Genomic DNA, 57,671 nt, shown 5'->3' on the forward strand with positions numbered 1-57,671 from the left:
CGGAACACCAAGGGCATGGAGCCCGGGAGGGTGACGTCCGTCTGGGGCAGAAGCATGCGTCCGGTGGCGATGTCGATCGGGTCCTTCTTGCAGACCGTGTCGCCGCACCGCTTGCCGTTGCTGTCGGGATTCTTCTCGTGATCTCCGCGTGAACCTGACGGCTTGTCACCGTCGGCCAACTGCCCGGGCCGCAAGCCGGCCCGCAAGCCGCCTCGCACGACGCCTGCCCCCTTGGTGCCGATGGCCTCGTGGATGAGGCGCCCGACAAACTCCATCGGGTCGCCCTTTGCGGCCTCCCAGGCGTTCTTCAGCGCGCGGTCGGGGTTGGCCGCGGTGGAGACGAGGCCGGCGAGTGTCGTGTTGATGCCCTTGTAGAACTCGGCCGGGTGGGTCAGGTTGTAAGGGTCCAGGGGATTGACCGACCGGACGAAGTTGACCAGGCCGGCGCCTCCCTTGACGATTCCGCCGGCCAGGTGAAGGCCTTCCACGCCCACGCTCAGGCTCTGGTCGATGAACTCGTTCTTGAGCTTGTCGCGGCCTGTGGGTTCCTTCGGCGCGTACGTCATCGCCGCCGCGACAGCGCTCTTCGCCGATTCGGCGGCCTCGTTGCGCGCGCGCCGGGCGTCTGTCAGGATCTCGCGGGCATGGGCGCGCTTGGACTGGCCCGGGTCGGTGAACTCGCCCGGGTCCGGTAGCGGGCTGGGGCCGGTCCGAGCGGCGTTGTAGGCACGGACCTTCTTGTTGTACGCGTCGGCGGCCGTCTTGGAGTCGCTGTCACCTTCCTTGTACAGGGCGACGGCCTCCTTGGCCTTCCCCTGTGCGGTGGTGATCGCCTTGGAGTACGCCTCCAGGGTCTTGGCCGCGTCCTCGAACGCGTCGGCCGCCCGGAGCCAGTCCGTCGGCAGCGTGGCGAACTTCTCCCGGAAGGCATTGGCGGCCGCGCCCTGCCAGTTGCTGGCATCGAGCTGCTTCATACCGTCGCCGACCAGGTCAAACGCCGCCTGGAAGTCCCGAAGGTGGCTCACGGTCGAGGCGATCCTCGCCGGGTTTCCATGGATCAGCTCATTGGCCTCCTCGGTCTGCCCGAGCTGCTGCTCGCCCACCTTCGCGCCGAGCGAAGAGGCGGTCTCGTCGCCCCAGTCCTCGACCGCGTCCGCCCAGTCGTCCGCGCCGACCGTTTCCAGGGCGTCGCCGGCCTTGTCGGTGGCCCAGTCGACTCCCTCACCCAGCAGTTCCTTGCCCTTGTCGATCCCGCTGTCGACTTTGTCAATCAACCTGTCGGTCAGGCCACCGAAGTCCACCATCAGCGGTTCTCCCCCCAGCGAGGCTGCTCAGCCTGCTCGATGATCTCCCGGGAGGGATCCAGGTCGTCCTTCAGCTGTTCGTCCAGCCGGTCCCGGACAGCCGGGTCGATGAGGCCGGAGCGCTCCATGGAGTCCATCTGCGCGTCCATGACGTCGTACGTCGTGTTCTTCCAGGTCTGCTCGACCTCCGTGTGGGCTTCGGAGAACGATTCCCCGCTCCAGTCGGCACCGTCCCACATGTGCTGGTCCCGGACCTTGGACCAGCTCATCTCGCTGACCTCGTCCTCCGACAGGTGGGGATTTCCGTTGAGGGAGTTGACACCGATCTTGAACGCGTCCTTGACGTACTGGTCCTGTTCGGCGAACGAACCCGCCGACAGACCCACGCCCTGCGCGAAGACGTTTCCGCGCAGGGTGAGCGCCCGCACGCCCCACTCCCACCGCTTGCAGAACTGCTCGAACTCGGACGTCAGGCCGTCGTGCCCCAACTCCAGCCCCGACAGCGCGAGGTCGGAGAAACCGCGCCCGGTCGACGCCTCACCGATCGTGCCGAGCTCCTTCAGCTCGGCGTGAGCCTTGTTGATGCCCCGTGCGATTGCGACCAGCGCCCACGCCGGCGCTTCCAGGCCGGGCTCGTTCCCGCTCATCGTGTCTCCCCGAGGTCCACTGCCGCCGCGTTGGGAACGATGCCCTCGACAGGCGGGAACAACATGCCGTCCTCGCTGCCGGCGTCGAGCGCCACGCCTGCCGGTACCGGCACCATCGGCACCATCACGTCCAGCAGCCGTGCGCCCAGAACCGTCCGGTAGGTCCACTCCCGCGCGCCGTCGCCCTGCGCACGGGCGAAGCGGGCCAGGGCCGCCTCGTCCGAGAACGCACAGATCCAGCGCACACCGTCCCGGTCGGCCGTCCACAGACTTCCGTAAGGGTCGAACGGAACGAGCACCGCCGTGCGCCGGAATTCGCCCAGCAGCCGGGCGAACCCACGCCTCGCGGTAGCCAACGCTTCATCCGCCGACGGCTCCCCCGCCGGTACGGAGGCCGCGTTCGGCGCGGCCGCCTCCTCCGAAGCGGGCCAATCGGTCAACTCCAGAAGCCTCGACACCCGTTCAGGCCTTGATATGTCATCCCCGTTGTCACTCACAGACCGATGCTGGCATGCCCCGCTTCCCGAAAGCAACGCGGGACCGCCACCGCCACGGTCGGCTCGCCCGCGGGGCGTTGCGTCCGTACCTCGATCGGGCGGAACGCTCCGTCCCCTTCACACGGGATCCCGTACGAGTCTCGCGTACCTGGAGCGGCCACCATCCGAAGCGCCTCGGGCAGAGGTTCGGCTCCACGCTGGAGGCCCGGTCTACCAGTGCGTTGAGCGGGAACTTGAAGGGAGGGGCCCGCCAACTCGGGGGTGAGCCTGGGGGTTGCGCCGGGAAACGGCTGGCGGAAGCCGGCCTGGCGATCGCGCAGCTGCGCAGGTTGCGGGCTCTGAGTCCTGGGCCAACGGCCCGGCCGATCCGTCGAGCATGGCGAGTCCGCCGCCTCTCCGGCCTGACGCCCGAGAGGCCGGCGGCAAGGGGCACGCGGCCATCGACGCGCTGCTCGGCACCGCGCCCGAGTCCGTACCTGAGGGCCTGGTCGCGGCGTGATCAACAGGTGGCTCAGCTCCGCAGGCGCGTGCTGCTGGAGGTTGTCGACGGCGCGGGAGAGCAGACCTTGGGCGCGAGGGAAGTTGATCATTGGTGGGGTGCGTTGGCTAGAGCCAATCGCGCTTCTTGAAGATGACGTACAGGCTGACGCAGACCACGGCCATCAGCAGGATTGCGAAGGGGTAGCCGGCTGCCCACTGGAGTTCCGGCATGGACACGAAGTTCATGCCGTAGATAGTTCCGACGAGCGTGGGAGCAAACAAAATGGCAGCCCATGAGGAAACCTTCTTGAAGTCGTCACCCTCACACCGCTGACCTGCGGAAACCGACTGTGTGGGCAGTCCGACCTGCGGCGATCGATCTTTCCGACCCTTTTACCGTGCTGCCCGCTTGTACGGCCGATCCTCCCCAGCCGCTCCCCAACGCGGCTTCATTCTCCCCAGATCCTCCCCAGCGGCTGCTGGTTCTCCGCGGCTGCCACGCACCGTGCCGTACGACCCTGCGACGGTGACCTCGCACCCGCCTGCAGCAGCGCCCGCCCATACTCGCGACGCTCGGCACGTGTGAGGGATCCACCCACGAGCCGGTACAGGCGACGGTGACCTCACCGCGGTCCTACGGCCGTCGTGAACGAAGAATTGGGGCGACAATCAGGATGCGGTGGGAGGCCAGGCCCTTCCACGCACCTGGCCTCAACCGGAGGGCCTGCCGTCGATCAACTTTCGCGAAGACCAGACTGGCGACCGCCCGCTCTCAGCAGGGACCCTGAGACATCACCTGCTGTACGGTGCCAGTCCCTCGTTTCCGGCGACGACCAAGGAGTCGACGAGCATCTGCCACTCGTCCAACCTGCCGAGTTCCTCGGCCGTTCTGCGCACGTCCGTGAGCCAGCTGTTCGATAGATACGACTTCGGGACCGTCACGTGTCCATCTTGAATGCACAGGGCGGAGACCCAGTGCACGCCGCGGGTGGCCTGGACTTCCTCCGGGAGCCTCCGCAAGAGGCCGATTAGCGCGTCGACGGACTTGACCTCCCCGCGAGCGATCGGCAGCCAATCGTCGATCGACTCAACGAGGTCTTCAGCACGGACCCAATCGATGGGCTGACCGACGACCTCGTTGTACATGCCTTCCGCCCACGCACGAGGGTCCGGTAGCAGGGCGGCGGCGGCCCAGTCGCCCCAGTGATGGTCGAGGTATGGGCTCGTGTCGTCGCTTAGATAGCCAACGGCGTGGCGCAGCAAGATCGGCCAGGCACCTCGGGCCGCGTCTGCAAGCCGCTCGTTCTCTGCACCTGCTGCGGCAAGACCGTGGAGGAAGTTCGACATCAGTCCTGCATCTACGCGAAGGACGTCGAGGTGTTCGAGCAGTGATCCGGCGTCGCCGTTCTTCGCGAAGCCTTCGAGCAGGGCCCGTGCGGCGACGAGGCTGTGAGTGCCGCGGTCATCTGCGGTCCAGCCCTTCTTCTCGTGTGCGACCATGGCGCGTCGCTGGACGCTGAGGAACGAGGCGAGGAGCGCGGCTGCGTCGTCGGTGCAACAGTGGTCCCTCGACGCGGCTGCGCCGAGTCCGCGAAGGGCCGCGTCGAGAACCGCGATGTCGACGGAGTCACCCGGCAGCACCTGAAGACGTTTGGCAATGTCGCCGGTGATCTGCACTTCCCGCCGTTGCTGGCCTTCCTGGTCCCACGGACCGATTTCTGCGAAACGGGCAGTCTCGAGCGCCCAGTTCAACGCGGTCCGGTGGATGCAAGGGGCGAAGTGGCATGGGACCGCCCAGACAACATCACATCCACGCGCCAGGTGCAACCGTGTCTCCGAGGACGATCTGCCTGCCATCGCAAGACCGGCTTCGACGACGACTTCAGTTGAACTACCGACCGCTTTCAGCGGTGCTACCAGTGCGGGTGTGAGGAACGCCGGCAGGGTCGCGGCCACGGCTCGGTCGGCACCAAGGTCGAAGTACTGGCCCTCGTGACGTTGATCCTCGGCGTCCTTGAACGACAGCGCGATGCTGATGACGAACTCAGTTGCGAAGTGGGCCTCGGGACCGAGCGCCTCCATATCGCCGGTGGCGGCTCGTGCGACTGCTGCTCGGACCACGTGGGCCACGACGTCAACAGGCCGAGTCGGCAGCAGGTCCCCATTGGACTCGAGCAAGGCACGGCCTGCTACCAGGTCTGCGGCAATCTCTTCCGACGGGGGCGGCACGTAATCCGGCTTGTGCCTGGACGAGCCCCAGTACCGATTCTGCAGCCGCAGGGCGGTCTGCGTGATCGCTTGGTGAGCCGTATGCGCTTCCTGCGCGGCTCGCATCTCAGGCGGCGGTTCGACCTCGATGTGGAACTCATCGCCGTGGTGCTTGATTCGGTATCGCTCCGAGTCAAGGCTGGCGGCCCAGTTCTTCGTGAGCTCCCGGCTGATGCCGAGCCGATCACCATTCTCGACAAGTTGGTCGGCGACCTTCTTCAAAGCCTCGGCGCGCTTCTCCCCGCCGTGCCCCATCAGCCACATGGCTACCTCATGCGGTGTCCATTGGCGACGTTCGAGGTTCGCGAGCCCTTCGGTCGTTGCACGCAGCCCCATGTACTCACTCGCATGGCGGCCGAACTCCAGCTCCCAGACGGCTGGTTCGGCGAGGAACGGGTCGAGCTCAGCGTCGACGTTCTCGATGTGGCGTACGAGCAGACCGAACAGCATTCCCGGAATCGCCAGGTTCTCGCAGCCGTCCAAGAGGGCCGCGACAACCTTCCCCGGGGGCACACCCTGGCTGAGCCATGCGTCGGCGAGACGTTCCATCGCCTGAAGCGCGCTCATGGCCGAGTAGGGCCCGACCGATGTGCCCCGGTACCAGCACCACACGTGACTGTCGCCGTCATACGAGCGGGTGGTGCCGCCGAGGTTCAGGACCACACAGCGGTCTCCATCCTCTCCATTCTTCGGCTTGCCATCCGCTTCCTCGTCCCGGACGTCGAGGGACCGAGCCAGTTCTCCGGGCGAACCGAGCCGCGACAGCGTTGCCACGCGTGCCCGCGCACCGCTGTTCAGAACGCTATTCAGGACGCGGACCGAGGTCCGCAGCGGTGCGATCTGGAACAACTGCCAGAACCCACCGAAGTAGTACTGGAAGAACGGCGGCCCGAAACTGGTCCATCGGCCTTGATGCCGTCGGACGCCTTCGTCTCGGTGCCAGCTTGGGTCGTCGCTGATGTAGTAGGCCGCCATCAGCGTCGCCAATAGCTCTGGGTCCTTCTGCGCCAAGGCGCGGGCGCTCAACGGCGAGTCCGCAGCCGGAGCCAGGGACGCCGGCGCGTCGTTCGCGATGGCCCGAAGACACGCTTCGACGGCATCGTCGATTTCCGGTCCGAGCAGCGCCAACGTTTCGACGAACTCTTCCTTGGTCAGGTGGTAATCCAAATTGCTTCGAAATCGACGAGGCTGCGACATCCGACTGTGCAGTCGGTCCCCGCTGGCTTCGCGTAGAGGGAACGAATTCCAGTAGGAGAGGAGACGGTCCCGCAACCGGATTCTTAGTGCGTTGCCAGCCGGTACCTGAGCCAGAGACAGGGCCTGCAGCCAGTCCGCAAGCAGTTCGAACGCCTGCTCCGACACATCCCACGGTCTTTCGCCATCAAGGAGAACCTGCACCACGGGGCCCGAGATCAGACGGTCGACCAACCCCTTGGCCTTGTGCCTCTGCTGGACGACTCGGACCACATCGCCGAGCGCCAGGCCGGCCGACTGATCTGTGAACGCTGATGTCAGGCACTCGTATGCGAACGGCGTCTCCAAGACCGCCTCCACCGGGACGTCGGTCCACCGGGGGCCGTGCGCTGCCGCGAACGCCTGGAATTCCGAGAGTAGTTCGGTGAACTTCCGAACGGGTCGAGCATCCGGTGCTGCCAACAGTCCCTTGCACGCAAGCGTGGCGGCCGACAGCTCCCACCGGGGCGCCCGGACCACTTCCAGCAGCTCGGTCGGGCTCTGGCCACGGACGAGAAGGATGGCGGTTGCGTACCGCCGGACTTCGTCGTGCGCGAACTCCGGCTGATCCCGATACGGGCTAGCCGGCGCGAGCAGATGGTCCCGACGCAGCACATCGACCGCTCCGGCATCCACGCCTGCGCCAGGCCGACGGTTCTCGGGCAGTTTCATCGTCGCAGCGGCCACCGCCAGCATGGTCCGTTCGCGTGCCTCCGCCGAACCGACCCCGGGGCGCCCGTCGCCCCGGACAACCTTGCTCCACACCAGCTGAAGGCACTCCCACTCACCCAGTGAGCTCTCGGGCTCCGCCCCGGTCCGGGCCAGAAGGTCCAGTACAACGGGCCTGCGGAGCAGCGAGTTCATGGGCAGGTCCCGCAGGACCGCGCGCAGCAGCGGAAAGTGGTTTGAGACGACCGAGATGTCCTCGTCTCCCAATGGCCGCATTGTGAACGATGGAATGGGCTTCGCGAAGCCCAGCTCCAACTGCTCCCGCACGAAATCGGAGGCCACGTCAGAGGTCACTGCCACGAGCCCGACGCCAGCCTCGGCCGCTGCCGACGCCAGGTCACTCAACAGGCCAGCAGACCGCTCCAGAGCAGCATCAGCCGCATCGATGACAAGGACCCGCTCAGGTGCCGACAGCTCCGCGAGCACGTTCTCCATTGCCATCCCGAGCGCAGCACGCAGCTCCATGCTCGACTGCGGCAGGCCGCGGAAGTTCACCACCGCCCCCTGGAACCGGGTGGGATCCGCGGCTTCCAACTCGGCGATTGCCGACAGCGTCAACGCGCTCTTACCGATGCCCGACTCGCCGGATACCAACAGACCCGATGCGCGGCCACCGGCCTCGCGTAGGGCCTCGACGAGTTGCTCGCGACGGTCGGCGAACGAGATCTTGACCGCGCGTCCGGATGACTCATCACCGATGGTGCTCCGCAATCGGGCAACGGCGAGCTTGCGTTGTTCAGCAAGCACCGACCACGCGTGTTGGCTTCTAGTCGCGGCCGAGTCCAGAACCAGGTGCATGTCACGGCGAAGCATCTTGAGGTCCACCACGGCACCGGTCGCGTCGTAGCGGGTTGTCTCAACCTCGAGTCGGTCCCGGACCACCACGCCGTCTGTGTTTGCCGACGCCACGCCGTCCAGCGAAGTCGCGACCGCCGCGCGGTCGCCTTCGTCCGGGCTCTGAACTGCGAAGCCGAGGATGTGCAGTCGGCCAAGCAGCCGCCATGCCAGCCGTAGGACCTCTCCCGGTGTGGTGTCGTCGGCGACGGCTTTCTCGACCATCTTTAGGAAATGCTGCTGGCGCTCACGTACCGGCTTCGACCAGCGGCCATCGACGTCCATGGCCGCTTGGAACGACTCCGGGTCGGCATGAGCACGCGCGATGCCGCAGAGCGTCGCGAGCTGATCCCACTGGTCGGACCAACCGGCTGTCGCGACAGCCACCCGGTGAGTGTCGATGCCGAACTTCTCGATCTCCGCGAGCAGTGACTTGACGAGCTTCACCGTGTCAGCATGGCTCTGGACGAAATTCGGCGTTGCTCGACATGCCACGGCGAGGATGACCTCGGCGGCCTCATTGCCACACTCAACAAGGAGGTCGTCCACCGGGTGCGCCGGCCCGGTTTGGAACGACACCCTCCGAACCGGCAGCTCAGATGCCTCCGCCCGTCGTTCGCCGGTCAACAGGCCAGCGAGATAGACAGTTGCGACACGGTGCGCGAACGAAACGCCGCCACCGCCGGTCGCGTAGGTGCTCGAGCCTCGCTCAGTTTTACCGGCCGTGGCGACCCTGGCGCCTGCTTCATGGGGAACAGTGGCGGGTCCAGATGTCGTCTCACCTGCGGACCGAACGGCATTGTCCGGTCCAACGGGCTCGTCCATGTGCTCCTCGGTGGCATCGTGCTATCAGTGGCCGCACGGCTCACCGTAGCGTTGGTTCGAGAACTATGCACGCAAGCACCGATGGCTCCCTCCCTGAACCAGCACGGTCTGTCACACGTCCCAGTACGCTGCCACGCATGGGGGAAGCAGTGAGCGGAGCAAGCCTGCCGACGTGGTGGCACCCGCTGTTGCGTCTGCATCACCGATGGGTTGAGAAGCATGTGGTCCCGGCCGAGAAGGCTGCGACCGAGCTGGGCATCGCCTTCGATGCTGCGACCATCCGCAAGGCGCTCGGCTACCAGCGGTGGATGTTTCTCCGAAGAGTGAGGAGGATCGCGATCTTCTTTGCCGTGCTGGCTCTGCTCGCTGTCGTAACCCGCCCGGCAGCATGTAGGCCGGGCGGTCTGCTCACCACAGGCCAAGCCTGGTGCCCGACCTATAGCGCTTACGTCTTCGGCCCGAACGCTGACCCATGGGTGTCGATCACGCCAACGCTATCTTTGATCGTCTTCCTCTGGATCGTTTCGGCCTGGCGAGGCGAGAACATACTGCGTCTCTATCAGCCTCTGTACCCGCTTCTCGACCTCCTCACGGCCAGTGCCGACCTGACAACGATGGATGGCATTCGGTACACGAATGCAGTGAAACTCAGCGCCAAGGCCGCCGAGCTCGGTCTTCCACTGCGGACGGTCGCCCGGGACGCAGCTTCTGATTTCGGAGCCCGGGGAGCCCTTCGCAAAGAGCTCCTCACCCACGCGGATCTCGTGGAGACGGCCATAATGCAGGCCGCGGATGGCCTGGTTGCAGACCGCACTGGGTCAGCAAGGAAGCTGGGCACGTTGGCCGGCGCCATCGCGACCAACGTCGCAGCTGGTCAATTCACCAAGATGCTCCCTCACGCGGATCTCCCCGAGGAAGCCGTCATCGAGCCCGACCGCCTCGACGGACGCCGCTTGGCGAAAGCGTGCCTTTGGTCGACTATCAGCGTCACGGCATTCGCACTGCTGCTCGCAAGGCTGGGCGCGCCAGCCGAGCTCCTGATGCCTCTGGCGGTAGTGGCCTTCATCGTGATGGCCTATGTGCTCCTGGGCCTCTGGTACGGCCTCGGCGAAGCGACCCGACTAACGCGAAGCCTCATGTCCTTCTTCTCCGCTGGCCCCCCTCTCTGACCAGTTCTCACAATTCGGAGCGGCCTTACCTGCCGTCTGGAATCGAAAGAGGCATGGGGAGAGGTCGATGGAGACCCTCTCCCGGAGTGAGGGGCAGGCGCCGATGGTGGCAGGGGCCCTCGCCCCCCGAGTGCTGAAGTCTCGCTCGCTGGTTCGGCCACTGCGCCCTGCTCTTGAGCGCAGGGCGGTGGCCGAACCAACCGCGCCCTGGTGTCAGGGCCGGCGTGCTGGTCGCGCTGCTGGCGATGGCCGGGGCACGGGTCGGACAGGCGCGGCGGGTGGCTTTGGCGCGGTCGCCTTCGGCTGGGAGGCGGCGAGGTCGTTCAAGACTGCCTCGACCACGGGCCAGCACATGTTCAGAGTGTCGCGGTCCGGGGTGTGGGCATCCCGGATCTCCTGTCGCGGATGGACGAAGTTGCGATACCTGCGCAGCTCGTGGCAGAAGCGCTCGACGTCAGCACCGATCCACCCGGCGACGTGGCAGGTTCTGATCAAAGTGTCCAGGGTAACTTTGTCCGCTGATGTGCTGCCGAGTCGCGAGGCGTCGCGTTCGCGGACCACTTGGACCATAACGCCTTCCAGCAGGCTGCCGAGCATGATGATGGCGGCCACGTGAGCGCCATTGGCGTAGCAGGTGCGTGCCTCGTCCAAGCGGTGTTGGAGCAGGGCGGCCATCTTCCGGTCACTGATGAGATCGGTCATGGCTGTGCTGAGTTCGGCAGGGCCCCGGCTACCCGGGTGGGCAAGGGAGGGGTCGCAGGCGACGAGACGGGGGCGGCCGCCAGGATTCTCCAGGCGTGCTCCCTCGTAGACCAGGAAAGCGTTGACCGCGGAGACGACAGCAGGGAGCTGGTCCGGCTCGTCAAGGTATTCGCGGGGGTCGGCCAGGCGAAGCAGGACCCGTTCCAGCTCGGTGGGTTCCTCTCGGCGTTCGCTGAGCCGGGCGAGCGTCCAGTCGATCCTGTACTCGCCGTTGTACTCCGGTACCCGCTGCCAGCCGGCGTGTTCCAGGAAGCGCGCGATCTCGAAGCCCTTGCGGTAGTAGAGGTGGTCGTCGCCGCAGATGACGCGCGCGAGCTCCTCCAAGGTGTTGGCGTCGAGGATGCCGAGTGGGGACTGCGCAGTCATGCCGAGCCTTCCGTGCTGTCGTCGGTTTCGTCGTCTGCTTCGTTGTCTTCGGCTTCGCCGAGCGCGTTGGACAGGTGGTCCATGCCAGGGCCCTCGGGCGGCTCCGCCGTGTCATCGGCGAGGCCCTCGTCGGAGGAGAGGTCGAACGACGTCCACTGCGTGCCGGTGGGTGCGGTGGACGACTGGGCTCGATCGCTGGCTTCTTCGAACGTGGCCGGATGGATGCCAAGTCGTTCGAGCTCGACCCACAGGCCGGAGAGTGCTTCCTCGGGGTCGAATCGGAACTCGCTCTCGCGAATCCGCCAGAACGTCCAGCCGACGCGTTGGAGTTCACGGTCGCGCCGTTGGTCATGCCGGATCTGCTCGGGTGTCGAGTGATACCGGTCGCCGTCGCACTCCACGGCCAGGCGCCCACGTGCCCCTACGACGACGAGGTCGAGGCGCTTGTTCCCTGCCGGATACTGCGGGACGACGTGATATCCCCGGGCCTTCAGGCGCAGGTAGACCTGCTGCTCGAAGAGCGATTCGAAGGGCTTCTGCGGCACATCGCCCGCTACCTCTCCGATGTCCTCGGAGCCGGCAAGTGCGGATGGTGGGTTCTCCATATAGGACAGGAGGTTGAGTCGCATGTCCTCCCTCTTCAATCGGTCCGGCGGTACCGAGTAGAAGAGCCACATCTGGTCCTGTGCCCGGGACGCGGCGACGTTGTATGCCTGTCGTTCGCTGCGGGCACCTCCCGTGATGCGCGGCGGATCGGTGACGACCATCGACAGCAGGATGACGTGCCGTTCGTCTCCCTGGAACGACGCCGGGCTGCCCACACGGATCTGGTGGTGTTCAAGCATCGGCGCCGGGATACGTTCCTGGATGAGCTTTTCCAGGAGCTTGACCTGACCGATCGACCCCTGAAGGGTGATGACGCCCATGGTCCGGTCGCGGTAAGCAGGGTCTGCTACGAGCCTGGCCAGGCAGTCGACGATGGCCTCGGCCTCCATCGGGTTGCGAATCCTGCTGTCGCGCCCCTGGGTAACGGCCCCTTCGACGAAGTGGGTCACGAGGGGGTCGAGGCGCTCACCGCCGTACTGGCGCAGAGGCTGCAGCTTGTTGTTGTAGAAGGTCTGCGAAGACCAGCCGATGATCTCCGGCATGCAACGGAAGTGCTCCTCCAACCGGATCACCTTCGGGAAGAAGGTGGACAGGAGCTGGTAGAGGTTGGTGGAAGGTCCGTACAGCGTGCGCAGCCTCGGCGGCATGTCCGGCAGGTGCGAGACGAGCCGGTCATGGATCGCCTGGTGCCGGCCCATGCCACTGAGTGGGGGCGCACACTGTTTGTCGTCCCCCACGACGATGACGCGGGGCGCCAGCCACAGCAGGAACAGGGCGTCCATGCCGGCCTGACTAGCCTCGTCGACGATGACGACGTCGAACGCGTCCCGCCTGGGCGGCACCATCTCGGCGACCTGGGAGATGGGCATGACCCACGCGGGGACTGCTTCCTGCGCCGTCTTCATAGCGTCGTACGCCGCGGCACGGTATCGGCCCGCACCGCGCCCCTTGCCCTTGCCGTACGAGGACATGTGGTTGCGGTACGCCTGGAGTGCCGACCGCTGCTCTTGCGTCATGCGATGCAGACAGTGCCACCTTCCCCAGGTGGCAGCGAGTTCACCGGTGATGTCCTCCAGGTGACGTTCACACTGAGCCAGTTCGCCTTCGACCTGACGTTCGCGTCCCGGTGTGCGCTGACGGTGGACGAAGGCAGAGGCCGCCGCCCAGGCCCACGCCTCCGCCAGAGAGTCCAGGCGAGCTTCCCATGCCCGGTCACCAGGGTCGTGCGTCAGCTGGTCAGCGAGCAGCGGGTGGGCCCGGCGGACGCTTTCGAGTAGCACGGCGCATCGACGCCGGCGGTGTTCACGCCGATGAGCCTCGCGCAGCGCCTCAAGTTCCTTGGCGTATCGGTCGACGTCCTGCTCCCGAACGGCTTGGGCGGCGGCCACAGCTTCGGTGGTGGGGTGGGAGCCGTCCACCGGTGTGCGCAGTTGCTCCTCCCAAGCAAGCAACTGGGCCGTAGCCTCGTCCGCTGCTCGTCGGCCGGAGACCGCAGAGAGGGCGTCGGCGAAGTCCTGCCATGCCGACCTGGAAGTGAGGGCGATGTGCATCCCGCGATGTACGAGCAGCTCGTCGATGCGCTCGCGGCCGGCGCCGAACGTGTCGACATGTTCCAGGCGTGCGTACGCCTCCGTCAGCGACGCCAGCCGAACTTCCAGCGGCCCTTCGGATACGGGCACCTGCACTTGGTCCCACCGCTCCGCAAGCGTGGCAACGGCGGAGCGGGCGCGGAGGTGAGCAAGGGCGGCGTCGAGATCCTCCAGCGTTTCGGGGGAGTGACCGTTCACAGTGCACGTGTCGAGGAGGTCCTGCGCGGCCTTCTGCGCCCGTGAGGCACGGAAGCTGCCGCGGACTCGCAGCTTGCCACCCGAGACGAGGTGCTCGCGCAGCGCAGAACCCGCCGTGAGCATCGCATCCCCTTGTTCCGTGGAGAGCTGCCCGGGCACGGTGACGCGCGTCATCCCCTGTTCGTTCAGCCGTTCGGAGATGTCGACGAGTTGATCGGCAAGTCCGGACACGCGACGCCACAGCGCGAGATTTTCACGGGAGAGTCGGTCGGTGAGGGCCTTGGTGGCCCACTTGTCCTCATCCCATTGTGTGGCCTGCGGGGACAGACCCAGGTAGTGCAGAGCCGTACGGCAGGAATCCACGAGAGAGGTCAGCTCATCGGTGACAGAGCTGTCGAGCCTGGCAAGATCACTGCGGATGCGGACCGTCCCGGAGGACAGGCCCTCGTCGGTGACGCGGCTGGCTGAGAGTGCCTGGGCCAAGGCTTCGGGGGAAGGGAGGCCGTCGGGGTCTGGCAGAGTGCCACCTGCGCGTGGCTCGGCCGCACCGTCGCGCAGCAGGCTCAGCAGTTCCACCGCTTGCGCGGGGGACAGCGGAGGGACAGACGGGGTCGGGCCGTCAGCCGGCACAAGCCCGATCCAGGAGTAATGCCCCGCGTTTTCTTGCACACGCTGCACAATTGCGGCGAGAGTGCCGGCGTATCCCGGTGCGATCTCCGGGTGCCGGTAGGCCTCGGCCTCCCGCAGCGCGATCACCTGCTCGGTGAGGGTGCTGATCCTTCCCCGCACCTCCTCCCGGCGGGCAGAGAGCCGATGGATCTCGTCCTGCAGTTGTTCGGGGTCACTCGCGGCGACCTGATCGGTGAGAGCGTTGACCGTGCGTTCCAGCTCGTCCGCCCCGTCCTGCCGTGCCGAGCTCAGCAGGAGGACGCACAGGTCCCGTACGGCGGGAGGAAGTTTGTCCCGCAGGACCGTCAGGGCCTGGTCGCGGGCGCTGGTCACCAAGACCCTCTGCCCCTGCGCCAGCAGCGCGGAGACCAGATTGGCGATCGTGTGGGTCTTACCGGTGCCGGGTGGGCCTTGGACTACCACGCCCGTGTCGTGCTCCAGCCGCCGCAGGACACTGCGTTGACGTTCGTTGGTCTTTCCTGGGAAGAGCGGGTCGTCCCCGAACAGGGGCGGAATCTCGCGGCCGTCCCAGTTCACGCGCTCTTCGGAGTTCAGTGGCAGTACCAGCTGGGCGAGACCCAGAGGTGCGTGTGCCTCGGAGGACACGCTGTCCGCGATCCGGTCGTAGAAGCCCAGCAGAGCATTGCGGTCCCGCGGACGCAGCACAAGTGCGGGAGCGTACGTGAGACGCGCGCCTGCCTCGGGCTCGCGGGGCGGCTGCCACTCGGCACTGAAGGACACGGGCCGTTGCAGCACCCGCTCCTGCCACTGGGCCAACTGCTCCAAGGCCTCCGATCCAAGCAGGTGCAGTGACTGGGCCGCGATCTCCTCGGTGAGCGCGGCCGAGCGTTCGGGCGCCCAGCCGTCATCGGTGTCGAGGAATGAATGATCCTCCAACCGCACGGCTCCCTCGGCCATGAGCCGCACGGTGAGCCTGGCGGTCTTACGGTCTACCAAAGTCTCCACGCGGTGGGTGAGCAGGTGACGGTGAATGGCGTCACCGCGTGGATCGCTCCAAGTCAAGAGGCCTGTGGCGAGCACGAGTTCTAGCTGATCATCCTGCTGGGTCAGCTTCTGGTGCCAGCCGTAGACCTGGTCGTACAGCTCCCGAAGGGCTCGCTCCGCGCGCTCCCTCTCCGCCCACTTCCGCCAGCGCGTCAGCCAAGGACCGTAGGCTCGGAGTACCTCGTCGGAATCCTCTCGGCGGACGGTCTGCTCCGCCGCCTGTTCCCAGGACTGGCTGCCGTCCGCAGCTCGCACCAGTTCCTGCCCCGGTCCTTCAGCTTCAAGCGGCGGGTCACCGCCATCCGCGTCCTGGCAGCGTTCCGTGGAGACCCATCCATCCAGCAGGTCCGGGAGTGAGGGCGGCGATGTCTGCGGAACGTGGGCAAGCGTGAACAGCAGCCCGTCGAGGCGGTCGGACGGGCGTCGTACCGAGGGGGGCATGGCGACCAGCCATAACCGCTCCCTTGAACGGCGGTCATCACGAAGTCGTTGGTTACTGCTCTGAACGACCTCCTTGAGGAAGCCGATCAGACTGGCAGTCTGGCCGATGACGTCGGGGTTCTTCGCGTGACGTCGCGGTACGTTCACTTTGCTCCTCCCGGCTGGTGGCGAACGTTCCAGGATCGGGATGAGCAGTAGCAAGGGCAACCTGTCTCTGGAAAATGGCGAAATATGAGCTTCATGTGGGCTGAATCACCTTGATCTCGGCGAGTACCTCGTGGAGATCCGCCGACCTCCGGTACCCGTGCCCCGACGCTCTAGGTATCTGGGGGGCAATCAAGCCGGGAGCTCGGGAGAGTCGGTTGCGAGAGTGAGTTCCAGGCCGCCCCGATGGAGTGGTCCATCTAAAGGGGCGCATGGGTGGGGATGACAGGGTGTAAGGCGGCTCGGTTGACGGAGTAGGGCCTTCTGGGTGCTTGCCAAGGCGGCGGGCGGCACTCTGAGCAGTCGAGGGCTGGTAGCAGGACCCGAAGTGTCGTCGACGTCATCCCACCCCTTGGTGTCGCCCCCTTGCTTCCAGGGAGCGACACCGGCCATGCGGCCCTCAGGCCTGTGGCAATACCCGCATGGCGAGCACAGAGCCGTCCTGGTGGACGGATACGGGGCCGTCCCACTCCGAATCCCAGGCAAGGAGGGGCCAGGTCCTCCGCTGGGCGTGGATCTCCATGCGGTACTGCTCGACACGGCCTTTCGCGAGGTGGCGGAAGAGGTCGTTCGCGACGCCGGAGAAGGCCTCGACCCGCGTCCTGTTGAGGCGGAACACGTGGTCGGTGCCAACGAAGTCGATGTCGAGGAGCCGTTGGTGCGCGTCCTGGACGCTGTCGGTGGCGGCGTGGGTGGGGTCGGTGAAGTGGCGCCGGCCCTGCCGTTTGGTCAGGTACTGGGCCGTAGCGACGCCGTCGCCAGCGAAGGCCGTCAGTCCGGCCGCAGCGGTTCGGGCGAGGACCTGCCGGAACCAGGCATAGTGCTCCGGCTGTACGTGGAAGCCGAGTTGTGACTCCGGCTTCCGCTCGCCCTCGGTCGGCGGTTGGATGCCCGGGAAGATGTTCGCGTCCTCGAGGCGATGGTCAAGGCGGGTGCCGGGGGCATCCATCGAGCCGGTCAGTCGACCACCAGTTCCGCGGGCCTGCAAGGCGTGCACCGTGAGCACGCCCTCAGTGGGGAGTTCCGTACTGAACACGAGGGCCGGTGTCTCGTCCCACGGGCCGATGTGGACCGCCTCGACGTGCGCAGAAGCGGACGCGAGCTGGATGTGAGACGCTGCGGCATTGCTGTGGTTGCCCTTGCAGGCGATCGGAAGGACCCTCGGCGCCTCTCCGGGCTTCCATATCTCGGCGAAGAACTGTGGCCGGTAGCGGTAGCCGGATCGATGGCCCGAGTCGCGACTGGTCAAAGCCCAGCCTGCCCGCAGTGCGGTGTCCGCGGGGACGATCGAGACCGAGTGGTCCGGGTAGCGGCGGCTCAGGAGCTGCCGGGCAAGGGTCAGGGCGAAGCCGGTTCCAAGTTCTCCGGACTGGATCGCCTTGTAGTAGTCAGCGGTCTCCCGCCCCTCCGCGGAGAGGGTCATGAACGAGTTGATGTTGCCGGCCAGAGCCTGGCTGTATTTCAGGGAACCCCAGTGCTCGGCGAGTCCACGGCTGGCGCCCCGCCGCGAGAGGGCGATGCCTTGGCCGAGGGTGTGTAGCACGTCCCAGGGCGTCAGCTGGACGGTCCGGTCCAGCTCCTTCGCGGGGATGGGCCGGAGCTCGGGCTTTCGCCGGAGCTGGTCGAGTTCCTTCTCCTCGCGTGCCTTGTCGTCCTCGGCTGCGGCGTCGTCGACGCTGCCGACCAAGGCCGAACTGGAGTGGATCGAGATGTTCGACGGCTGGACGAGGTCCTTGAGTACGTCAGCGGCTGGCTTCAACCTGTTCCCCCTACGGCTTCCACGGGTCAGACCAACGTCGCAAGCTACGTGCTGCAGGAGGGGCGCACACAGGGCGTATGCGGGCACATGACGATGCATGTCCCCACCGCCGGGAGTGGTCCGCTGGCAACCGTCTCCCTCAGGGCCGCCTCGCTGGCCTCGGCTGCATCCCGGGAAGTCGCAGGGAACGAGCCATGGCCGGCGGGCGCCCTTACTGACACGCGTCGTCTTGCCCAGACTGCTGCTCGAAGACGAGGAGGAACTGGGTGACAGCACGCAAGAAGCGTCGGTCGGCATCGCGGAAGCGCCGGGAGGCCCGGCTCAAGGCGGGTGCCTGGAGCGGCGTCGCTGCATTGGCGCTGCTCCTGGCGTTCTGGTCGACGATCTGGCCCTATGTGGTGGGAGTGTTGATCCTCGGCGCGGTCGGAGGCGGAGGCTGGTGGCTGTGGAAGACGGATCGCCTGGTCCGGGGGAACGATCGGCGGTGGCGCCACGAGGAAGCCGTCAGGGCGGGCCATAGGACGCTCGCCGAGGTCGACGCGATGGACGGCACGCAGTTCGAGGCCTTCGTGACCGACCTCTGCCGGCGGGATGGTTGTACGGATGTCCGCCGAGTCGGCGGCACAGGCGACAACGGTGCCGACGTGCGTGGACGGCTGCCCGATGGCCGCACGATGGTGATCCAGTGCAAGCGGTACAACCCGAAGCGGAAGATCTCCAATGGAGAGGTCCGTAACCTCCTCGGCTCGCAGATGCACTTCAAGGCCGAAGTTGCCGTCTTCGTCACCACCGCGTACTTCAGCGGCCCCGCCGAACGCTGTGCCCTGCAGAACGATGTAGTGGCCGTCCACCGTGATCATCTTGGACTGTGGAACAACGGTGCGGCGCTCCCGTCTCTTAAGGCGGTGAACGGCGCCGGTCAGGGCGACCGGCGGCAACGCGCCCTGCGGAAAGAGACGTACGAGTAGCTCCCCCTGATAGCTGGACTCTGAAGTCAGTCCCAACCAAGAGCGGTCGTAGTTTCACGATGTCAGCTCGGTCAGCGCTGTACACAACAAGGTCGTGTCCTCGATCGCGCGGCGGCATGTCGGGTCGTCGAGGGTGAGGCGCTGTCCGACACGGAGGGGTGTGCGGGGGACGCGGGCCAGGTACTTCGCGTCGACCACGCCATCGTTGTGTGTGAAGACGTGACGTGCTGCCCAGGTAGCGAGGAGGCGGTCCCAGGTATCCGATGCGAGCGCGGTCCGCACATCCGGAAAGCCGGCGTCGGTGAAGAGCACGGCCATGTCCTCCAACCGCTGGAAGACGTTGCCTTTCCCGCGGAGCCGGGCATCTGCGTCATGCACGGAAGCCTTGAACAGGGAGGACGCCAAGATTTCGACGACCCCCACCACGTTCTCGATGGTGTCCACCCAGTTGCGTGAGAACACTCCCTGCTCGCGAAGGGCAGCCTTGACATCTGCGGGAATCGCTTCGAGTGCGTCCAGGCGAGCGGTATCGGCCTGGAGGGCATCGAACGCGACCGACGCCGCCGGCAATTCGCCGCAGACGGGACAGTAGCGGTGCTCGCTGAAGACGGCGTACTTGACCCGGCAGCCAGGACAGGTTCGGATCCGTACCAGGCGCTCCTCGTCAATACCCGGAAGAGGGCTGGGGTAGAAGGGCTTCCCGGGCTTGTAGGAGAAGGACACCGGGCTTCTTCGCGAGCTCTTGCGGGCGAGGCCGCCGAAGATGTCCTGAAGTGACCGGCTGACGATCTGGGTGCCCAGATCCTCGGCGACGCGCAGCAGACGTTCCCGCTGCTGCCTGGTCATGAAGTCTGAATGGCCGCTGTGGTGGCCGCAGTAGACGCACCACAGCGTTAGGTCATCTGGAAGCCGTTCGTAGTCGTCTGCGTCGATACGGAAGGTCATCGTGCAGTGTGGGCACTCGCGGCCGAGGAAACCGTCGTCGTCGGTGGGTACGGTGACCTGGATCTCGAAGGAATCGCCTTGGTGCCCGAGTATGTGGGCACCCTCTGCCATACGGAACTCTTCGTTGTTCCACATGGCTGAATTGTGCCACTGGGCGCTGACAGTTGGGGTTTTCGTACGCCTCGTCTATGAGATGGCGGAAGCGCAGTAGGCGTTGCGGATCCCGGTCAAGGGCTCGCGGTCGCGGTTGAAACGGAGCTTGTTGGTGAGGAGGACAGCCCATCTGCCCTGCTGCGGGCTGATCCACATGCCGGTGCCCGTGAAGCCGTAGTGGACCCAGATGTCCTGGTTGGGGTCGGTGCCGGGGGCGGGGTGCCAGAAGAGGCCTCGGGCGGGGGTGAGGGCACCTGTTTGGATGCGGAGGGACTCCTTGATCCAGCTGGGGCTGAAGGCGGCCGGGGTGGGCTTGAGCATGTGGCGGAGGAAGAGGGCGAGGTCGTCGAGGGCCGAGAAGGTGCCGGTGATGCCGCAGACGCCGTTGAGGAGGCGGGCGGAGAAGTCGTGGGCGGTGCCCTTGAGGTGGGTGCCGGTGGTCTCGTCGTACTCGGTGGGGGCGCAGCGGGCCGCCTCGGCATCGGGGAGGGGGCCGAAGCGGGTCTGCGTCATGCCCAGGGGGTGCCAGATGCGGTCGGCGGCGAGCTGGTCCAGGGGCTGGCGCGAGAGGTGCTCGGCGAGGTAGCCGAGGACGAGGGCGGCTCGGTCGGTGTATTCGACGGCTTCGCCCGGCGGGCAGTTGAGGGCCTCGTGGAGGACGCCGTCGCGGATGTCCTGGGAGTCGGTGCCGTAGAGGTTCTTCAGGTTCGCGCGCAACGGCAGGCCGGCGGTGTGGGTGAGCAGGTGGTGGGCCGTGGCCCGGGCTAGGGGGTGGCCTGCGACTTCGTCCCAGAAGGTACCGAGCGGGGTGTGGAGCTGGAGCTTGCCCTCTTCGACCAGGGTGCCGATCGTGGACCAGACGGCGAGGATCTTGGTGAGGCTGGCCACGTCGAAGACGGTGTCCAGTCGCATTGGCTCGTTCGGGTGGTCGGGGTCGAGGAGGCCGACGGCTCCGCTGGCCTCGATGCCGTCGGCCTTCCCGACCGCCCACACCGCGCCGGGGTAGACCTCGTCGCGGACGCCGGTCTGGAGGAGGTCTTCGATCCGGTCGGTGGTGTGGGTCATGGTCTCCCGATCGTCGTGGGCCCGCGGGTGGTCCACTGGCCAGGTTAGTGACGCGGTCCGGGCGGTGCTGGCTGCGCCACGGGTGGTGTCAGGCGAGCCGCCGGCTGAGGTCGGTGATGGCCTTGGCAGTGGCGGTGAGTGGGAAGCGGGCGGCATTGGTGCGGCCGGATGCCCGGAGCATCTCCAGGAGGCCGGGCGTGGTGCGGAGGCGGTGGAGGTCGTGGGCAGCGGTGGTGGGGTTGGTGAAGTCGGTGGCCAGGCCGGTGCCGGAGAGGGCTTCGCTGAGTCCAGGAACGGGTTGGTAGAGGACGGGGAGTCCGCAGGCCTGGGCTTCGAGGGCGACGAGGCCCATGGCCTCCAGGGTGGTGGAGGGCACGGCGAGCACGTCGTGGTCGGCGAAGGCCTTCCACAGTTGGGCGCGGCGGAACCAGCCGAGGTAGCGGACGTGGACGCCGAGCTGGCGGACGACCGGGGCGAGGTCGAGGAACTGGGCGCGCGGGGCCGCGATGCTCAGCTCGACCGAGCGGGTGGCCGCGACGGCTTGGAGGAGGGGTTCGAGGCCCTTCTCGGAACTGAGGCGGCCTGCGAAGAGGATCCGCAGGTGGCTGGTGGGACGTCGGGCGGGCCGGGGCGGTGGGCTGGTCAGGAGGCGGTCGGGGATGCCCCAGGGGATCTTCTCGATCTTGCGCCTGTCCGTCTTGGGGGCGAGCTTGAGCAGGCGGTCGGCCATGGCGCCGGTGGGGACGACGATCGCGTCGGCAGCGGAGGCGGTCTCGCGGAGAACTCGTAGCTGCGTGGTGTGGTTCTCGGCGTGCAGGAGGTCGGTGCCGTGGACGAAGGCGATCCGGGGGTGGGTGGGTAGGGCCCGCAGGAGGGCGGGGGTGGCGCCGAAGGCCAGGTGGTGCAGGTGCAGCACGCTGATCTGGCGCGGGTCGATGGCGGCCGTCATGGCGTGGCGCAGGTTGGTGACGTACCGGCTGAAGGCGTGGCCGTCGAGGCATTTGCCGGCGGCGTGCAGCAGGTCGATGCCGGCCGGGGTGCGGGGTCGGGGGCCGTCGGGGGCGAGCATGAAGGCGCGGGCGGGGATTGCGGGCTGGGTGCCGGCGTAGAGGTCGAGGAAGAGTTCGACGCTCCCGCCGGGGCTGGGGAACGGCAGGTCGAGGGCGGTGGCGACAACGCGGTTCACCGGCGGCCTCGAGGGTTCTCCTCGTAGAGGCGTGATGTCTCGATGCCCTCGCTGGTGCGGTACTTGAGGCCGTGCTGCTGGTAGCTGGCCGGGGAGCCGTGCGTGCGGAGGAAGACGAGCTTGCCGAAGGTCATGCCGGGCCGGACGCGTACGGGGCGGGTGGCTCGGATCTCCAGGGTCCAGCGGATCGCGTGGCCCTGGTGCCCGAGCGGCGCGGAGACGTGGACCCAGATGCCGAGGGAGCCGGTGGTCCGGTCGCCGTTGAGGAGCTGGGCGTAGGCCTCGGAGCCCGTGCGCTCCAGGGTGTGGCCGAGGTAGAGGTGGCCGGGCTCCAGGACGTACCCGTCGTCGGGGAGGGTGAGTTCGGAGAAGGCGGTGGGACTGGCGGCGTCGAGGTCGCCCTCGCAGACGCGGAGCGTGCTGCCCAGGCGCCAGTCGTACGCGTTGGGGGACAGGCGATCCGGGTCGTACGGGTCGATGGTGATGCGGCCCGCCTGGCGGGCGGCGGCGATGGCCGGTCCGGTGAGGATCACGAGGTCACCGCCGTACCGTCGAGGTCGCGCCAGTATGCGGATGGCTGGGGCCCGGCGGCGGTCTGGTACTTGCCCTCGTACAGGTCGATGGCGCCCTCGGAGACGAAGAACATGATCTGCCCGATCTTCATCCCGGCGTAGACGCGCACGGGGCGGGTCGGGGTGAGCATCAGCGTCCACTGGCCGTGGAAGCCGATGTCACCGATGGGTGCGGTGATCTCGACGAACAGCCCCAGTCGGCCGACGGAGGAGCGACCGAAGAGCAGGGGGACGAAGAGGTCGGATCCCACCTCCTCCAGGGTGTGGCCGAGGTACAGCTCGCCGGGCTGCAGGACGTGGCCGTCGTCGCCGATCTCTGTGCGGCGGGTGGGGTTCGGCCGGTGGGCGTCGAGTACCTGGTCGGTGTAGGTGAGCAGGGTCCCGCCCAGGCGGACGTTGTAGCTGTTCGGGTTGACCTGGGTCGGCATGAAGGGGGAGATACGCAGCCGTCCGTCCTTCGAGGCGGAGGTGATCTCAGGTCCGGTGAGGATCACTGGTCGCCTCTGTTGGTCAGGATGCTCCTGATTGCCGAGCCGAGGCTGAGGCCGGCGGGGTGGGCTCGGATGCCGAGACAGGTGTCGGCGAGGTAGTCGGTGGTCAGCAGGCTCGTCAGTCCGCCAGGGAGCGGATCGGGGGAGGTGATCAGGGGTCCTGCGCGCTCGGTGAGGTGAGTCAGCAGGGCAGCGGGGTCATTCCGGAAGGCCGGCGCGACCTGGGCCTCGACCAGCTGGTTGTCGAACGGCTCGATGGCGAGTAGATCTCCGGTGGTGAGGACTTCGCCGAGCAGCGTCGTGCGCACGGCGGTCTCGTTGAGGACGACCGCCTCGCTGCCCTCTCCGTTGCGCAGCCGGTCAGCCAGTTCGCGGAGCAGAGCGTGGCGGTCGAGCGGCCTGTTCCGATAGGGCGCGACGAGACGGCCCAGCGGCTCGGCCAGCTGTGCGTCGATGGAGGCGATCTGTTCACGGATGGAGGCCAGCTCGGTCGGCAGGACTGATTCCGATGTGTCAGGGAAACGGGCGGTCCGTCCGACCCAGCCTTCGAGGGAGCGTTCGGCGACTGCGTAGCCGACGGCGAGTTCCTGCCCCTTGAGCACGATGGTGCCGCCGACCCGCTCGGGTTCGGTGTGTTCGCTGTGGCAGTGGCCGGCGAAGACCACGTCGAGGAAGGGGCACGCCTCGGCGAGCTGGAGGTCCTGCTCGAAGCCGGAGTGGCTGAGGAGGACCCAGGAGTCGACCTCGTGGTGGTGCGCGAGCATCAGTTCGCGCAGAGTCTGGACGGGGTCGGTGACGCGGTGGGCGGACCGCTGCCCGGCCGGGATCGACTTGAACGCCTGCGGGCCGATCACGGCCGTGACGGCCGTCCGTCGGCCTGTGATGTCCACGATGCGCAGACGACGGAAGAGCGCGTTGCCGCTGGAGTCCTCGACGTTGGCGCATACGGTGCGCTGGCGGAGGCCCGGCTCTAAGTAGTGCGGCCAGCCGTGGTTCCCGGGAGCGACGACGTCGTACAGGGTGAGCAGGATGTCCCGTTCGAGCGCGCCCCGGCCGAGTCGGTAGTACCCGGTGCCCTCGAAGAAGTCACCGCAGTCCACCAGCAGGCTGTCCGTGCGTGCCTGGTGGAGGTGCCCGAGCAGCGGGCCGTCGGCGCCGAGGGCGGAGTGGACGTCGGCGGTGGCCATGATCTGTCGTAGGGAACGGGCCGTGGTCATGGCGCGACCTCGCAGATGTCGGCGCCGAGGTGGAGGAGCTTGCCGGGCAGGTCGGCGTGGCCGCGGCGGAGCTGATCGACTCCGCCGAGGGTGGTGATTCCGCGGGCGGTCAGCGCCGCGACCATGAGCGCGGAGCCGGTGCGGATGTCGGTGGCCTCTACCCCGGCTCCCGTGAGGCGCTGCGGGCCGGTCAGCCGGCATTCGGTGGTGGAGATCTCCTCGATCTTCGCGCCGAGCCGGGCCAGCTGGGGCAGCAGGTTCCCGTGGCGGCCGGGGTTGATGGAGTCGGCGAACAGGTGTGTGCCGGGCTGGCCGAGTGCCAGTGCCATCAGGGGAGGTTCGAAGTCGGCGTCCAGGCCGCCGACGGCGAGTGTGGCAATGGCGCGAAGGGAACGGCCAGTCGGCCGGGCGGCGCTCCCGTCGACCAGGAGGACGCCCTCCTGTACCGCGGTGGGGATGCCCAGCCGCTGCAGGGCTACCTGCAAGGGCACGACATCCCGACCTTGGACACCCTCGATGCGCGCGGTCCCACCGGTGGCGGCGACGGCGCAGGCCAGGGTGCCTGCCTCGATCTTGTCGCCTGGTACGCGCCAAGCCGGCATCTCGGCCGGTGATGCCGCTGCCGGGCTCAGGTCAAGGACCTGTTCGCCGGCTCGGGCCTCCCTTCCCACCGAGCGCAGGGCGTCCAGCACGGTGAGGACTTCCGGCGACAGGTTCGGTCGACCGAGGCGCAGCGCACGGCCCGCGACGACCGCACGCAGGACGGCGACGACCGTCGCACCGCGCGACCGGAACGGCAACGTGTGGGAGACCGTTCCGGTCGCGGGTCGGCCGGCCTCGACGCCATAGCCCTCGTCATGGACGGCGTCACGGTCGCCGAACGCCTCGTACACCATGAAGTGCAGGTCCATGCCGCGGTCCCCGATCCGGCATCCCCCGGGCCAGGGCAGCCGGGCGTTCCCCTGTAGGGCAAGGAGTGCGGGCACCAGGTAGTACGACGCGCGGATCCGTGCGGCCGGGGCCAGGTCGAGTTCCGCGGGTACGACGTCAGGGGGCATGATCACCACGCTGTCGGGCCGTCCCACGGCCCGGGCGACGTGCCAGCCCGCCCCTTGGATCAAGGTGAGCATCCAGTGGACGTCGGCGCTGGCGGGGACGTTCTCCAACTGGACGGTCCGGCGCACGGCTGCTGCGGCGGCCAGCAGCGGCAGGGCGGCGTTCTTGGAGCCGTCGACGGTGACCGACCCGGAGAGGGGCCTCCCCGGACGTACGGCGATGACCTCCGCGCTCGTCGCAAGAGCTCGATCGGGTGCCATGCGTTCAACTCCTTTGCAAGGGAGGTTGCGTGATGGACGGCGTGACCGAGGTGGGTACGGACAGATCGAGCTCGGCCCAGCAGGACTTGCCGCCGGCGCTGTGGTCGACGCCGTGCCGGTCGGCGAGGGCGTCGATGATCAGCAGCCCGCGGCCGTCCTCGGCGTCCGTACGGGGTGGGCGTGCGTGGGGGAGGGCGGAACTCCGGTCGCGGACCTCGAAGCGCAGTCGGCTCCCGAGCAGGCGAGCGGTTACGGAAGCAGCTTCGTTTCCCGTGTGCTGAACGGCGTTCGCCAGTAGTTCGCCAGCCACGACCTCTGCCACGCACATGCCGTCGGTGCCGATGACCGAGCGCCAGCCCCTGATCTCGTTCATCACCTGGTGCCGGGCACGAGCGGCCCCCTCGGGCGTACTCGTGACGGTCAGCGTGACCTCGTGCACTTCCATGAGCAGCCTCCTGGAGGGGTGCGGTTCCACCAGGCAAGCGGGTCAGGAGGCGGCTGCGCGATGTGCCGCGCAGCCCCTGCATCGTTCATGCACGTTGTGCATGGCGGGCAAGTTCGTTGCAGCTAAGCTCGGTTGAGCAGGCAGGATCGGTCTCGGCGGAAGGGGCCGTGGCGGAGATGGTCGACACGCAGGGCGAGGTGCACCGGATCGGTGAACTGATCCGCCGGGCTCGGGTCTTACAGGGCCGCTCGCAAGCGGATGTGGCCGGCGAGCTGGGGTATCACCAGTCGAAGATCAGCCGACTGGAGGGCGGACGCGGAACGGACGACATCCGCGTCCTGCGCGACGTCGCCCGCATCCTGCGCATTCCCCCGGCCCGACTCGGTCTGGCGGAGGCCGCCCCGGAAGCCGATCCCCACGATCCGGAGACAGAGGAAATGCTGCGCCGCCGTACCTTCCTTGCCGCCAGCGTCACCGCACTCACAGCCTCGGTCGCGCCGACGGCTGCGCACCCCGCGCTCGTCCAGGCACTCCTGCCGGGGATGCCGACGACTCCGACGACGGAAGCGCCGGAGTCCGGGGAACTACGAAACCGGGCAACGGCCATCCGGCGCCTCTGGAGCACGTGCGACTACGCGGAGCTGGAGCGGACCCTTCCTGGCCTGATCACCGATCTTCGCCACTGCATCGCCGAATCCCCGCAGGCCGAGGAGCTTCCCCGCTTCCTGGCCACGGCCTACCAGACCTCGGCCAGCCTCTTGCTCAAGCAGGGAGACCCCGGCACGGCGTGGCTCGCCGTCGGGCGTGCGATGGCCGAGGCCGAACGCTCAGGTGATCCACTCGTCCTCGCCGCCAGCGTTCGTCTCCACGCGCACGTCCTGGTACGCGAACAGCACGCCGGCCAGGCCGTCACACTGATCAAGCACACGGCCTCACAACTCACCGGTGCGTACGACCGGCAGCCCCGCCACCACCTCTCCGTGCTCGGGTTGCTGCTACTGCGGGGAGTCACGGCTGCCAGCAGGGCCGGGGACCGTGCTGCCACCGCAGAGTTCCTGGCCGAGGCCAAGGAGGTGGCGAAGTACGTCGCCCTGGACCACCCCGACGCCTGGGCCAACTTCAGCCCCACCAACGTGGCCCTCCACGAGGTCAGCGCGGCCGTGTCCTTCGGCGATGCGGGCGTCGCCATCGACATCGCCCGTCCGCTCATGCGCCGCCACATCCCGGTTCCCGAGCGCCGGGCCGCCCTGTGGGTGGAAGCCGCCCGGGCCTACGCGCAGCAGGGCCGCCTCGCTGATGGCTACCAGGCCCTGCGGATCGCGGAGACCTGCGCAGCTCAGGACGTACGGCGCCCAGCCGTCCGGCACCTGGTCGCCGACATGGCGGCGCGCGACCGTCGGCGTACGCTGCCAGAGCTCCACCACTTCAGCCGCCGACTGGGAGTACCCGCGTGACCGAGCCGCAGCGCAAGCCCTTCCTGTACGTCGTCGTCTGCGCGGCCGGGATCGCGGGCGACGTCGGCAAGCTCATCGACGCCGCGCACGAGCGGAGCTGGGGCGTCGGCGTCGTCGCCACCCCGCAGGGGCTTCCCTTCCTCGACGTCGCCGCGATCGAGGACCGGACCGGTTACCCCGTCCGCTCCGCCTGGCGCGCGCCCGGGGACGCACGGTCCTTCCCACCCGCCGATGCGATCGCCGTGGCCCCGGCCACCTTCAACACGGTCAACAAGTGGGCGGCCGGTTTCGCGGACAACCTCGCCCTCGGCATCCTCTGCGAGGCTCCGGGCATGGGCATCCCCACCGCCGTCCTGCCCTACGTGAACACCGCCCTCGCGGCCCACCGCGCGTACCAGCGGAGCCTCGCAGAGCTGCGCGAGATGGGTGTTCTGGTCGGCAGCTACGAGCCTCACCGCCCGAAGTCCGGCGGCGGTGCCGACCGCTTCCGCTGGGAGGAAGCCGTTGACCTCCTGGCTCCGTTGCTGGCGGCAGGGGCCGCCCACCACTGATCCTGCGACTGCCAGCGGGTAAGGCCTGCCGGCCTTTCACATCGGGAATGCCTGCGACCGGTGACCGGGAGGTACCCGGTCACCGGTCGCAGAGTGCTGTTCAGGGCCCGTCAGTCTTCATAGGGGAGGTATATGCCGCCATCCGGAGCGGCTATGGCGCACAGGCGCTCGTACTCGGCGCGGTCTTCCTCGGTCATGTGCGGCAGTACGTCCATGACCATGCGGGCTTCGGGGTGCTGGGCGAAGTACGAGAGCACGAGCTCGGTGAGGGCCTCCACGGCGTTGCCCTGTTCGAGGACGGCCGCGGCGTTGCGGGCGCTCAGTGCTGCCATGGCTTCGAGTTCGGCGCGGGTGGCCTGGAAGGCGGTGGCCTGTTCGGCCCGTGTGAAGGGGCGCCCGTCACTGTGGGACCAGGTGTTGGTGTCGGGTCGGAGCTTGAAGTCCGCGTCCAACAGCAGGGCGATGATTTCGATGCGCAGTTCGGTTTCGGGCATGCGGGGGTTCCTTACGGGATGGGGCCGGTGGTGATGTTTTCAATGCTCCGGAAAATCCCCGGTTTGGCTGACCGGGGATCGTCGGCTATGTAGGGACGGACACGTCCTTGCGTCAGCGCCGGCGGGAGGCGTTGTTCGCGGCCTTCAGAGCCGGTTGTGTGGTCGCCGCGTGCCGGGGGAGTGATGCTGCGGGATCAGCAGGCAGGTGCGCGAGACGGCGGAGACGCCAGACGAGGACGTCGCTGACGGAGGTGGCGCTGTCCAGCTCCCGATGCCGCGTGGCTTCTGCGAGGAGGTGGGCTGGGTTGTGGCCTGCGGCCTGGGTATCGGCGAGTGTGGCCGCCAGGGCGGGCCAGCCCGGCTCGGCCAGAACTTGTTCGGCAATCTCGGGCAGCGTCTGGCGTAGGACGGCTGCCTGTCGTCGCTGCAGTGGCAGGGAGCGGCCTCGCTGGTGGAGCACGGACATCGGCTGGGCTGCCGCGATCTCGTAGGCGGCGCGCAGGTGTTCGGCGGCTTGGTGGGCGGCTTCGGCTTGCTGGGCGTGGTGTTTCTTGGCGTGCCAGTTCGCCGCCGCGGTGACGAGGAAGAACGTGGTGTCGATGAGCATGGCGGTGGTGGCGCCGTCCTCTCCGCGGCCGAGGGCGGGTCCGCTGTGGACGAGGTCGTGCGCGGCCTGGCGCAGGGCGTGGTCGTGCCCGCGTACGGCGCGGACGTGGGAGCGCGAGGCCCGCTCGAACGCCAAGGCTGCATCCCGGAGTTCTCGTCGGGTGTGGGCGGCGGAGGTCTCGGCGAGCGCGTCGAGGACCTCGCCGGCAGCGGCGATCTGGGCTGCTGCCGTGCCGTCGTCGCCGTGCTCGATGAGCAGCAGTGCCTGCCAGGTCGCCGTGGTGGCGCGGCGGCGGGCGTACGCCGGGCCGGTCACCGGCGGGAGAACGGGCTGCTCCGGTGAGACGCCCTCGTCCGAGGAGGGTTCTGCCGGCGGGGTCCAGCGTTCGCGGATGCGGGGCAGGGAGAGGTCGGGGGCGAGCTTGGATCCCGAGTAGAAGACGGGCTCGCCGTGCTTGTTTCGGTCGTCGGGCAGGGCCATGGTGTAGCCGAGGAGGTCCCCGGACGGTGCCACGCGTCGCTTTACGAGGAGACCGGCATGGGTGAGGCGGCCGAAGAACTCCTCTTCGCTCCGGGCACCGGCCGCCGCGCGTCGGACGCTCTCGCGCAGTTCCTCCCTCGGGGTGCGTTCCCGCTGGTGGCGTTCGGCTTTGTGGCGTTCGGCGCTGGTGGGGCGCTGGGCTGCGGTTCCGTCGCCGGTGTTGAGGTGGCGCAGGCCGTAGTCGGCCTCGATGAGACGGGCTTCGGCCTGGGAGCGTTTGGCTTCGTTGTGGCGGCGGGGCCGGCGGCCGTCTTCGCGGACGGTGGTGGCGATGATGTGGATGTGGTCGTCGGCGTGGCGGACGGCTGCCCATCGGCAGGCGGCGGTGTCGCTCTCGGGGGCTATGCCGGTGGCGGCGACCATGCGGCGGGCGATGTCGCCCCACTGTTCGTCGGTGAGGATCGGGTCCTCGGGCGCGGCACGTACTGACAAGTGCCACACGTGCTCCGTGGGGCGCCGTGACTTGGGCAGGGCTTCGACGGGCTGATCGAGGAGCCTTTGCAGGTCCGCGTAAGTGGCTTTCGGGTTGCGCCCGGGGTCGGGGACGAGGCTGTCCCAGGCTGCCACGAGGTGCGGGTCGGTGTGTTCCTCGTGGGTGCCGGGGCCGTAGAGGTAGCGGATCAGGCCGATCGTGCGGGTGCCCATCTTGTGGACGCGGGGGATCATCCGGCGGGGGTCTCCGTCTCCAAGTAGCGCTGGGTGAAGTCCTCCACGCGCTCGGCGGTCCGTTGGACGGCGTCGAGGACCGCCTTGGCGTGCGGGGCGTCGGCGCCGGAGTTCAGGACGGTGGCGACCTGGTTGAGGTTGTTGCCGATCTGGCCGAGGGCCCTGCGCACCGCGAACAGCTCTCTGGCCATCTCCCGATGGGTGGCGATCTCGGCTTCGGTGTGTTCGACGTCGCGTGCGGCCTTCAGGGCAGAGTGGGCGAGGAAGCCGGCGATGCTCATGTGGCAGGCAGACGTGGCGTGGGTGAGGAGCTGGAATTCATCGTCGTTCATGCGGCAGCTGGGCTGGTGCACGCGCTTCTTCTCGGCGGACAGGCGTTCACGCTGGCGCACGTGCGATGTCGTTGGGGCGGTGTACGTGCAGCGGGGGGTGTGGCAGGTGTGCTGTCCCTCCGATTCGTGGTGTGGTCCGGCCGCGTCCCGAAGGACCGGCGCCCCCTGGTGCCGGTCCGTTCCCGCCACCCCTGGGGCGGGGGAGCCCTGAGCATTGCTCCCGACGGGAGCAATGCTCTGGGTACAACTTGCTCCTCCTGAGGCTGGAAGCGAGGGCATGTGCTCGTCGTGGCTGGGACGGTCGTGCGGTGGGTTGAGCATGCGTGTCCTTGAAGAGGTAGAGGCTGGTCGTGTGAAGGGGCTGTTGGGCGGGGTCGACCGGTTGGGGACCGCTCGCTCGTGACGCGAGACGCTGCCGGTGCTGTCCGGGGACCGGGCGGGGACGGTCCCTGTTTCGGGGAGGCGTTCGGACCCCAGCGCAAGGGGCGTGGGGGACCGGTCCCGTCTCGGTCCCCGTAGTGGTGGGTGGGGACGGTCCCCGACGTGGTGACCTGGTGGTCCCCGAACTGCCGCAGGGCGGTCCCGGATGGTGGGGACCGTGGGGACGGTCCCCACTGAGTCGGGAGATGGCAGGCGGGGGTGACCTGCGGAAACAGAGTGGGGACCGGTCCCCGTGCTGCCCGGCGCGCGCAGTGCAATCAGGGGACGGTCCCCGATCGACTGCTGTCGGTCCCCTCCTGGGGGAGGGCGCTGTCAGGCGGGACCGGGGCTAGTTTGGGGACCGGGACCGGGTTGGGGACCGTGATGGGGACGGGACCGGGACCGGGGTGGGGACGGTCCCCGAACGGCTAGGGTCAGTGGTTCGGGCCCCACGATGATGGGGACCGTGGTGGTCAGGAGCCCGACGGCTGGGCGCGCCGACGGTCCGGGCCGGTGAGGATGACGCGGGTGGTCATCTCTGCCAGGCGGGAGGCGACGCGGTCCCCGACTGCGTTGCGGAGTTCCGCGATCGGCAGGTTGGTGGTGATCAGGGTCGGGAGCATCTCGGTGTAGCGGCGGTTGATCAGCCGGTACGTCAGCTCCTCGGTCCACTCGGACTGCTTGGCCGCGCCGAGGTCGTCCAGGATCAGCAGTGGGCACCGGCCGAGCTCTTGGATCTCCCGCTCGGAGTCGTGGTTGGGCCGGGGCCGGAGCTGGGCGTAGAGGTCGGCGGAGGTGACCGCCTGCCAGCGCAGGCGGACTCCGGCGGCCAGCAGCGAGCGGACGGCTCCGTACGCCTGGTGGGTCTTGCCGATGCCGGTGGGCCCGGCGATCAGCAGCGAGGGGCCGTAGGCGATGCCCCGGATCCCGGCCGGTCCGTTCCGTCCGGCGTGGGTGACCGCCTCCACCCAGCCCAGGACTTCGGGTTGGGTGGCGAGTGCTTCGCGGTAGCGGGGCGGGATGCGACGGTCGGCGAGTTCCAGGGCGGTCACCGGCTCCACCGTGGGCCCGGCGGGGGCGGCGTCGGGGTCGATGCCCTTGGCGGCGAGGATCGCCTGCATACGGGCTGCCAGGGCGCCGGCACGCTGGGGTTCGCGGGTCGCAGTGGTCACAGCTGGCCTCCGTAAGCGGCTTCGGCGTCAACGGGATTGGTGTACGGCTGAGGGGCTCGGCGGGTGCCAGCAGCGGCCTGCGGCGGGTTCATGGCCTCGTTGACCAGGCTGGGCAGCAGGCTCGGGTAGAGGCTCTTGAGGCGCATGCGGTCGACCCCGGCTCGGATGTGGTCCGGGTCGATGCCTTCGTGCAGCAACTTGCTGATCTCCCGGCCGACATGGCCCAGGACCCTCTCCGGAGGGCGCTTCCCGCACGCGGCGGCGTACTCGGCGACCAGTTGTTGGGCCGTTGCGGTCTGGGGTGTGGCGGGGGCGCTCGCGCCTCCCAACGGAGATCCTAGATCCATGATCCTAGGTCCTAGATCCGGACCGTGAGGGTTCGGCGCTGGCTCCGGCACCTCCCCCTGATGCTGCACGGACGGCTCACTGAATCCGCCCTGACCTGCGGATACGGGGATCAGTGAAGTGGCAGGAGGTGCGGGTGCGAGCTCCGGGACGGGTGCAGGATGGTGCACGGACCCCTCACGGAGCCCTCCTTGTGCCAGTGGTGAAGCCAGGGGTACCCGGCCGCCGTCGTGGTAGGGGCAGTTCGGGTGTCGGACACCGCTGGGGCGGTTGACCTTCTGATGCTTGGAGAAGGTCACGATGTGCAGGTACCGCTTGCCGTCCTCGCCCTCGTACCGGCAGATCAGTCCGTTGCCGGCGAGCTGGGTGAGGTCGTCCTCGACCTCGATCGGGCCGTGTTCGGGTCGCAGGGACCACAAGAGGACTGCAATGACGGCGGACTGGTCACGGAACCGGCCGTGGTCGTCGGCCTGGGTGAGCAGGCCGAAGAACGTCCGCTCCGCGGTGATGCTGACGGCGGCCAGCGATTCGGAGCTGAAGGCTTCCGGCTTGATGGTGCGGATGCGTGCCACGCCTATCGCCCCGCCTTCGTCTGCTGCTGGGACGGCGACGCCAGGGTGGGCGCGGGTGTGCGGACGGCTGCTTCGGCCGTACTGTGGGGCATAGACGTTCCTCAGATCCGTTCAGGAGTGGGCGGTTTGGACAAGGGGCTCCCATCGGCTCTCGGCGCTGCAACGCCGGGAGCCGATTCTTTTGTCAGGGGTGCTTAGCCAAGACAGCCACACCCAGCCCGCGCAAGTCCAGCGTATCCGCACTCGAAAAGCGTCAGAGCGCATCGCTGATCGCGAACGTCTTCACAGTAGGGGCGAATCCCCGGTTGGCCAAAAAGTCGACGGTGTGGGGAGAGCGGCGAAGATCGCACCCCGAAATCCATTGACCGGGGTAGGTGAGGCGATCTATGTTTCCGCCGCCCGGAGCCCCTGATGGTGTGCGCACCTCTGTGGTCCGAGATGGGTCGTAGTTCCGCAATGGCTGCCTATGCGGGAATCATCAGTTCGTTCTCGGTGAAACGAGCCCCAAAGTCCCATGTCTGGGCTTCCGTGATTACGAGAACCCGGGAACCCGAGCTACAACAGACGCATGCCCCGAAGGGCTACGGAAATCGGTCCCGCCGGAGAACGGACCGCCCACGCCATCGAGCGGCTGCGTACCTCGCGCGGATTCGCCCAGCGAGAGCTCGCTGCCCATGTCACCGAGCTCGGCCACCCCATGACCAACACCATGCTGTCCCGCATCGAACGCACCCGCCGGCGCTGCGACGTGGATGACCTCGACGCCATTGCGGCCGCCCTCGGCTCCCCACTCGCCCTGCTCTAGCCCGCGACGTAGGGGTCCGGGCGGGTGCGTGGTGACGTCGCCCCGGCTTATACCCGACGATCCCCGGTCAGCCAAACCGGGGATTCTCCAGACCATAGAAGTAGTCCGCTCCACCTGCCTGACAGCAAGCGGGGCGGACTCGTCATGCCCGATGTCCGTCGCTGCAGGTTGCCGACGGAAGACCCCGAAGGTTCGATACGTGCGAAGTGTTGCTTGTGGCAGTGAAGTGCTGGCGAATGCCCCTATGTCTCCCCGTGTGTCGCCGCTGGGGAGGGGCTTTCTGAACGTCCGTGAAGCTGCCGAATACCTGGGGCTGTCGCCCTGCACCCTTTACGTGTGGCGGCACCGTCGCCAAGGTCCGCCGAGTTTTCGGATGGGGCGGAGCGGACGTGTGATGTACCGGATCGAAACGCTTGACGAGTGGATCCGGGAACAGGAGCAGGTGGACTCCCGCAGTAATACGTCCCTAAGTCCGGTGAATGCCGCCCCGCAGCGCCGCGCCGGGTACCCGGCCACGGCCTGACCGATCTACCCGGCCTTACCTCCCTACGCTCAACCCTTACCCCGAGGAATTCTTTGGCTGGCTATATCGAAGACCGTTGGATCAAAAAGAAGAAGGATCCCGTCACCGGGAAGCGTGAGCGTACGACCCGTTACGGCAAGGGGTCTCGATATCGTGTCGCTGGAATCCCGGGCGTCCGGGACATGTCGTTCGACGTGCTGGAGGACGCCAAGGGGTGGCTCCGGCGGTCTGGCACCGACAGCGAACGAGGCGAGTTCGTCGACCCGCGCGACGGCTCCATCACCTTGACGGACTTCGTCACGCGCCACTGGCGCGCCGGCGTTCGCGGCGCGCCCGGCACGGTCAAACGAGTTGACGAGCGTGTACGACTCCACATCCTTCCGCACCTCGGTGCGGTGGCGCTGCGCGACGTGTCGGCGACCGTCCTGCGCGGCTACATCGCCACGCTCGAAGGCGAGTGCTCTCCGCGGTACGCCCGGCAGATCCTGACCTCGCTGTCGAACATCTTCGAGACCGCGATCGACGACAAGCGCCTCGTCCGCAACCCGATGCGGGCCAAGACGGTGCGTTGGCCGAAGGCCCCCGACGAGGATCGTGACGCGTGGCCGCTGGCAACGGCGCAGCGGGTGCGGGACGTGATCAGTCCTCGATATCGGATCGCGGTCGTCGTCGCGCTGGGGTGTGGGCTGCGCCAGGGAGAGGTGTTCGGGCTGTCGCCGAAGGACATCGACTTCGAACGCGGCGTCATCCGAGTGCGCAGGCAGGTGCAACTTCTCTCCGGGCGCCTCTACTTCGCCCTACCCAAGGGCGGCAAGACGCGCATCGTCGACATGCCCCGGTCGGTGGCCACGGAACTGGCCGCGTACTTCCTCGACCATCCGGCGGTCGACGTCGAGCTCCCCTGGGGCGGACCGGAGCCCGACCGGGAGAAGCGGAGCTTCCCGCTCGTCCTCACGACGACGTACGGCAACGCCATCCGCGCCAACATCTTCAACGACGAGGCCTGGAAGCCGGCCCTCGCTGCGGCCGGAGTCATTCCCGTACGGGAGAAGGGTGCGCGGTGGAAGGCTTCACGCAAGGACGGATTCCACGTGCTCCGGCACACTTACGCCTCGATCCTCCTCGAAGCGGGCGAGTCCATCGTCACGCTCGCCCGGTGGATCGGTCACTCAAGTCCGACCATCACCCTGGACCACTATGCCCACTTCATGCCGGAGGCCGGAGGCAAGGGCCGCGCGGCCATCGACGCACTGCTCGGCACGGTGCCCGAGTACGTACCCGAGGGCCTCGTCTCGTCCCACCAGAGCACTACCGGTCTCACCGAAGCGTGACGAACCACCTCGACCCGCCGATGCCTTCAACAGTCGGTCACAGCGAGGAGACGCGCCGCATGGTCAGGGTCGAGGTCCCATTGCAGGGTGATGGCCGTCATGCCGTCCAACTGCAGGTAGTCCTCTGTTGGATGATCAGTCGCTCCTTGGGCGATGGCACTAGCGAGGTTCGCCACGCCAGAGTCCCGGATGGCTGGGCCCTCGGCTATCTCGGTCTCCACCCGACGAGCGAGGGTGTCGAGGAAGTCGAGGATCACAGCGATGACCGGATCCCCCTGGTGGAGTCCCGTGATCACCCGGCGTGCCTGCTGGAAGTGCGCCACCGCCTCGTCGGCGGTGTTCTGGTGCCTCGCGTCTGTGTCCCTGAGCGTCGCGAGGTGAGCCAGCCCGGAGAGGCACTGGAGGGCCTGGTGGGCGTCGATGGCAGCGTCGGTGAGCGGGGTCGGGTGCCCTTCAGGAAGCTCGGTGCTCCAAGCGTCGAAGAGACCGGTTCCCGGCCATAGGGTCGTCTGAAGCTGTTGCGCCATGAGCCTGACTGGCTTGCCGTCCACAAAGGGAACGAGCAGGACGGCCCTACGGCTGCCCTGGGAGCCGGGATCGTGCTTCAGCAGCGAGCACAGCTGTTCCACTGCCGTCGGCCACTGAGTGAGTTCGGCGAGCTCCACGCCCACCGCAAGTTCCGCGGCAGGCCACTCCGTTGAGTCCGGATCTGAGACGGGTCTGGTGTACACGCTGACGCGGATCCCTGCGGCCCTGGCGTTGGACTGGAGTTTCAGGGGCAGGGCGTCTGCTCGTGCGCCGGCGGCTCGGCGGGCAAGGTCTGCTGCCCGAGTGAGTGCCTGCGCGGAGGGTCCTGATCGCGCCGCGGCCGTGAGCTTCTTGGGTCCGAGGGTGCCCCAGGCGAGTTCGGCCAGAACGGCATGCAAGTCGGCGAGGTTCCTCACGAGGTGATCGAGGACGTTCGGAGGATCCTGGCCGATGAGGTGCCAGCGCTCCTCATCCCGCACCTGCATGGCGAGGCTTGGCAGGCTGTCGCCGACGTAGCTGGCGAGCGCTGCATACCCGTTGGGGTCGGCGAGCCTTCGCGTGAGGTTCTCGGCGATCCCGTTCACCAGGTGTTGCAGGTGGTCGCTTCCACCTCCTGGAACGTCGTCACCGACGGGCAGCGTGGACAGGAACGAAGCGTCGACGGGGAGCGTGAGTGACGCGGCCCAGTCCTGGAGCGCTGCCTGCGTCGTGCGTAGGCCTTCGGCGTCTTTGGGTCGACCGCGACCGACGCACCAGGCTTGGGTCAGATCCGTCAGGTATTGGTGGAGCACGGGGAGTGAGGAGGCTGCGGTCGCGGCTCGGGTGGTCCAGTCGGTGTGGCCAGCCACCGTTGCGCCGATAAGTGTGCGGGTGCGAGTCCACGCCACCGCGGCGGGCGATCTGTCGTTTTGCCGCTTCAGAAGGCTGACCCCGCTGGTGAAGTCACCAATGGTCAGGGGCAGCCCACCGGGTAGCAGATTTTGGATGTCGACACTCTCGCACTGTGGAAGGCAGCGCAGCAGCATCCGCCCGAGCTCCCTGACCTCCTGGTCGGCGTCCGGTCGTGCCTGGTCCGATACGTGGAGGAGACGGGCGTATGCGACCCGGCTCCCTTCGCGATCGACGATGGACGCCTCAGTGACCCACGGTGAACGGGCCACGATGCTGCCCAGCACACGCTCCTCCCCGCCTGCGAGTTGCAAGAGCTCTTCGGCCAGGGCCACCGATGTGGTCCGGGCTGTGGAGAGGATGTCCCCCAGGAGATCGACCGGTGCGCCGGCGAGTAGCTGCCCGAATGGCGAATCGGCGAGCACCTTCGGCCCACCCGCCAGATCCAGGCCAGTCCCGGCAAGGACGGCGAGCAACCGCTGGGATTCGACGGGCTCCCCGCACTGGGACAGGAGGAGACTGATCGCTGCTTTGCCGAGCCGTTCCACGAGCGCGTCGCGCAGCGGCGAACTGGAGGTATCCGCCGCTCGGATCTCGGTGATGGCCGCGGCGATCTCGGGTTTGAGCTGCGGCAGCAGGTCCCCGTCCACGAGCGCGAACTGAAGGGTGGTGCGGCGCAACGCGGGCGGGATCCGGTGTCGGTCGAGGGTCCGGAGCCAGTTGGCCGCAGTGCGGTTGACGTCGACCAGCCGAAGAGCCTGCAGAACGCCGGTGGTCGCCTTTACGGAGGGGCGCCGACGGAGTTCGACCATGATCTGGTCCAGTACGACGGGATCCATCGCGGGGTGTTCGGTGAGGACACCGGCGATGAACGGCTGAAGCTGTGAGTCCACCAGCATGCGCATCACCGCGAGGACGGTCTCGTCCAAGATCGGCGGCGGAATCGCGTGTACGGCGTCGGCCAGATGCGCCGAGCGCAGCTGGTGCAGCCCGGACAGGAGTCCCCGCCGTTCGTGGACGAGATGTTCATCGGCCAGGCGGGACAACGCCGTGCGAAGGTCCGTGTCTTCAAGGCCCAGCTGTTGCTGAAGTGCCCGTACGGGCAGGTCGACGCCCCACTGGTGGGCGATCGAGATCCTGGCCAGGATCTCGATCTCTGTCTGGCGTCCTTCGGCAACGCGCCGCTCGACCTGCTCTGACAGGACATCCGAGAGCCTTCGTCCGCGGGTGAGTAGGTGCGTGAATTCCAGGGTCAGTCCGTTTGCCGCGTCGTACGCTTCCCGCCAGTGCGCGGCAGCCGTGGTGCCGGTGGCCGACAACCCGGCGTGGATCTGCTCGGCGACCTCCTCATCGAGGGTGACCTCGATCTGGGTACAGTCGACTCGGCTTCGGAGGGGCAGAAGGTCCTCGCTCCGGACCGAGCCCAGGAGCAGGACACCGGGGATCGGGGCGAGCTCGCGGTAGAGGACATCCCATGCCTCGGCCGCTCCGATACCGATGCCGTCCACGACGAATCCGACTGGAGAGCGGGCCGAGGGTTGCAACGCCTTCGCCAGCCTTACGAGCGGGACGGCGTCGTCCGGCTGGAGCCGCCTGATGCGGTACCAGAGCACGTGTCTGGTCACGTAGGCAGCCGTCCACATCACGGCGGACTTGCCGATGCCCGACGGGCCGGTCACGAGGACGCTCTGCCCCCGATGGATCGCATCCGCCACCCGCCCGGTCAGGACAGGCCTGGGGGCCGGAAGCCCGGCAGTGATGTGGCCGGGCTGCACGTTGACGCCTTCGTGGAAGCCGGCGGCCTGGAGCGGCCGGTCGAAGTCGACAGGCTCGCAGAGGCCCGTGGTCAGTGCCTCCTCCAGCGATGCACGGTCGATGGTTTGCGCGACCTCGGTCGCAATCCCTGCAATGTTCGTTCGACTTAGTCCTGCCGCTCCCGACAGGGTCGTCTCAGCGTTGGCATCGGCCCGTCTTGCGACGGCGCTGCGCAGGGCCAGCACGACTGCCTCCGCAGCTACCGGCAGCAGCCCGAGCCGATGGGCTACAGCGGTGCGGGTGTCGTCGGCGGCGGCACGCCATGGCAAGACGTAGAGACTGGCGGCATTGCACCATGCGTCGATTTCATCTTTGGTCAGGCCGGCCTTCGCGGCCTTCGCGTTGAATGCCTGTAGCAACCGGTGGCCTCGCGGCAGGTCGCTCAAGGGGTCGCCCCACTGGGTGAACCATTCCCCTTCAACCGGCCGCTCGAGGACAAGAAGGGGCCGACCCTCCAGTCGAGCCTGTACACGCTTCGCGTGCGCCAGGGCCATGGCGACGAGGTGCTCGGCGACCTCGGGTGCGGTGAAGTCGCCGATCCGTTCCTGGCGGGACTTCACCTGGACGTGCCAGGGTGTCGGTCCATCACACGAGAGGTCTTCCAGGCCCTCCGGGACGATGCGATCGGAGTCGAGGGCACCGGACAGAACACGGCCGCACAGCCACGCCCCCACAGCGTCTTGATAGTGGAACCCACGGCCGGCGCGTGCTCCCGAACGCGTCGACACCCACAAAGCCTCGCCAGGTCCGCTGTTCGGTTCGCTCTGCTGCACGGGCACGGGGGGCTGGACCCGCTTGCTACGCCCCCTGCTCTTGCTGGTCATCCGAGAAGCATTGCAGGCCCGTTGGGCAGCCGTATGGCTTACCAGCACGAAGTCTCCGAGACGGTCGCTGAGGAGCTTCCTCAACGGTTCCTTGTTTTCGCGCTGCCCAGGGGCGACGGGAGCCGAATTACCAGTGGTGGCTCGACACTCGCAGGAGCTGGTGGGGGTGGTCCAGGGCACGCCAGTGTGGTGGATGTTCTGCGGGCCGGTCGGCAGCTCCCAGGGAAGCGCTGGCGTGGTGTTCGCCGGCACTCTCGGTGACGGTCAACGACGGCTGTCCGACTCAAGCTGAAGCGCACGGAACGCGTGGAGCAGCAGGTGGGAGGGGCACGGCTTGCTCCCTGGCACCGCGCATTCTCCCCAGATTCTCCCCAGGGCCCCGGATTGGCCTCTCGGAGACGTTCGCTGTAGCGAACTCGACCAGAGGCTCTTGCCCGCCGTCTACAGCCAGTCGCGCTTCTTGAAGATGACGTACAGGCTGACGCAGACGACCGCCATCAGCAGGATCGCGAAGGGGTAGCCGCCTGCCCACTTCAGCTCTGGCATGTCCTCGAAGTTCATGCCGTAGATGGTTCCCACGAGTGTGGGTGCAAACAGGATGGCGGCCCACGAGGAGATCTTCTTGATCTCCTCGTTCTGTTGGAAGCCGGCTTCGGCCGGGGCGCGCATTTCGGCGTTCTGTTGTTGCGAGAGGTGCCGTACTTCGCGAAGCCGGCCATCAGGGCGTGGAGCATGCCGACCACGGGGCGGGTGGCGCTCTGGAACTCGATCATCTCGCGGGAGAGTTCGTAGATGCGCCGGGAGACCGCCGGTCGCCGCGGAGACCTCCGTCTCGATCTCGTCGATGTCGGTCTGGACGCCCTCGACCACCGCGTCGAGGATGGCGTACAGGGTGGCCTCCGGGCCGGGTGAGACGAGGCCGGGTTCTCCTCCATGCCGCGGCGGACGGAGGAGAGGTCCGGGGTGCCGCCGTGGCGGACCGTGATCAGGACGTCGGGGCCGACGAGGATGTGGAGCTCGCTGAAGTCGACCTCCTCTTGGACGTCGAGGTGGCGGGCGGCGCGCAGGACGACGAAGAGGGTGTCGCCGTAGCAGCTCCAGCTTGGGGCGCTGGTGGGCCTCCGGGGCGTCCTCGACGGCGAGTTCGTGGAGGTCGAACCCCGCGGCGGGGGAGTGGAGTTCGGGCTGGGTGGGCCGGTGGAGGTCGATCCAGGCCATCCCGTCGGGCTGCGCGTGCAGCTGCCGGAAGGTGTCGGCCAGGGTGGTGGGGGAGGCGACCCGGCGGCCGTCGCGGTAGACGGCCGAGTCGATCACGCTGCGGTGGTTCGGGGGAGTGCCGGCCTGCGGCGCGGGCTGGGGGGCCGCCGGTGGCCCGGCCGGGGGTGCGGCGGCCGGGGCGGTGCCGCGGCGCCAAGGCGGGTGCTGCGCGGCGGTCTGCGGCGGTCTGCGCGCTCCGACATCGCAGGTCAGCTCCGGTCGAGGTGCGTTCATCGCGGGTTTCGTTCCGGCAAGGGGCAGGCTATCGGGGGGAAACGACGTTACGTGCGCACGGCGGGGAGTTGCGGACGGGGGCTGTCCGCAAGGGGGGTTAGCTTGTTGTCATGGCCTCCACGACGACGCATCCCGTACTCGGCACCCGCGCTCTGAACCGTGCCACGCTCGCCCGCCAACTGCTGCTCAGCCGCGCCGAGATGTCCGCGGAGGGCGCCGTCACCCACCTGCTCGGACTGCAGGCGCAGAACGTCAAGCCGCCCTACTTCCAGCTCCACGCCCGGCTCGCCGGCTTCCGGCCCGCCGAGCTGTCCGGGCTCATGGAGTCCCGCGAGGTCGTCCGGATGGTCACCATGCGCTCCACCATCCACACCCACACCGCGCACGACGCCCTGACCCTGCGGCCCCTCGTCCAGCCCGCCCGCGACCGCGAGGTCACCTACTTCCGGAAGGGGCTCGTGGGCGTGGACCTGGACCGGCTCGCCGGGCGGGCGCGCGCCTTCGTCGAGACCGCGCCGCGCACCATGGCCGAGATCCGCGAGGAGCTGCTCCGCGAGTGGCCCGAGGCCGACCCGCAGTCGCTGTCCGTCGCCGCGCGCTGCCGGCTGCCGCTGGTCCAGGTCACCCCGCGCGGGGTGTGGGGGAGCAGTGGGCAGGTCCGGCTCACCACCGTCGAGAACTGGCTCGGCCGGCCCGCCGGGGCGCCGCAGCCCGTGGACGACGTCGTGCTGCGCTACCTCGCCGCCTTCGGGCCCGCCTCCGTCAAGGACATGCAGATCTGGGCCGGCCTCACCCGGCTGCGCGAGGCCTTCGAGCGGCTGCGGCCGGGCCTGGCGGTCTTCCGCGACGAGAACGGCGTCGAGCTCTTCGACCTCCCCGACGCGCCCCGCCCCGACCCGGACACCCCGGCGCCGCCCCGCTTCCTGCCGGAGTTCGACAACCTGCTCCTCTCGCACGCCGACCGCACCCGCGTGGTCGCGCCCGAGATCAAGGGCCGTACCTGGACCGGGAACCAGGCCCACTGCACCCTGCTCGTCGACGGGTTCGTCGCCGGGCTGTGGAAGCTGGAGGGGGCGGTGCTCACCGTAGACCTGTTCGACCGGGCCTCGAAGGCACAGAAGGAGGAGATCGTCGCCGAGGGGGAGCGGGTGATCGCCGGCATGGTGAACGGGGGCGGGGCCGGGGGCGGGACCGGGAACGAGGCCGGGAACGAGGCCGGGTCCGCTGCCGTGGCGTCCGTACGCTTCGGGGCGACGTCCCGCGGCTGATCGACGGCGACGGCGGGCGCCGGCGGACGCCGGCGAACGGCAGGGTCCCGGCTGGTTCTCGCCGACTGTGGCCGGAACCTCGTCAACGGTCAACTCGCGCCCGGCGTCGCACTGGTGGTCCGTACAGCGGACGCGGCACGATACCTGCCATGACGACCGAAAGTACGCAGAACAGCGCCACCGCCCAGTTCCTCGCCGCGCGGGACTTCCTGCTGGAGCGCCGCGGTGACTACGAGGCCGCCCACAGCGGATTCACCTGGCCCCGCCCCCACCGCTTCAACTGGGCGCTGGACTGGTTCGACCACATCGCCGCCGGGAACGGAGCCGACGCCCTGCGCATCGTCGAGGAGGACGGCACCAGTGAGGCGCTCACCTTCGCCGAGCTGTCCGCACGCTCCGGCGCCGCCGCCAACTGGCTGCGCGAGCAGGGCGTCGCGCCCGGCGACCGGATCCTCGTCATGCTCGGCAACCAGCGCGAGCTGTGGGAGGTGATGCTCGGCGCGATGAAACTGCGCGCCGTCGTCATCCCCGCCACCCCCCTGCTCGGCCCGGCCGACCTGCGCGACCGCGTCGAGCGCGGCCAGGTACGCCACGTCATCGCGCGCGCCGAGGACACGGCCAAGTTCGACGAGGTGCCGGGCGGCTACACCCGGATCGCCGCCGGGCGGCAGATCCCGGCCGGCTGGCGGCGGCTCGCGGACCTGCAGGGCGCGGACACGGCCTTCACCCCCGACGGGGAGACCCTCGCCACCGACCCGCTGATGCTGTACTTCACCTCCGGCACCACCGACCGCCCCAAGCTCGTCGAGCACACGCACGCCTCGTACCCCATCGGGCACCTCTCGACCATGTACTGGCTCGGGCTGCGCCCCGGCGACGTGCACCTCAACATCGCCTCGCCCGGCTGGGCCAAGCACGCCTGGTCCAACCTCTTCGCCCCGTGGAACGCCGGCGCCACCGTCTTCGTCCACAACTACACCCGCTTCGACCCCGAGCGGCTGATGGCCGAGATGGACCGGCACGGCGTGACCACCTTCTGCGCCCCGCCCACCGTGTGGCGGATGCTGATCCAGTCCGACCTCACCCGGCTGGCCAGGCCCCCGCGCGAGGCCGTCGCCGCCGGTGAGCCGCTCAACCCGGAGGTCATCGACAAGGTCCGCGAGGCCTGGGGCATCACCATCCGCGACGGCTTCGGCCAGACCGAGACCACCCTCCAGGTCGGCAACTTCCCCGGAGTACCGGTCAAGCCCGGCTCCATGGGCCGCCCGGCGCCCGGCTACGAGATCGTCCTGCTGGACCCCGTCACCGGCAAGGAGTCCCCGGACGAGGGCGAGCTCTGCGTGAACCTGGGCACCCGGCCCGCCGGGGTGACCACCGGCTACCGCGACGACCCGGAGCGCACCGCCGAGGCCATGGCGGACGGGCTCTACCGCACCGGCGACATCGCCGCGCGCGACGCCGACGGGTACCTCACCTACGTCGGGCGCTCCGACGACGTCTTCAAGGCCTCCGACTACAAGATCAGCCCGTTCGAGCTGGAGAGCGCCCTGCTGGAGCACGAGGCGGTGGCCGAGGCCGCCGTCGTCCCGGCCCCCGACGAGCTGCGGCTGGCGGTCCCGAAGGCGTACGTCACCCTCGCGGGCGGCTGGGAGCCCGGGCCGGAGACGGCCCGGGTGCTGTTCGAGCACTCCCGCGCGGTGCTGTCCCCGTACAAGAGGATCCGCCGCATCGAGTTCGGCGAGCTCCCGAAGACCGTGTCCGGCAAGATCCGCCGGGTGGAGCTGCGGGAGCTGACCGCGGCCGGCTCGACGGGGGAGTACGACGAGGCCGACCTGGGCTGAGCCGAGCCCGTACGGCCTTCCGTACGCCCTCCCGTACGGCAAGCCGAGCCCTTACGCCGGGAGGTGCGCCTCGATCGCGGCGATGACCTCGGGGGCCTCGGGCTCGGTACGCGGACGGAAGCGCGCGACGACCTCACCGGCGGGGGAGATCAGGAACTTCTCGAAGTTCCACTGGATGTCCCCCGCCGCGCCCTCCGCGTCCGGGGTCTTCACCAGCTCCCCATACAGCGGGTGCCGGTTCTCGCCGTTGACCTCGGACTTCTCCAGGATCGGGAAGGTGACGCCGAAGCCGGCCGCGCAGAAGGTCTGGATGTCCTCGGCGTTGCCGGGCTCCTGCTCGCCGAACTGGTTGCAGGGCACGCCGATGACCGTGAAGCCCTTCTCCTCGTACTTGAACTGCAGACGGGCCAGTCCCGAGTACTGCGGGGTGAGCCCGCACTGCGAGGCGGTGTTCACCAGGAGGATCGCCTTGCCCTTGTACGCCGCGAGGCTCGTGGGCTCGTCGGACAGGGTGGTCAGCGGGATGTCGTACAGGCTCATCGGGCTCTCCTCGGCAGGCGTAAGGATGTAAGCAAGTAACGCCTACGAGCTTAAGCGCCCCTCCCACGGGCCATGCCGACGCCTTAGGCCCCCGATCCGACCAGTTCGTCCGCCGGGTCGTTGACCGGCTGCGGCATCCCGGTGAGGTCCATGACGAACAGCGGTATCCCGAGATCGTCCGCGCGGGTGCGGGCGTCCTCCGTGTACCCGGCGAGGGCGAAGTAGACGCTGGTCGCGGAAGCGGTGAGGCCGTTCAGCCAGACGCATTCCACCGCCCGCAGCCCGGCCGGCGCGGTGGTCGGGTCCACCTGGGCGACCAGCCCCGGAGCCCGGAGGTCCACGGCCGCGGAGGGGATCGGGCGCGCTTCGGGCTGCCGTACGTCCTGGAAACCCAGCCAGCGCAGGTAGAGCGCGGCCGTGGCCACCGCGTCGCGGGCGGTACGGATGGTCACCGGCCGGAAGGCGGGCCGCGGCAGCGCGGTGGCCGGCGGCAGCGGCGGCGGCAGTGGCGGTGGCACCTGGGCCGGCCGGCCGTCGGCGGGGCGGCCTGCCGCATCCGCGCCGCGCGGATCGGGCCCCCCGTCGTGCGGATCCGGCCCGGAACCGGACCGGCGGCGGTCCGGGCCGTCCGGGCCCGCACCCGAGCCCCGCCCCGTGGCCGCGCCGTCCGTCTGTACCCCGCCGCCGGCCCGCCCCTGAGCCGCCTCGTCCCCGTCCCCTTCTCCGGAGCCCGGGCCCTCCAGCGGGTGGACCGGGATCCGCACCACCGTCCCGCACGAACCGCAGCCCAGCTCGGGCTGCGGCCACTCGCTCTCCCGCCCGCAGGCCGTGCACCGCACCGCCACCCAGCTGTCCGACCAGGTGCGATGCGTCAGCGGCACCGGCGGCGCCGCCAGGTCCAGCGGGGGATGGACCGGGCTTCCGCAGGCGCAGGGGAAGACCGGTGCGGTGTAGCCGTTGTCGCGCAGGCACGCCGGGCAGCGCACCGGTACCGCTTCCGCCATGAGACCTGGACCCCCTCGTCGCTGTGCGTAGGTCCATGCTCCACCACCGGCGACCGCGGGGGCGAGGGCGCACGCCATTTCCGGGGGATTCGGGTCGCCGGATCGGTCATTTGTACAACTCACCGAGCGAGACGCGGCTTTTGGTGGGTTCCGGGGTCCCCTACCGCCTTGACGCCGACGGGGCCGCCGCTTAGCTTGTTCCGTATAGCAGAACAAAACTTCCGGATGACGGAAAAGCCTGACCGCCAGACCCGCAGGAGAACCTGATGCCTCGTATGACAGCCGCCGCCGCTGCAGTTGAGATCCTCAAGCTCGAGGGTGTCGAACAAGCGTTCGGCGTGCCCGGTGCTGCGATCAACCCGTTCTACCGCGAGCTCAAGAACGTGGGCGGGATCGCGCACACGCTCGCCCGCCACGTCGAGGGCGCCTCGCACATGGCCGAGGGCTACACGCGGGCCAAGGCGGGCAACATCGGTGTGTGCATCGGTACCTCGGGCCCGGCCGGCACCGACATGATCACCGGCCTGTACTCCGCGATCGCGGACTCGATCCCGATCCTGTGCATCACCGGTCAGGCTCCGGTCTCGAAGCTCCACAAGGAGGACTTCCAGGCCGTCGACATCGCCTCGATCGCCAAGCCCGTCACCAAGAAGGCCACGACCGTCCTGGAGGCCGCGCAGGTTCCCGGCGTGTTCCAGGAGGCCTTCCACCTGATGCGCTCCGGCCGCCCCGGCCCGGTCCTGATCGACCTGCCGATCGACGTCCAGCTGACCGAGATCGAGTTCGACCCCGAGACCTACACGCCGCTGCCGGTCTACAAGCCGCAGGCCAGCCGCGCCCAGGCCGCCAAGGCCCTGCAGTTCCTGCTGGAGTCGGAGCGCCCGCTGATCGTCGCCGGTGGCGGCATCATCAACGCCGACGCCTCCGACCTGCTGGTCGAGTTCGCCGAGCTGACCGGCGTCCCGGTCATCTCCACCCTGATGGGCTGGGGCACCATCCCGGACGACCACGAGCTGGCCGCCGGCATGGTCGGTGTGCAGACCGCCCACCGCTACGGCAACGCGACGTTCCTGGAGTCGGACTTCGTCTTCGGCATCGGCAACCGCTGGGCCAACCGTCACACCGGCTACAACCTCGACGCGTACACCAAGGGCCGCAAGTTCGTCCACGTCGACATCGAGCCCACCCAGCTCGGCAAGATCTTCGCCCCGGACTTCGGCATCGCCTCCGACGCCAAGGTCGCGCTGGAGCTCTTCATCGAGATCGCCAAGGAGCTCAAGGCCGAGGGCAAGCTGCCGGACTTCTCCGCCTGGGCCGCCTCGGCGCAGGAGCGCAAGGCCACCCTGCAGCGCCGTACGCACTTCGACAACATCCCCCTGAAGCCGCAGCGCGTCTACGAGGAGATGAACAAGGTCTTCGGCCCGGAGACCCGCTACGTCACCACCATCGGCCTCTCCCAGATCGCGGCCGCGCAGTTCCTGCACGTCTACCGCCCGCGCCACTGGATCAACTGCGGCCAGGCCGGCCCGCTCGGCTGGACCATCCCGGCCGCGATCGGTGCCGCCACCGCGGACCCGGAGACCCCGATCGTCGCGCTCTCGGGCGACTACGACTTCCAGTTCATGATCGAGGAGCTCGCGGTCGCCGCGCAGCACAAGGTCCCCTACGTCCACGTCCTCGTGAACAACGCCTACCTGGGTCTGATCCGTCAGGCGCAGGGCGGCCTGGGCATCAACTTCGAGGTCAACCTCGAGTTCGAGAACATCAACACCCCCGAGCTGGGTGTCTACGGTGTCGACCACGTCAAGGTCGCCGAGGGCCTGGGCGTCAAGGCCATCCGCGTCACCGACCCGGACAAGCTGGGCGAGGCCTTCGAGGAGGCCAAGAAGCTGGCCCAGGAGTTCCAGGTCCCGGTCGTCGTCGAGGCGATCCTGGAGCGCGTCACCAACATCGCGATGAGCAAGACGGTCGACATGAGCGACGTCACCGAGTTCGAGGAGCTCGCGACCGAGCCGGGCCACGCCCCGACCGCGATCAAGGCCCTCCAGGTCTGATCGGCGCGCCGGGCAGTACACGGCGGCCCCCGCCCCTCCCACAGGAGGAGGAGCGGGGGCCGTTCCGCGTCCGGGGGCCGTCCGGGGGCCTGGCCGGGGGACCGGCCCCTACGCGGGGACGGGGCCGAGCTCCGCGTCCACCGCGCCGGTCAGCAGCCCCCGGGCCCGCTCCAGGGACAGGGAGTCGCTCAGCCAGCGCTCCCTGAGATGGTCTGGCCGACCCGCGCCACCTTGTGGGGGCCGGCCTTCGAGGCGGCCGAGGAGCAGTACGCCCCGGTGGCCCGCGCCATCTCCGCGTTCGAGCCCGTGATCATGATCGCCGCGCCCGGCCTCGCCGACGAGGCCCGTACCGTCTGCACCGCGGCCACCGCGGCCACCGCGGCTCGCCTACGTCGCCCGCGCCAAGGTGGTCGTCTCCCTCCCCGAGGCCCCCGCCCACCCCGACTACGCCCGGATGCGCGCCAACCTCGCCGCCCTGGAGGCCTTAACCGGCGCCCGCGGCCGAGCCCTGGAGATCGTCGTCCTCCCGCAGACCACCCCACGGGGAGGTCGCGGGCGCCCCCGTCGAGGTCGGCTACCTCGACTTCTACCTCCCCAACGGCGGTTGCGTGGTCCCCGTCAGCGGCGGCCCGGAGGACGAGGCCGCCCTCGCCGTCCTCGCCTCGGCGCTCCCCGGCCGCACGGTGGCCGGCGTACCGACCCCGGTCCTCGCGTACGGCGGCGGCATCCACTGCATCACCCGGCAACTCCCCGCGCGGCGCGACGACCTGACGGCATGAGTTACGCACTCCTCACCTCCTACGGCTCCCCGCTCGGCTCCCCGGCCCGCACCGAGCCCGCCGAGCGCGTCCCCCTGCGCGTCGGCCTCGTCCAGATGCGCTGGTACGCCGACGGGCACGAGCACGACGGCCGGCTCCGGGAGGGCGTGGCCCTGGCCGCCGCCGAGGGCGCCAAGGTGGTCTGCCTCCCCGAGCTCACCCGCAGCCCGTACTACGCCCGGACCCGCAAGAGCCACATCCCCGCCGTCCTCGTCGCCGACCTCGACCTCGACCAGCGCGGCGACTGGCTGGAGTTCGGCCTGGTGCAGACGCGTCGCCCCGAGCTGTACGGCCGGCTCACCGAGCCCCTCGGACAGCGCATCGGGTAGCGGCCGGAACGGGGGATCCGGGAGACGGCCGGAACGGGGGAACGACAAAGCGCCGAGTCACGGGACCGTCCGTGACTCGGCGCTCTGGTTGTTACCGCCCGACGGTGCGAGGCTGGCGCGACAGGACGTTCGCACCGCCGGGCGGAGTCGGTTGGGGAGGTGTGTTCCTCCGCGTGCAGGGCGCTCTGTGCGCAGCCCCTGTACGGAGAGGATTTGGCTGGGACCGTGGCGGTCGGCGACGAGAACTCCGGCTTCGTCTCCCTCAGGTCAAGAGACGGGCCTCGGAACCCATTACCACCGCACTGGCTCGCACGCCCGCCACGGTCCTCGTCCTGCCCTCGCCGCGTACCACCCCTCATCCGGGTCCACGGGTCGGGCTCAGCACCCGGGGCCTGACCTCCCGTCAGGCCCCCGGTACAGCTGTGCGGCTCAGGCGTCGCGCAGGGCGCGCACGGCCTCCTCGACGCGGCGGCCGTAGTCGGCGTCCGCGGCGTGGAAGTGAGCCAGGTTCTTCTCGATGACGTCCTCGAGGGTGACCTGAGACAGGCCGCCGGCGATGTTCGCCACCAGACGCTGCTTCTCGGCCTCCGACATCAGGCGGTAGAGCTCACCGGCCTGGAAGAAGTCGTCGTCCTTGGTGTGGGCCGGGGCCTCGTGGGTGCCCGTGTAGCCGGAGACGGCCTTGGGGGCGCCCAGCGCCAGACCGGTCTCGGCCGGACCCTGGTACGAGTTGGGCTCGTAGTTCTTGTCGTGGCGCGAGCCGTTGCGCAGCGCCATGACGCCGTCGCGGCCGTAGTTGTCGGCCTTCGTCGCCTTCGGGGCGTTGACCGGCAGCAGGGTGTGGTTCACACCGAGGCGGTAGCGCTGGGCGTCGGCGTAGGCGAAGAGACGGCCCTGGAGCATCTTGTCCGGCGAGGCGGTGATGCCCGGGACGAAGTTGTTCGGGGAGAAGGCGGACTGCTCGACCTCGGCGAAGACGTTGTCCGGGTTGCGGTCGAGGACCAGACGGCCCACGCGCTGCAGCGGGTAGTCGCTGTGCGGCCACACCTTGGTGAGGTCGAACGGGTTGAAGCGGTAGTCCGCGGCCTCGGCGGCGGGCATGATCTGGACGTAGAGGGTCCAGCTCGGGTTCACACCGCGCTCGATCGCCTGGAGCAGGTCGGTCTGGTGCGAGTTCGCGTCCTTGCCGACGAGCTCGGCGGCCTGCTCGCCCGACAGGGACCGGATGCCCTGGTTGGTCTTGAAGTGGTACTTGACGAAGAAGGCCTCGCCCTGCTCGTTCGTCCACTGGTACGTGTGGGAGCCGTAACCGTTCATGTGACGGTACGACGCCGGGATGCCGCGGTCACCCATCAGCCAGGTGATCTGGTGCGTCGCCTCGGGGGCGTGCGCCCAGAAGTCCCAGACGTTGTCCGGCTCCTGCTTGCCCGTGAAGGGGTCGCGCTTCTGGGAGTGGATGAAGTCGGGGAACTTGATCGGGTCCTTGATGAAGAACACCGGGGTGTTGTTGCCGACGAGGTCGTAGTTGCCCTCTTCGGTGTAGAACTTGAGCGCGAAGCCGCGCGGGTCGCGGACCGCGTCCGCGCCGCCGAGCGAGTCGGCGACGGTGGAGAACCGCAGGAAGGTCTCGGTCTTCTTGCCGACCGTGTTCAGGAACGCGGCGCTGGTGTACGCGGTGACGTCGTCCGTCACCTCGAAGTACCCGTACGCGGCGGAGCCGCGGGCGTGCACCACGCGCTCCGGGATGCGCTCACGGTTGAAGCGGGCAAGCTTCTCGAGGAGCTGCTGGTCCTGGACCAGGAGCGGGCCACCGACGCCGGCGGTGGCGGAGTTCTGATTGTCGGCGACCGGGGCGCCGGACTCGGTCGTCAGCGTGCGCTTCGACATGGTGACCTTCCGTACGGGTAACTGCTGACGGAAAGCGTCTTCCGTCATGCGGAACAGCCTAATTTCGGCGGCAACTAAACGTCAACAGTTTGTTGAACGAAGTTGAAAGGCGAGTGGTGATCCGGACGGCGCCGGCACTTGGGCGCGACAGGACAGGTGTCAGCACCGGCGCCATCCGGAGACTCGGATCCCCTGTGAGAGGGGAAGTGCTCAGATCTGAGCGCCGGAGAGGCGCTCGACCGCACGGAGCAGGGCGGAGTGGTCCAGGCCGCCGTCACCCTGGGCGCGCAGCGAGGCGACCAGCTGGGCGACGACCGCGCCGACCGGGAGGGCCGCACCGACGTTGCGGGCGGCGTCGGTGACGATGCCCATGTCCTTGTGGTGCAGGTCGATCCGGAAACCGGGCTTGAAGTCGCGGTTCAGGAAGTTGTCCTTCTTGCGGGTCAGGACCGTGGAGCCGGCCAGACCGCCGTTGAGGACGTCCAGGGCGGCCTGGAGGTTCACGCCGGACTTCTCGAGGAAGACGACGGCCTCGGCGCACGCCTGGATGTTCACCGCGACGATGAGCTGGTTGGCGGCCTTCACCGTCTGGCCGGAGCCGTGCGGGCCGCAGAGGACGATGACCTTGCCGAGCGCCTCGAGGATCGGCAGGGCGGCGTCGAAGTCGGCCTGCTCGCCACCCACCATGATCGACAGGACGGCCTCGATGGCGCCGGCCTCGCCGCCGGACACCGGGGCGTCGAGGACGCGGATGCCCTTCTCGGCGGCGTTCTTCGCGAGGTCGACCGAGGTCTGCGGGGTGATCGACGACATGTCGATGATCAGCGCGCCGGACTTCGCGTTCTCGAGGATGCCGTTCTCACCGTAGGAGATGGCCTCGACCTGCGGGGAGGCGGGCACCATCGTGACGATGACGTCGGCGTCCTTGACGGCCTCGGCGATCGAGCCGGCCGCGGAGCCGCCGGCGGCGGCCAGGCGGTCCAGCTTGTCCTGCTCCAGGGTGAAACCGGTGACCGAGTAGCCGGCCTTCAGGAGGTTCTCGGCCATGGGGGAGCCCATGATGCCGAGCCCGATCCACGCGATCTTGGGGAGGTTGCTCATGATGAGGGTCCTTCTCTTAATGCTTTGTACGAAAAGTTCGTGACGTGCCTGGCTGATCGCCTGGACTTTGTCCGCCTACTTCGCGGCGCGGGCCTCGGCCGGCAGCCATGCGAAGGACGCGGCAGCGTCGGCGGCCTTGTACTCCAGGCCTACGTAGCCCTCGTATCCGGCCTTCTTCAGCTGGTCGAGCAGCTCCTCGAGGGGCAGCTCGCCGGTGCCGGGGGCACCGCGTCCGGGCTTGTCCGCGATCTGGACGTGCCCGGTCTTGGCGGCGTACTTTTCGATGACCTCGGAGAGGTCCTCATCGTTCATCGCCAGGTGGTACAGGTCGAGCAGGAACTTGGCGTTGCCGAGGCCGGTGGCCTCGTTCACCTTGTCCACTACCTCGATGCCGGCCGGGGCGCTCACCAGCGGGTAGAGCGGCGACTCGGGCTTGTTGAGGGTCTCGATCAGGAGGATCGCGCCGACGCGGTCCGCGGCCCGGGCCGCCACGACCAGGTTCTTCAGCGCGAGCTCGTCCTGTACGGCCGGGTCCACGCCTTCGACGCGGTTGCCGTACAGGGCGTTCAGCGCCTTGCAGCCGACCGAGGCCGCGAAGTCCGCGGCCACGTTGATGTTGGCGTTGAAGCGCTCCGACTCCGCACCGGGAACCGAGACCGCACCGCGGTCCGGGCCCGGCAGCCGGCCGGCGTAGAAGTTCAGGCCCACCAGCTGGGTGCCGGCGTCCTCAAGAGCCTTCTTGAGGGCGTCGAGCTCCTCCTGTGCGGGGGTGGGGGTCTCGATCCAGGGCCACCACAGCTCGACCGCCGTGAAGCCCGCCGCGGCGGCAGCCGCGGGACGCTCCAGAAGCGGGAGTTCCGTGAAGAGGATCGAAAGGTTTACATCGAAGCGCTGGTCCGTGTATCCCATGAGGGGTGTGCGCTCCTTCCGTATTGCGGAAGTTAGTTTCTGCTTGATGGAAGACTGCATCGGGCTTGTCCCGGATGTCAAGTACGGACTGCCGAAAAAACGTGACCGCGGGGTAGCTTGACCGCGTGCGATTGAGAGTGGAGTTCACGACCGAGCCCTTCGACCTCGAAGAGGCTCCTGCCCATGCCGTGGCCGCGCGTGAGGTCATCCAGAAGGCCCGGCTGGACGCGGTGGACGTCGGCCCGTTCGGCAACACCGCGGAGGGCGAGGCCGGCCAGGTGCTGGCCGCGGTGGGCGCGCTGCTGCGCGATTCCCTGGAGGCCGGAGCCACGCGTGTCTCGCTCCAGGTCAACGTGATCGGGGAGGACACCCCATGACCGAGCCCCGCGACCACCCCTTCGTCACCGCGGTCAAGCCGCTGGTGGACGCCATGGGCGGCGAGCTGATGGATCCGGCCCTGGCGCAGCCCGACGACGTCGTGCTCAGCTGGGAGGGCCAGGACCTGCTGGCCGTGCGCCTGCCGCAGCTCTCGGATTCGCTGGACCACATCCTGGCGGCGCTGGAGCGCCGGCACGGCGTACCGTTGGCGCAGCTCGACCGGAAGTCCAAGCAGGACGTGGTGCGGATACTGGAGGCGCGGGGCGCCTTCTCCGTGCGGCACGGTGTGGAAACGGTCGCGGGCGCCCTGGGCGTAAGCCGCTTCACCGTCTACAACTACTTGAACCGGGATTCCGGGCCCAAAGGCAGCGCCAAGAGCAGCCAAGAGTGAAAGACTGCTGACCCGCAGTGACGAGCCGCCGCCCAATTCACCCGGGCGGCGGCTTTTGTGTACGGGAAGTTTCAACAAAGTGTTGACGCCGTGTTGTCGAGGGCGTTAGCTATGCGCAGCCCGTCAAAGCAACAACAGGCCACGGAGGCCTACCGTGACTTCGAGTCCGACCCCGGGTCTCACCCGGTTCAACACCTTGGACGACAGCGCGGCCACGGCCGAGCTGCACGAGGTGTGCGCCAGTTCGGCGTGGGGGAGCAAGATGCTCGCCCAGCGCCCCTTCGCCACCGCGGAGTCCCTGTTCGCCGCGAACGAAGCCGCCATGGCGGAGCTCACCGCGGACGACCTGGGCGAAGCGATGGGAGGCCACGCGCCGATCGGCCGGCCGAAGCCGGGAGACCCGACCTCCGCCCGCGAGCAGCGTGGCATGGCCGGCGCCTCGGAGGAGCTCAAGAACGAGCTCCTCGAACTGAACCTGGCGTACCAGGAGAAGTTCGGCCACGTCTTCCTCATCTGCGCCACCGGTGCGACCGGTGAGTTCATGCGGGACGCGGTCAAGGTCCGGATCGACAACTCGCCGGAGCGGGAGCGGGAAATCGCCCGCGGCGAGCTCGTCAAGATCAACAAGATCCGCCTGACCCGCCTCGTCGAACTCGTTGAAGGAGAGTGAGACCGATCATGAGCACCGAGACCACCGCGTCGGTGTCCACGCACATCCTGGACACCAGCATCGGCAAGCCCGCCGAGGGCGTCGCCATCTCCCTGTCGGCCCGTACGGGTCTGGACGGCGAGTGGGCGGCCCTGGGCGGCTCCGCCACCGATGCGGACGGGCGCTGCAAGGACCTGCCGGCGCTGCCGGAGGGCACCACTCACGTGCGTCTCGACTTCGAGACCGAGACGTACTTTTCGAAGAAGCAAGCCGAGGCGCAGCAGGACGCCCCCCGCGTAAGGGACAGCGGTGCGTTCTTCCCCGAGGTCACCATCACCTTCGCGGTGAACCCGGGCGAGCACTACCACGTACCGCTGCTGCTCAACCCGTTCGGCTACTCCGTTTACCGAGGGAGCTAGCATGGCCACGATTCTGGGCCAGAACCAGTACGGCAAAGCAGAGAACCGCGTCGTCAAGATCACGCGGGACGGCGACACGCACCACATCAAGGACCTGAACGTCTCGGTCGCCCTCTCCGGCGACATGGACGACGTCCACTACTCCGGCTCGAACGCCAACGTCCTGCCGACGGACACCACCAAGAACACGGTGTACGCGTTCGCCAAGGAGTACGGCATCGAGTCCGCCGAGCAGTTCGGCATCCACCTGGCGCGCTGGTTCGTGGGCAGCCAGGAGCCGATCCAGAAGGCGCGCATCCGGATCGAGGAGTACTCCTGGTCCCGGATCGCCACCTCGGACGCCAACTCCAAGTTCATCGGCTCCGACGAGGTGAACCACTCGTTCGTCCGCAACGGCGGCGAGACCCGGGTCACCCAGATCACGTACGACGGCAAGAACTGGGAGGTCATCTCCGGCCTCAAGGACCTCGTCGTCATGAACTCCACGAACTCCGAGTTCTGGGGTTACGTGAAGGACAAGTACACGACCCTGAAGGAAGCGTACGACCGCATCCTCGCCACCCAGGTGTCGGCCCGCTGGCGCTTCAGCTGGTCGGACGACGACCAGCGGATGCCCAACTGGGAGAAGTCCTACGCCGAGACCCGCAAGCACATGCTGCAGGCCTTCGCGGAGACCTACTCCCTCTCGCTGCAGCAGACCCTGTACCAGATGGGTTCGCGCATCATCAACCACCGTTCGGAGATCGACGAGGTCCGCTTCTCGCTCCCGAACAAGCACCACTTCCTCGTGGACCTTGAGCCCTTCGGCCTCAAGAACGACAACGAGGTCTACTTCGCCGCGGACCGCCCGTACGGTCTGATCGAGGCCACTGTTCTGCGGGACGGCGTTGACGCCCGTATCCCCGTGGACATGACCAACCTCTGATGCGGCACGCGCGTCCCGGGGCTCCGCAGTGGCCCCGGGACCGCGCGACACTCTTCAGCTTCCTGAATCGGCACCCGGACGCATCCCTCGGGGCGGCAGTACTGTCAGCTGTCAAGGCCCCCGGCTCCGGCACTCAAATCTCCTGGGCCTTGCCGTGCCCATACCGCCACTGAAAGCACGAGGAAGTCCCATGGCAGCATCGGCAGCCCCTGACAGCGCGGTCGAGCGCATCGTCATCGAGAACTGTGCGATTGCGACCGTCGACGCCAACGACACCGAGTACGCCTCGGGTCACATCGTCGTCGCCGGCAACAAGATCGAGTCGATCGGCGCGGGCAAGGCCCCCGAGAACCTCGAGAACGTCGTACGCCGCATCGACGCCACCGGGCACCTCGTGACCCCCGGTCTGGTCAACACGCACCACCACTTCTACCAGTGGATCACGCGTGGTCTGGCCACCGACCACAACCTCTTCAACTGGCTGGTCGCGCTGTACCCGACGTGGGCGCGCATCGACGAGCAGATGACGTACACGGCCGCGCAGGGCTCCCTCGCCGCGATGGCCAAGGGTGGCGTCACCACCGCGATGGACCACCACTACGTCTTCCCCAAGGGCTCCGGCGACCTCTCCGGCTCGATCATCCGCGCCGCCTCCGAGATGGGCGTCCGCTTCACCCTCGCCCGCGGCTCCATGGACCGCAGCGAGAAGGACGGCGGCCTGCCGCCGGACCACGCCGTCGAGACCCTCGAGGGTGCGCTCGCCGACACCGAGGCGACCGTGAAGAAGTTCCACGACGCCTCCTTCGACTCGATGACCCAGGTCGCCGTGGCCCCGTGCTCCCCCTTCTCGGTCTCCACCGAGCTGCTGAAGCAGGGCGCCGAGCTGGCCCGCCGCCTGGGCGTGCGCATGCACACGCACGGCTCCGAGACCGTCGAGGAAGAGCAGTTCTGCAAGGAACTGTTCGGCATGGGCCCGACCGACTACTTCGAGTCGACCGGCTGGCTCGGCGAGGACGTGTGGATGGCGCACAGCGTCCACATGAACGACTCCGACATCGCCGCGTTCGCCCGTACCAAGACCGGTGTCGCGCACTGCCCGTCCTCCAACGCCCGTCTGGCCGCCGGCATCGCCCGCGTCCCGGACATGCTCGCCGCCGGTGTCCCGGTCGGCCTCGGCGTGGACGGCACCGCCTCCAACGAGTCCGGTGAGCTGCACACCGAGCTGCGCAACGCGCTCCTCATCAACCGCCTGAACCCGGTCCACCGCGAGCGCGCCCTGAACGCGCGCCAGGCCCTGCGCCTCGGTACCCACGGCGGCGCCCAGGTGCTCGGCCGCGCCGACAACATCGGCTCGCTGGAGGTCGGCAAGTGCGCCGACCTGGTGCTGTGGAACCTGAGCACCTTCCTGCACTCCTCGATCGCCGACCCGGTCACCGCGCTGGTCTTCGGTGCGGCCGCCCCGGTGACCGCGTCGTTCGTCAACGGCAAGCAGATCGTCGAGAACAACCGCCTTCTCTTCGCCGACGAGGACGCCATCGCGGTGTCCACCCGGGAAGAGGCCCAGCGCCTGGCGCGGATCTCCGCGCAGGGCTGACCCTCCCCCCAGCTACCGCTGGGAGGTACCCCCAGAAGTCCGGCCGGGGGGGACGGCCTCCGGCCGGCGGCCGCGGACCCGAGCGGGGTCCGCGGCAGCCGTTCCCGGGTAGCGCCTGAGGAAATCCGAGGGCGCCCCGGGGGCGGTGACTCGTGCCACTTGTGCTGCCGCGCGCGCTTTCGCGCCATGGCCACGGCACCTCCAGCCCTCGCGGCTGGAACCACAGCGCGGAACCGGTTTTGGGCGAATCGTTTCTGCACCCC

At 68.4% G+C, this 57,671-nt stretch carries 44 protein-coding genes and 4 pseudogenes (1 of these 48 running past the window's edge); 20 read left to right on the forward strand and 28 right to left on the reverse strand.

The window, feature by feature from the left end:
* The 3 genes in view from ACZ4VT_RS07420 to ACZ4VT_RS07430 are tightly spaced (each overlapping or abutting the next) and all read right to left on the reverse strand, a layout consistent with a single transcriptional unit that may run on beyond the window.
* Positions 1–1,304: the beginning of a putative T7SS-secreted protein gene (locus tag ACZ4VT_RS07420; protein ID WP_467947468.1), read on the reverse strand. 3,286 nt of this gene lie to the left of the window's left edge; 1,304 of the gene's 4,590 nt are visible here — the first part of the coding sequence; the start codon lies at positions 1,302–1,304; the stop codon falls past the left edge of the window.
* Complete coding sequence (locus ACZ4VT_RS07425; RefSeq protein ID WP_467947470.1) at positions 1,304–1,951, reverse strand: hypothetical protein; 648 nt, start codon at positions 1,949–1,951, stop codon at positions 1,304–1,306. The genes ACZ4VT_RS07420 and ACZ4VT_RS07425 overlap by 1 nt, the downstream gene beginning before the upstream one ends.
* Entirely contained in the window at positions 1,948–2,448 is a 501-nt protein-coding gene (locus ACZ4VT_RS07430) for an SseB family protein (RefSeq protein ID WP_467947472.1), read from the reverse strand. The genes ACZ4VT_RS07425 and ACZ4VT_RS07430 overlap by 4 nt, the downstream gene beginning before the upstream one ends.
* Positions 2,449–2,824: 376 nt before the next feature.
* On the opposite strand from ACZ4VT_RS07430, the gene ACZ4VT_RS07435 reads away from it, so the two are divergent.
* Positions 2,825–2,947 carry a hypothetical protein gene (locus ACZ4VT_RS07435; RefSeq protein WP_467947474.1) on the forward strand — a complete coding sequence of 41 codons (123 nt, stop codon included), beginning with the start codon at positions 2,825–2,827 and terminating at the stop codon, positions 2,945–2,947.
* A gap of 107 nt (positions 2,948–3,054) precedes the next feature.
* Here the strand turns inward: ACZ4VT_RS07435 and ACZ4VT_RS07440 are convergent.
* Positions 3,055–3,237: pseudogene (locus ACZ4VT_RS07440) on the reverse strand (CorA family divalent cation transporter); the annotation flags it as partial.
* 483 nt (positions 3,238–3,720) lie between these two features.
* Entirely contained in the window at positions 3,721–8,817 is a 5,097-nt protein-coding gene (locus ACZ4VT_RS07445) for a hypothetical protein (RefSeq protein ID WP_467947475.1), read from the reverse strand.
* Between the two features lie 137 nt (positions 8,818–8,954).
* Here ACZ4VT_RS07445 and ACZ4VT_RS07450 point away from each other — a divergent pair, with 137 nt between their 5' ends.
* Positions 8,955–9,986 carry a hypothetical protein gene (locus tag ACZ4VT_RS07450; RefSeq protein ID WP_467947477.1) on the forward strand — a complete coding sequence of 344 codons (1,032 nt, stop codon included), beginning with the start codon at positions 8,955–8,957 and terminating at the stop codon, positions 9,984–9,986.
* Between the two features lie 213 nt (positions 9,987–10,199).
* Here ACZ4VT_RS07450 and ACZ4VT_RS07455 read toward each other — a convergent pair whose 3' ends face one another.
* The 3 genes from ACZ4VT_RS07455 to ACZ4VT_RS07465 form a co-directional block, all read right to left on the reverse strand.
* Positions 10,200–11,114 (reverse strand): hypothetical protein, encoded by a 915-nt coding sequence (locus ACZ4VT_RS07455; protein ID WP_467947479.1) that lies wholly within the window; start codon positions 11,112–11,114, stop codon positions 10,200–10,202.
* Positions 11,111–15,769, reverse strand: a complete 4,659-nt coding sequence (locus ACZ4VT_RS07460) for an AAA domain-containing protein (RefSeq protein WP_467947480.1) — start codon at positions 15,767–15,769, stop codon at positions 11,111–11,113. The genes ACZ4VT_RS07455 and ACZ4VT_RS07460 overlap by 4 nt, the downstream gene beginning before the upstream one ends.
* Positions 15,770–16,226: 457 nt before the next feature.
* A complete protein-coding gene (locus ACZ4VT_RS07465) occupies positions 16,227–17,585 on the reverse strand; it encodes a hypothetical protein (RefSeq protein WP_467947482.1) in 1,359 nt (452 codons plus the stop codon).
* A 266-nt stretch (positions 17,586–17,851) separates the two neighbouring features.
* Between ACZ4VT_RS07465 and ACZ4VT_RS07470 the strand changes: the two genes are divergently transcribed.
* Positions 17,852–18,553 (forward strand): restriction endonuclease, encoded by a 702-nt coding sequence (locus tag ACZ4VT_RS07470; protein ID WP_467947483.1) that lies wholly within the window; start codon positions 17,852–17,854, stop codon positions 18,551–18,553.
* A 54-nt stretch (positions 18,554–18,607) separates the two neighbouring features.
* On the opposite strand, the gene ACZ4VT_RS07475 is transcribed toward ACZ4VT_RS07470, so the two are convergent.
* The 8 genes from ACZ4VT_RS07475 to ACZ4VT_RS07510 form a co-directional block, all read right to left on the reverse strand.
* Positions 18,608–19,633, reverse strand: coding sequence for a hypothetical protein (locus ACZ4VT_RS07475; RefSeq protein WP_467947485.1), 1,026 nt, complete (start codon positions 19,631–19,633; stop codon positions 18,608–18,610).
* Between the two features lie 51 nt (positions 19,634–19,684).
* A complete protein-coding gene (locus tag ACZ4VT_RS07480) occupies positions 19,685–20,716 on the reverse strand; it encodes a serine hydrolase domain-containing protein (RefSeq protein WP_467947487.1) in 1,032 nt (343 codons plus the stop codon).
* A gap of 88 nt (positions 20,717–20,804) precedes the next feature.
* A complete protein-coding gene (locus tag ACZ4VT_RS07485; protein ID WP_467947489.1) occupies positions 20,805–21,902 on the reverse strand; it encodes a glycosyltransferase family 4 protein in 1,098 nt (365 codons plus the stop codon).
* Complete coding sequence (locus tag ACZ4VT_RS07490) at positions 21,899–22,435, reverse strand: dCTP deaminase (protein ID WP_467947491.1); 537 nt, start codon at positions 22,433–22,435, stop codon at positions 21,899–21,901. Before ACZ4VT_RS07490 ends, ACZ4VT_RS07485 begins: the two co-directional genes overlap by 4 nt.
* Positions 22,432–22,968 (reverse strand): dCTP deaminase, encoded by a 537-nt coding sequence (dcd, locus tag ACZ4VT_RS07495; protein ID WP_467947493.1) that lies wholly within the window; start codon positions 22,966–22,968, stop codon positions 22,432–22,434. The genes ACZ4VT_RS07490 and dcd overlap by 4 nt, the downstream gene beginning before the upstream one ends.
* Positions 22,965–24,182 (reverse strand): bifunctional UDP-sugar hydrolase/5'-nucleotidase, encoded by a 1,218-nt coding sequence (locus tag ACZ4VT_RS07500; RefSeq protein ID WP_467947495.1) that lies wholly within the window; start codon positions 24,180–24,182, stop codon positions 22,965–22,967. Before ACZ4VT_RS07500 ends, dcd begins: the two co-directional genes overlap by 4 nt.
* Positions 24,179–25,498: a UDP-N-acetylglucosamine 1-carboxyvinyltransferase gene (locus ACZ4VT_RS07505; RefSeq protein WP_467947497.1), complete on the reverse strand. Its 1,320-nt coding sequence runs from the start codon at positions 25,496–25,498 to the stop codon at positions 24,179–24,181. Before ACZ4VT_RS07505 ends, ACZ4VT_RS07500 begins: the two co-directional genes overlap by 4 nt.
* A 4-nt stretch (positions 25,499–25,502) precedes the next feature.
* Complete coding sequence (locus tag ACZ4VT_RS07510; RefSeq protein ID WP_467947498.1) at positions 25,503–25,943, reverse strand: ATP-binding protein; 441 nt, start codon at positions 25,941–25,943, stop codon at positions 25,503–25,505.
* 176 nt (positions 25,944–26,119) lie between these two features.
* On the opposite strand from ACZ4VT_RS07510, the gene ACZ4VT_RS07515 reads away from it, so the two are divergent.
* Together ACZ4VT_RS07515 and ACZ4VT_RS07520 are read left to right on the forward strand one after the other, a co-directional pair.
* Positions 26,120–27,397 (forward strand): helix-turn-helix domain-containing protein, encoded by a 1,278-nt coding sequence (locus ACZ4VT_RS07515; RefSeq protein WP_467947500.1) that lies wholly within the window; start codon positions 26,120–26,122, stop codon positions 27,395–27,397.
* Positions 27,394–27,948 (forward strand): flavoprotein, encoded by a 555-nt coding sequence (locus ACZ4VT_RS07520; protein ID WP_467947502.1) that lies wholly within the window; start codon positions 27,394–27,396, stop codon positions 27,946–27,948. Before ACZ4VT_RS07515 ends, ACZ4VT_RS07520 begins: the two co-directional genes overlap by 4 nt.
* A gap of 110 nt (positions 27,949–28,058) precedes the next feature.
* On the opposite strand, the gene ACZ4VT_RS07525 is transcribed toward ACZ4VT_RS07520, so the two are convergent.
* The 5 genes from ACZ4VT_RS07525 to ACZ4VT_RS07545 form a co-directional block, all read right to left on the reverse strand.
* A complete protein-coding gene (locus ACZ4VT_RS07525; protein ID WP_467947504.1) occupies positions 28,059–28,442 on the reverse strand; it encodes a hypothetical protein in 384 nt (127 codons plus the stop codon).
* A 112-nt stretch (positions 28,443–28,554) separates the two neighbouring features.
* A complete protein-coding gene (locus tag ACZ4VT_RS07530; RefSeq protein WP_467947506.1) occupies positions 28,555–30,255 on the reverse strand; it encodes a relaxase/mobilization nuclease domain-containing protein in 1,701 nt (566 codons plus the stop codon).
* The gene (locus ACZ4VT_RS07535; protein ID WP_467947508.1) at positions 30,252–30,647 is read right to left on the reverse strand and encodes a plasmid mobilization protein; all 396 of its coding nucleotides are present in this window, start codon (positions 30,645–30,647) and stop codon (positions 30,252–30,254) included. The genes ACZ4VT_RS07530 and ACZ4VT_RS07535 overlap by 4 nt, the downstream gene beginning before the upstream one ends.
* Positions 30,648–31,480: 833 nt before the next feature.
* Positions 31,481–32,179 (reverse strand): ATP-binding protein, encoded by a 699-nt coding sequence (locus ACZ4VT_RS07540; protein ID WP_467947510.1) that lies wholly within the window; start codon positions 32,177–32,179, stop codon positions 31,481–31,483.
* Positions 32,176–33,096: a hypothetical protein gene (locus ACZ4VT_RS07545; RefSeq protein WP_467947512.1), complete on the reverse strand. Its 921-nt coding sequence runs from the start codon at positions 33,094–33,096 to the stop codon at positions 32,176–32,178. Before ACZ4VT_RS07545 ends, ACZ4VT_RS07540 begins: the two co-directional genes overlap by 4 nt.
* Before the next feature lie 568 nt (positions 33,097–33,664).
* On the opposite strand from ACZ4VT_RS07545, the gene ACZ4VT_RS07550 reads away from it, so the two are divergent.
* The 3 genes from ACZ4VT_RS07550 (at position 33,665) to ACZ4VT_RS07560 (ending at position 35,755) form a co-directional block, all read left to right on the forward strand.
* Positions 33,665–33,901: a helix-turn-helix domain-containing protein gene (locus ACZ4VT_RS07550; RefSeq protein ID WP_467947513.1), complete on the forward strand. Its 237-nt coding sequence runs from the start codon at positions 33,665–33,667 to the stop codon at positions 33,899–33,901.
* A gap of 244 nt (positions 33,902–34,145) precedes the next feature.
* A complete protein-coding gene (locus ACZ4VT_RS07555; protein ID WP_467947515.1) occupies positions 34,146–34,424 on the forward strand; it encodes a helix-turn-helix transcriptional regulator in 279 nt (92 codons plus the stop codon).
* Positions 34,425–34,477: 53 nt separating this feature from the next.
* Entirely contained in the window at positions 34,478–35,755 is a 1,278-nt protein-coding gene (locus ACZ4VT_RS07560) for a tyrosine-type recombinase/integrase (protein ID WP_467947517.1), read from the forward strand.
* A 26-nt stretch (positions 35,756–35,781) separates the two neighbouring features.
* Here the strand turns inward: ACZ4VT_RS07560 and ACZ4VT_RS07565 are convergent, their stop codons facing one another.
* Positions 35,782–39,810 (reverse strand): hypothetical protein, encoded by a 4,029-nt coding sequence (locus tag ACZ4VT_RS07565; protein ID WP_467947519.1) that lies wholly within the window; start codon positions 39,808–39,810, stop codon positions 35,782–35,784.
* Between the two features lie 441 nt (positions 39,811–40,251).
* Positions 40,252–41,301, reverse strand: a pseudogene (locus tag ACZ4VT_RS07570) (magnesium and cobalt transport protein CorA).
* Positions 41,302–41,411: 110 nt separating this feature from the next.
* Between ACZ4VT_RS07570 and ACZ4VT_RS07575 the strand changes: the two are divergent.
* The gene (locus tag ACZ4VT_RS07575) at positions 41,412–42,569 is read left to right on the forward strand and encodes a winged helix DNA-binding domain-containing protein (RefSeq protein WP_467947521.1); all 1,158 of its coding nucleotides are present in this window, start codon (positions 41,412–41,414) and stop codon (positions 42,567–42,569) included.
* A gap of 149 nt (positions 42,570–42,718) precedes the next feature.
* Positions 42,719–44,410, forward strand: coding sequence for an AMP-binding protein (locus ACZ4VT_RS07580; RefSeq protein ID WP_467947523.1), 1,692 nt, complete (start codon positions 42,719–42,721; stop codon positions 44,408–44,410).
* A gap of 51 nt (positions 44,411–44,461) precedes the next feature.
* Here ACZ4VT_RS07580 and ACZ4VT_RS07585 read toward each other — a convergent pair whose 3' ends face one another.
* Positions 44,462–44,950 (reverse strand): glutathione peroxidase, encoded by a 489-nt coding sequence (locus ACZ4VT_RS07585; protein WP_467947525.1) that lies wholly within the window; start codon positions 44,948–44,950, stop codon positions 44,462–44,464.
* An 83-nt stretch (positions 44,951–45,033) separates the two neighbouring features.
* Positions 45,034–45,954, reverse strand: coding sequence for a hypothetical protein (locus tag ACZ4VT_RS07590; protein ID WP_467947527.1), 921 nt, complete (start codon positions 45,952–45,954; stop codon positions 45,034–45,036).
* Positions 45,955–46,220: 266 nt separating this feature from the next.
* On the opposite strand from ACZ4VT_RS07590, the gene gcl reads away from it, so the two are divergent.
* From gcl to ACZ4VT_RS07610, 4 genes and pseudogenes are all read left to right on the forward strand, one after another.
* Complete coding sequence (gene gcl, locus ACZ4VT_RS07595) at positions 46,221–48,008, forward strand: glyoxylate carboligase (RefSeq protein ID WP_467947529.1); 1,788 nt, start codon at positions 46,221–46,223, stop codon at positions 48,006–48,008.
* A 207-nt stretch (positions 48,009–48,215) separates the two neighbouring features.
* Positions 48,216–48,305: pseudogene (locus tag ACZ4VT_RS07600) on the forward strand (hypothetical protein); the annotation flags it as partial.
* A gap of 305 nt (positions 48,306–48,610) precedes the next feature.
* Positions 48,611–48,787 (forward strand): annotated as a pseudogene (locus ACZ4VT_RS07605) (agmatine deiminase family protein); the annotation flags it as partial.
* Positions 48,784–49,155: a hypothetical protein gene (locus ACZ4VT_RS07610; protein WP_467947530.1), complete on the forward strand. Its 372-nt coding sequence runs from the start codon at positions 48,784–48,786 to the stop codon at positions 49,153–49,155. The pseudogene ACZ4VT_RS07605 and the gene ACZ4VT_RS07610, both read left to right, overlap by 4 nt.
* A gap of 429 nt (positions 49,156–49,584) precedes the next feature.
* Here ACZ4VT_RS07610 and ACZ4VT_RS07615 read toward each other — a convergent pair whose 3' ends face one another.
* From ACZ4VT_RS07615 to ACZ4VT_RS07625, 3 genes are all read right to left on the reverse strand, one after another.
* Entirely contained in the window at positions 49,585–51,042 is a 1,458-nt protein-coding gene (locus tag ACZ4VT_RS07615; RefSeq protein ID WP_362813334.1) for a catalase, read from the reverse strand.
* Positions 51,043–51,252: 210 nt separating this feature from the next.
* The gene (locus ACZ4VT_RS07620) at positions 51,253–52,143 is read right to left on the reverse strand and encodes a 2-hydroxy-3-oxopropionate reductase (protein WP_467947532.1); all 891 of its coding nucleotides are present in this window, start codon (positions 52,141–52,143) and stop codon (positions 51,253–51,255) included.
* Between the two features lie 75 nt (positions 52,144–52,218).
* Positions 52,219–53,052 carry a TIM barrel protein gene (locus tag ACZ4VT_RS07625; RefSeq protein ID WP_467947534.1) on the reverse strand — a complete coding sequence of 278 codons (834 nt, stop codon included), beginning with the start codon at positions 53,050–53,052 and terminating at the stop codon, positions 52,219–52,221.
* Between the two features lie 125 nt (positions 53,053–53,177).
* Between ACZ4VT_RS07625 and ACZ4VT_RS07630 the strand changes: the two genes are divergently transcribed.
* The 6 genes from ACZ4VT_RS07630 (at position 53,178) to ACZ4VT_RS07655 (ending at position 57,408) form a co-directional block, all read left to right on the forward strand.
* Positions 53,178–53,429: a hypothetical protein gene (locus tag ACZ4VT_RS07630; protein WP_467947536.1), complete on the forward strand. Its 252-nt coding sequence runs from the start codon at positions 53,178–53,180 to the stop codon at positions 53,427–53,429.
* Positions 53,426–53,821 (forward strand): helix-turn-helix domain-containing protein, encoded by a 396-nt coding sequence (locus tag ACZ4VT_RS07635; RefSeq protein ID WP_467947538.1) that lies wholly within the window; start codon positions 53,426–53,428, stop codon positions 53,819–53,821. Before ACZ4VT_RS07630 ends, ACZ4VT_RS07635 begins: the two co-directional genes overlap by 4 nt.
* Positions 53,822–53,975: 154 nt before the next feature.
* Complete coding sequence (gene uraD / locus ACZ4VT_RS07640; protein WP_362852215.1) at positions 53,976–54,491, forward strand: 2-oxo-4-hydroxy-4-carboxy-5-ureidoimidazoline decarboxylase; 516 nt, start codon at positions 53,976–53,978, stop codon at positions 54,489–54,491.
* An 8-nt stretch (positions 54,492–54,499) separates the two neighbouring features.
* Positions 54,500–54,889 carry a hydroxyisourate hydrolase gene (uraH, locus tag ACZ4VT_RS07645; protein ID WP_030715205.1) on the forward strand — a complete coding sequence of 130 codons (390 nt, stop codon included), beginning with the start codon at positions 54,500–54,502 and terminating at the stop codon, positions 54,887–54,889.
* A 1-nt stretch (position 54,890) separates the two neighbouring features.
* Entirely contained in the window at positions 54,891–55,814 is a 924-nt protein-coding gene (gene pucL / locus ACZ4VT_RS07650; RefSeq protein WP_266634579.1) for a factor-independent urate hydroxylase, read from the forward strand.
* Between the two features lie 190 nt (positions 55,815–56,004).
* Entirely contained in the window at positions 56,005–57,408 is a 1,404-nt protein-coding gene (locus ACZ4VT_RS07655; RefSeq protein WP_467947541.1) for an 8-oxoguanine deaminase, read from the forward strand.
* Positions 57,409–57,671 lie beyond the last annotated feature (263 nt).

Source organism: Streptomyces sp. NPDC029164 (assembly GCF_055563995.1).

Excerpts from the sequence above, each read along its gene's own strand:
- ACZ4VT_RS07530 (WP_467947506.1), bottom strand. The coding sequence starts at position 30,255 with ATGATCCCCCGCGTCCACAAGATGGGCACCCGCACGATCGGCCTGATC.
- ACZ4VT_RS07655 (WP_467947541.1), top strand. The coding sequence starts at position 56,005 with ATGGCAGCATCGGCAGCCCCTGACAGCGCGGTCGAGCGCATCGTCATC.
- ACZ4VT_RS07580 (WP_467947523.1), top strand. The coding sequence starts at position 42,719 with ATGACGACCGAAAGTACGCAGAACAGCGCCACCGCCCAGTTCCTCGCC.
- ACZ4VT_RS07575 (WP_467947521.1), top strand. The coding sequence starts at position 41,412 with ATGGCCTCCACGACGACGCATCCCGTACTCGGCACCCGCGCTCTGAAC.
- ACZ4VT_RS07510 (WP_467947498.1), bottom strand. The coding sequence starts at position 25,943 with ATGGAAGTGCACGAGGTCACGCTGACCGTCACGAGTACGCCCGAGGGG.
- ACZ4VT_RS07455 (WP_467947479.1), bottom strand. The coding sequence starts at position 11,114 with ATGACTGCGCAGTCCCCACTCGGCATCCTCGACGCCAACACCTTGGAG.
- ACZ4VT_RS07610 (WP_467947530.1), top strand. The coding sequence starts at position 48,784 with ATGAGTTACGCACTCCTCACCTCCTACGGCTCCCCGCTCGGCTCCCCG.
- ACZ4VT_RS07625 (WP_467947534.1), bottom strand. The coding sequence starts at position 53,052 with ATGGGATACACGGACCAGCGCTTCGATGTAAACCTTTCGATCCTCTTC.
- ACZ4VT_RS07615 (WP_362813334.1), bottom strand. The coding sequence starts at position 51,042 with ATGTCGAAGCGCACGCTGACGACCGAGTCCGGCGCCCCGGTCGCCGAC.
- ACZ4VT_RS07525 (WP_467947504.1), bottom strand. The coding sequence starts at position 28,442 with ATGCCCGAAACCGAACTGCGCATCGAAATCATCGCCCTGCTGTTGGAC.
- ACZ4VT_RS07450 (WP_467947477.1), top strand. The coding sequence starts at position 8,955 with ATGGGGGAAGCAGTGAGCGGAGCAAGCCTGCCGACGTGGTGGCACCCG.
- ACZ4VT_RS07555 (WP_467947515.1), top strand. The coding sequence starts at position 34,146 with ATGTCTCCCCGTGTGTCGCCGCTGGGGAGGGGCTTTCTGAACGTCCGT.
- ACZ4VT_RS07500 (WP_467947495.1), bottom strand. The coding sequence starts at position 24,182 with ATGACCACGGCCCGTTCCCTACGACAGATCATGGCCACCGCCGACGTC.
- ACZ4VT_RS07445 (WP_467947475.1), bottom strand. The coding sequence starts at position 8,817 with ATGGACGAGCCCGTTGGACCGGACAATGCCGTTCGGTCCGCAGGTGAG.
- uraH (WP_030715205.1), top strand. The coding sequence starts at position 54,500 with ATGAGCACCGAGACCACCGCGTCGGTGTCCACGCACATCCTGGACACC.
- ACZ4VT_RS07590 (WP_467947527.1), bottom strand. The coding sequence starts at position 45,954 with ATGGCGGAAGCGGTACCGGTGCGCTGCCCGGCGTGCCTGCGCGACAAC.
- ACZ4VT_RS07550 (WP_467947513.1), top strand. The coding sequence starts at position 33,665 with ATGCCCCGAAGGGCTACGGAAATCGGTCCCGCCGGAGAACGGACCGCC.
- ACZ4VT_RS07475 (WP_467947485.1), bottom strand. The coding sequence starts at position 19,633 with ATGTGGAACAACGAAGAGTTCCGTATGGCAGAGGGTGCCCACATACTC.
- ACZ4VT_RS07505 (WP_467947497.1), bottom strand. The coding sequence starts at position 25,498 with ATGGCACCCGATCGAGCTCTTGCGACGAGCGCGGAGGTCATCGCCGTA.
- ACZ4VT_RS07480 (WP_467947487.1), bottom strand. The coding sequence starts at position 20,716 with ATGACCCACACCACCGACCGGATCGAAGACCTCCTCCAGACCGGCGTC.
- pucL (WP_266634579.1), top strand. The coding sequence starts at position 54,891 with ATGGCCACGATTCTGGGCCAGAACCAGTACGGCAAAGCAGAGAACCGC.
- ACZ4VT_RS07635 (WP_467947538.1), top strand. The coding sequence starts at position 53,426 with ATGACCGAGCCCCGCGACCACCCCTTCGTCACCGCGGTCAAGCCGCTG.
- ACZ4VT_RS07515 (WP_467947500.1), top strand. The coding sequence starts at position 26,120 with ATGGTCGACACGCAGGGCGAGGTGCACCGGATCGGTGAACTGATCCGC.
- ACZ4VT_RS07435 (WP_467947474.1), top strand. The coding sequence starts at position 2,825 with ATGGCGAGTCCGCCGCCTCTCCGGCCTGACGCCCGAGAGGCCGGCGGC.
- gcl (WP_467947529.1), top strand. The coding sequence starts at position 46,221 with ATGCCTCGTATGACAGCCGCCGCCGCTGCAGTTGAGATCCTCAAGCTC.
- ACZ4VT_RS07565 (WP_467947519.1), bottom strand. The coding sequence starts at position 39,810 with ATGACCAGCAAGAGCAGGGGGCGTAGCAAGCGGGTCCAGCCCCCCGTG.
- ACZ4VT_RS07585 (WP_467947525.1), bottom strand. The coding sequence starts at position 44,950 with ATGAGCCTGTACGACATCCCGCTGACCACCCTGTCCGACGAGCCCACG.
- ACZ4VT_RS07620 (WP_467947532.1), bottom strand. The coding sequence starts at position 52,143 with ATGAGCAACCTCCCCAAGATCGCGTGGATCGGGCTCGGCATCATGGGC.
- ACZ4VT_RS07425 (WP_467947470.1), bottom strand. The coding sequence starts at position 1,951 with ATGAGCGGGAACGAGCCCGGCCTGGAAGCGCCGGCGTGGGCGCTGGTC.